At 70.4% G+C, this 57,347-nt stretch carries 53 protein-coding genes, 1 tRNA gene and 1 riboswitch (2 of these 55 running past the window's edge); of the genes, 14 read left to right on the forward strand and 40 right to left on the reverse strand.

What is annotated here, in order from left to right:
- Positions 1-1,675, reverse strand: the 5' portion of a protein-coding gene (locus tag AC1XX3_RS15540) for a hypothetical protein (protein WP_483322035.1). 806 nt of this gene lie to the left of the window's left edge; only the first 1,675 of its 2,481 coding nucleotides appear in the window; it begins with the start codon at positions 1,673-1,675; the stop codon falls past the left edge of the window.
- Positions 1,676-1,894: 219 nt separating this feature from the next.
- Here AC1XX3_RS15540 and xylB point away from each other — a divergent pair, with 219 nt between their 5' ends.
- Positions 1,895-3,292: a xylulokinase gene (xylB, locus tag AC1XX3_RS15545; protein ID WP_483322036.1), complete on the forward strand. Its 1,398-nt coding sequence runs from the start codon at positions 1,895-1,897 to the stop codon at positions 3,290-3,292.
- Here the strand turns inward: xylB and AC1XX3_RS15550 are convergent.
- From AC1XX3_RS15550 to AC1XX3_RS15630, 17 genes are all read right to left on the reverse strand, one after another.
- A complete protein-coding gene (locus AC1XX3_RS15550) occupies positions 3,246-3,833 on the reverse strand; it encodes a hypothetical protein (protein ID WP_483322037.1) in 588 nt (195 codons plus the stop codon). The genes xylB and AC1XX3_RS15550 overlap by 47 nt on opposite strands.
- 56 nt (positions 3,834-3,889) lie before the next feature.
- Positions 3,890-5,158 carry a tyrosine--tRNA ligase gene (gene tyrS, locus AC1XX3_RS15555; protein WP_483322038.1) on the reverse strand — a complete coding sequence of 423 codons (1,269 nt, stop codon included), beginning with the start codon at positions 5,156-5,158 and terminating at the stop codon, positions 3,890-3,892.
- A gap of 174 nt (positions 5,159-5,332) precedes the next feature.
- The gene (argH, locus tag AC1XX3_RS15560; RefSeq protein ID WP_483322039.1) at positions 5,333-6,826 is read right to left on the reverse strand and encodes an argininosuccinate lyase; all 1,494 of its coding nucleotides are present in this window, start codon (positions 6,824-6,826) and stop codon (positions 5,333-5,335) included.
- The gene (locus tag AC1XX3_RS15565; protein ID WP_483322040.1) at positions 6,826-8,025 is read right to left on the reverse strand and encodes an argininosuccinate synthase; all 1,200 of its coding nucleotides are present in this window, start codon (positions 8,023-8,025) and stop codon (positions 6,826-6,828) included. Before AC1XX3_RS15565 ends, argH begins: the two co-directional genes overlap by 1 nt.
- Before the next feature lie 76 nt (positions 8,026-8,101).
- Positions 8,102-8,641 carry an arginine repressor gene (locus AC1XX3_RS15570; protein ID WP_483322041.1) on the reverse strand — a complete coding sequence of 180 codons (540 nt, stop codon included), beginning with the start codon at positions 8,639-8,641 and terminating at the stop codon, positions 8,102-8,104.
- On the reverse strand, positions 8,638-9,579 hold the full coding sequence (gene argF / locus AC1XX3_RS15575; RefSeq protein ID WP_483322042.1) for an ornithine carbamoyltransferase: 942 nt from the start codon (positions 9,577-9,579) through the stop codon (positions 8,638-8,640). The genes AC1XX3_RS15570 and argF overlap by 4 nt, the downstream gene beginning before the upstream one ends.
- The gene (locus tag AC1XX3_RS15580; protein ID WP_483322043.1) at positions 9,576-10,829 is read right to left on the reverse strand and encodes an acetylornithine transaminase; all 1,254 of its coding nucleotides are present in this window, start codon (positions 10,827-10,829) and stop codon (positions 9,576-9,578) included. Before AC1XX3_RS15580 ends, argF begins: the two co-directional genes overlap by 4 nt.
- On the reverse strand, positions 10,829-11,878 hold the full coding sequence (argB, locus tag AC1XX3_RS15585; protein ID WP_483322044.1) for an acetylglutamate kinase: 1,050 nt from the start codon (positions 11,876-11,878) through the stop codon (positions 10,829-10,831). Before argB ends, AC1XX3_RS15580 begins: the two co-directional genes overlap by 1 nt.
- Positions 11,875-13,026 carry a bifunctional glutamate N-acetyltransferase/amino-acid acetyltransferase ArgJ gene (argJ, locus tag AC1XX3_RS15590; protein WP_483322045.1) on the reverse strand — a complete coding sequence of 384 codons (1,152 nt, stop codon included), beginning with the start codon at positions 13,024-13,026 and terminating at the stop codon, positions 11,875-11,877. The genes argB and argJ overlap by 4 nt, the downstream gene beginning before the upstream one ends.
- 79 nt (positions 13,027-13,105) lie before the next feature.
- The gene (gene argC, locus AC1XX3_RS15595; protein ID WP_483322046.1) at positions 13,106-14,143 is read right to left on the reverse strand and encodes an N-acetyl-gamma-glutamyl-phosphate reductase; all 1,038 of its coding nucleotides are present in this window, start codon (positions 14,141-14,143) and stop codon (positions 13,106-13,108) included.
- 37 nt (positions 14,144-14,180) lie between these two features.
- Positions 14,181-16,673, reverse strand: coding sequence for a phenylalanine--tRNA ligase subunit beta (pheT, locus tag AC1XX3_RS15600; protein WP_483322047.1), 2,493 nt, complete (start codon positions 16,671-16,673; stop codon positions 14,181-14,183).
- Complete coding sequence (pheS, locus tag AC1XX3_RS15605) at positions 16,670-17,779, reverse strand: phenylalanine--tRNA ligase subunit alpha (protein WP_483322048.1); 1,110 nt, start codon at positions 17,777-17,779, stop codon at positions 16,670-16,672. Before pheS ends, pheT begins: the two co-directional genes overlap by 4 nt.
- A gap of 191 nt (positions 17,780-17,970) precedes the next feature.
- Entirely contained in the window at positions 17,971-18,807 is an 837-nt protein-coding gene (locus AC1XX3_RS15610; RefSeq protein WP_483322126.1) for a TrmH family RNA methyltransferase, read from the reverse strand.
- Between the two features lie 16 nt (positions 18,808-18,823).
- Positions 18,824-19,201: a 50S ribosomal protein L20 gene (gene rplT, locus AC1XX3_RS15615; protein WP_483322049.1), complete on the reverse strand. Its 378-nt coding sequence runs from the start codon at positions 19,199-19,201 to the stop codon at positions 18,824-18,826.
- 45 nt (positions 19,202-19,246) lie between these two features.
- Complete coding sequence (rpmI, locus tag AC1XX3_RS15620; RefSeq protein WP_483322050.1) at positions 19,247-19,450, reverse strand: 50S ribosomal protein L35; 204 nt, start codon at positions 19,448-19,450, stop codon at positions 19,247-19,249.
- Between the two features lie 74 nt (positions 19,451-19,524).
- Positions 19,525-20,340, reverse strand: a complete 816-nt coding sequence (gene infC / locus AC1XX3_RS15625) for a translation initiation factor IF-3 (protein ID WP_483322051.1) — start codon at positions 20,338-20,340, stop codon at positions 19,525-19,527.
- Positions 20,341-20,492: 152 nt separating this feature from the next.
- Entirely contained in the window at positions 20,493-21,005 is a 513-nt protein-coding gene (locus AC1XX3_RS15630) for an SseB family protein (RefSeq protein ID WP_483322052.1), read from the reverse strand.
- A gap of 139 nt (positions 21,006-21,144) precedes the next feature.
- Here AC1XX3_RS15630 and AC1XX3_RS15635 point away from each other — a divergent pair, with 139 nt between their 5' ends.
- On the forward strand, positions 21,145-21,621 hold the full coding sequence (locus AC1XX3_RS15635) for a hypothetical protein (protein WP_483322053.1): 477 nt from the start codon (positions 21,145-21,147) through the stop codon (positions 21,619-21,621).
- A 30-nt stretch (positions 21,622-21,651) separates the two neighbouring features.
- On the opposite strand, the gene AC1XX3_RS15640 is transcribed toward AC1XX3_RS15635, so the two are convergent.
- From AC1XX3_RS15640 to AC1XX3_RS15680, 9 genes are all read right to left on the reverse strand, one after another.
- The gene (locus AC1XX3_RS15640; RefSeq protein ID WP_483322054.1) at positions 21,652-22,128 is read right to left on the reverse strand and encodes a PH domain-containing protein; all 477 of its coding nucleotides are present in this window, start codon (positions 22,126-22,128) and stop codon (positions 21,652-21,654) included.
- A complete protein-coding gene (gene hisG, locus AC1XX3_RS15645; protein ID WP_483322127.1) occupies positions 22,125-22,970 on the reverse strand; it encodes an ATP phosphoribosyltransferase in 846 nt (281 codons plus the stop codon). Before hisG ends, AC1XX3_RS15640 begins: the two co-directional genes overlap by 4 nt.
- A 41-nt stretch (positions 22,971-23,011) precedes the next feature.
- Positions 23,012-23,278 carry a phosphoribosyl-ATP diphosphatase gene (locus AC1XX3_RS15650; protein ID WP_483322055.1) on the reverse strand — a complete coding sequence of 89 codons (267 nt, stop codon included), beginning with the start codon at positions 23,276-23,278 and terminating at the stop codon, positions 23,012-23,014.
- A 4-nt stretch (positions 23,279-23,282) separates the two neighbouring features.
- Positions 23,283-23,993, reverse strand: a complete 711-nt coding sequence (gene pnuC / locus AC1XX3_RS15655; RefSeq protein ID WP_483322056.1) for a nicotinamide riboside transporter PnuC — start codon at positions 23,991-23,993, stop codon at positions 23,283-23,285.
- Between the two features lie 81 nt (positions 23,994-24,074).
- Positions 24,075-24,202, reverse strand: a riboswitch (FMN riboswitch).
- A 103-nt stretch (positions 24,203-24,305) separates the two neighbouring features.
- Complete coding sequence (gene mshC / locus AC1XX3_RS15660; RefSeq protein ID WP_483322057.1) at positions 24,306-25,550, reverse strand: cysteine--1-D-myo-inosityl 2-amino-2-deoxy-alpha-D-glucopyranoside ligase; 1,245 nt, start codon at positions 25,548-25,550, stop codon at positions 24,306-24,308.
- A 54-nt stretch (positions 25,551-25,604) separates the two neighbouring features.
- Positions 25,605-26,426 carry an SCO1664 family protein gene (locus tag AC1XX3_RS15665; RefSeq protein ID WP_483322058.1) on the reverse strand — a complete coding sequence of 274 codons (822 nt, stop codon included), beginning with the start codon at positions 26,424-26,426 and terminating at the stop codon, positions 25,605-25,607.
- Positions 26,423-26,983, reverse strand: a complete 561-nt coding sequence (locus AC1XX3_RS15670) for a DUF3090 domain-containing protein (protein ID WP_483322059.1) — start codon at positions 26,981-26,983, stop codon at positions 26,423-26,425. Before AC1XX3_RS15670 ends, AC1XX3_RS15665 begins: the two co-directional genes overlap by 4 nt.
- 22 nt (positions 26,984-27,005) lie before the next feature.
- Entirely contained in the window at positions 27,006-27,734 is a 729-nt protein-coding gene (locus AC1XX3_RS15675; RefSeq protein WP_483322060.1) for a histidine phosphatase family protein, read from the reverse strand.
- 59 nt (positions 27,735-27,793) lie between these two features.
- Positions 27,794-28,324, reverse strand: a complete 531-nt coding sequence (locus tag AC1XX3_RS15680; protein ID WP_483322061.1) for a flavin reductase family protein — start codon at positions 28,322-28,324, stop codon at positions 27,794-27,796.
- A 196-nt stretch (positions 28,325-28,520) separates the two neighbouring features.
- Here AC1XX3_RS15680 and AC1XX3_RS15685 point away from each other — a divergent pair, with 196 nt between their 5' ends.
- Positions 28,521-29,354, forward strand: a complete 834-nt coding sequence (locus AC1XX3_RS15685) for an undecaprenyl-diphosphate phosphatase (RefSeq protein ID WP_483322062.1) — start codon at positions 28,521-28,523, stop codon at positions 29,352-29,354.
- 32 nt (positions 29,355-29,386) lie between these two features.
- On the opposite strand, the gene AC1XX3_RS15690 is transcribed toward AC1XX3_RS15685, so the two are convergent.
- A complete protein-coding gene (locus AC1XX3_RS15690; RefSeq protein WP_483322063.1) occupies positions 29,387-30,436 on the reverse strand; it encodes an LLM class F420-dependent oxidoreductase in 1,050 nt (349 codons plus the stop codon).
- Between the two features lie 129 nt (positions 30,437-30,565).
- Between AC1XX3_RS15690 and AC1XX3_RS15695 the strand changes: the two genes are divergently transcribed.
- Complete coding sequence (locus AC1XX3_RS15695; protein WP_483322064.1) at positions 30,566-31,543, forward strand: aldo/keto reductase; 978 nt, start codon at positions 30,566-30,568, stop codon at positions 31,541-31,543.
- Between the two features lie 16 nt (positions 31,544-31,559).
- Here AC1XX3_RS15695 and AC1XX3_RS15700 read toward each other — a convergent pair whose 3' ends face one another.
- Together AC1XX3_RS15700 and AC1XX3_RS15705 are read right to left on the reverse strand one after the other, a co-directional pair.
- Positions 31,560-31,757, reverse strand: a complete 198-nt coding sequence (locus tag AC1XX3_RS15700) for a DUF5703 family protein (protein WP_483322065.1) — start codon at positions 31,755-31,757, stop codon at positions 31,560-31,562.
- 21 nt (positions 31,758-31,778) lie between these two features.
- Positions 31,779-33,095 (reverse strand): M20/M25/M40 family metallo-hydrolase, encoded by a 1,317-nt coding sequence (locus AC1XX3_RS15705; protein ID WP_483322066.1) that lies wholly within the window; start codon positions 33,093-33,095, stop codon positions 31,779-31,781.
- A gap of 103 nt (positions 33,096-33,198) precedes the next feature.
- Here AC1XX3_RS15705 and AC1XX3_RS15710 point away from each other — a divergent pair.
- A tRNA-Leu gene (locus AC1XX3_RS15710) sits at positions 33,199-33,284 on the forward strand.
- Positions 33,285-33,612: 328 nt separating this feature from the next.
- Entirely contained in the window at positions 33,613-36,216 is a 2,604-nt protein-coding gene (locus AC1XX3_RS15715; protein ID WP_483322067.1) for a cation-translocating P-type ATPase, read from the forward strand.
- Between the two features lie 40 nt (positions 36,217-36,256).
- On the opposite strand, the gene AC1XX3_RS15720 is transcribed toward AC1XX3_RS15715, so the two are convergent.
- From AC1XX3_RS15720 to AC1XX3_RS15745, 6 genes are read right to left on the reverse strand one after another with little or no spacing between them, the layout of a single operon-like run.
- Positions 36,257-39,673 carry an error-prone DNA polymerase gene (locus AC1XX3_RS15720; protein ID WP_483322068.1) on the reverse strand — a complete coding sequence of 1,139 codons (3,417 nt, stop codon included), beginning with the start codon at positions 39,671-39,673 and terminating at the stop codon, positions 36,257-36,259.
- A gap of 45 nt (positions 39,674-39,718) precedes the next feature.
- Positions 39,719-41,236 carry a DNA polymerase Y family protein gene (locus AC1XX3_RS15725; protein ID WP_483322069.1) on the reverse strand — a complete coding sequence of 506 codons (1,518 nt, stop codon included), beginning with the start codon at positions 41,234-41,236 and terminating at the stop codon, positions 39,719-39,721.
- Entirely contained in the window at positions 41,236-41,985 is a 750-nt protein-coding gene (locus AC1XX3_RS15730) for a hypothetical protein (protein ID WP_483322070.1), read from the reverse strand. The genes AC1XX3_RS15725 and AC1XX3_RS15730 overlap by 1 nt, the downstream gene beginning before the upstream one ends.
- 56 nt (positions 41,986-42,041) lie before the next feature.
- Positions 42,042-44,714, reverse strand: coding sequence for a PEP/pyruvate-binding domain-containing protein (locus tag AC1XX3_RS15735; protein ID WP_483322071.1), 2,673 nt, complete (start codon positions 44,712-44,714; stop codon positions 42,042-42,044).
- Positions 44,715-44,718: 4 nt separating this feature from the next.
- Positions 44,719-44,949 (reverse strand): methylated-DNA--[protein]-cysteine S-methyltransferase, encoded by a 231-nt coding sequence (locus tag AC1XX3_RS15740; protein WP_483322072.1) that lies wholly within the window; start codon positions 44,947-44,949, stop codon positions 44,719-44,721.
- Positions 44,949-45,236: a methylated-DNA--[protein]-cysteine S-methyltransferase gene (locus AC1XX3_RS15745; RefSeq protein ID WP_483322073.1), complete on the reverse strand. Its 288-nt coding sequence runs from the start codon at positions 45,234-45,236 to the stop codon at positions 44,949-44,951. Before AC1XX3_RS15745 ends, AC1XX3_RS15740 begins: the two co-directional genes overlap by 1 nt.
- 139 nt (positions 45,237-45,375) lie before the next feature.
- On the opposite strand from AC1XX3_RS15745, the gene AC1XX3_RS15750 reads away from it, so the two are divergent.
- Entirely contained in the window at positions 45,376-45,858 is a 483-nt protein-coding gene (locus AC1XX3_RS15750) for an HNH endonuclease (RefSeq protein ID WP_483322074.1), read from the forward strand.
- Between the two features lie 49 nt (positions 45,859-45,907).
- On the opposite strand, the gene AC1XX3_RS15755 is transcribed toward AC1XX3_RS15750, so the two are convergent.
- From AC1XX3_RS15755 to AC1XX3_RS15765, 3 genes are all read right to left on the reverse strand, one after another.
- Positions 45,908-47,176, reverse strand: a complete 1,269-nt coding sequence (locus tag AC1XX3_RS15755) for a multidrug effflux MFS transporter (RefSeq protein WP_483322075.1) — start codon at positions 47,174-47,176, stop codon at positions 45,908-45,910.
- A gap of 187 nt (positions 47,177-47,363) precedes the next feature.
- Entirely contained in the window at positions 47,364-48,290 is a 927-nt protein-coding gene (locus AC1XX3_RS15760; RefSeq protein ID WP_483322076.1) for a MurR/RpiR family transcriptional regulator, read from the reverse strand.
- A gap of 159 nt (positions 48,291-48,449) precedes the next feature.
- Positions 48,450-49,175, reverse strand: coding sequence for a dienelactone hydrolase family protein (locus AC1XX3_RS15765; RefSeq protein ID WP_483322077.1), 726 nt, complete (start codon positions 49,173-49,175; stop codon positions 48,450-48,452).
- A 77-nt stretch (positions 49,176-49,252) separates the two neighbouring features.
- Between AC1XX3_RS15765 and AC1XX3_RS15770 the strand changes: the two genes are divergently transcribed.
- From AC1XX3_RS15770 to AC1XX3_RS15780, 3 genes are all read left to right on the forward strand, one after another.
- On the forward strand, positions 49,253-50,038 hold the full coding sequence (locus AC1XX3_RS15770; RefSeq protein ID WP_483322078.1) for a trans-aconitate 2-methyltransferase: 786 nt from the start codon (positions 49,253-49,255) through the stop codon (positions 50,036-50,038).
- Between the two features lie 292 nt (positions 50,039-50,330).
- Entirely contained in the window at positions 50,331-52,367 is a 2,037-nt protein-coding gene (locus AC1XX3_RS15775; protein ID WP_483322079.1) for an N-acetylmuramoyl-L-alanine amidase, read from the forward strand.
- A 2-nt stretch (positions 52,368-52,369) separates the two neighbouring features.
- A complete protein-coding gene (locus AC1XX3_RS15780) occupies positions 52,370-52,636 on the forward strand; it encodes a GNAT family N-acetyltransferase (RefSeq protein ID WP_483322128.1) in 267 nt (88 codons plus the stop codon).
- 27 nt (positions 52,637-52,663) lie between these two features.
- Here the strand turns inward: AC1XX3_RS15780 and AC1XX3_RS15785 are convergent, their stop codons facing one another.
- Entirely contained in the window at positions 52,664-53,293 is a 630-nt protein-coding gene (locus AC1XX3_RS15785; RefSeq protein ID WP_483322080.1) for a hypothetical protein, read from the reverse strand.
- A gap of 229 nt (positions 53,294-53,522) precedes the next feature.
- Here AC1XX3_RS15785 and AC1XX3_RS15790 point away from each other — a divergent pair, with 229 nt between their 5' ends.
- The 4 genes from AC1XX3_RS15790 to AC1XX3_RS15805 form a co-directional block, all read left to right on the forward strand.
- Positions 53,523-55,433, forward strand: coding sequence for a penicillin-binding transpeptidase domain-containing protein (locus tag AC1XX3_RS15790; RefSeq protein ID WP_483322081.1), 1,911 nt, complete (start codon positions 53,523-53,525; stop codon positions 55,431-55,433).
- A complete protein-coding gene (locus AC1XX3_RS15795) occupies positions 55,430-56,419 on the forward strand; it encodes a sugar kinase (protein WP_483322082.1) in 990 nt (329 codons plus the stop codon). The genes AC1XX3_RS15790 and AC1XX3_RS15795 overlap by 4 nt, the downstream gene beginning before the upstream one ends.
- Positions 56,420-56,429: 10 nt before the next feature.
- Complete coding sequence (locus AC1XX3_RS15800) at positions 56,430-57,062, forward strand: bifunctional 4-hydroxy-2-oxoglutarate aldolase/2-dehydro-3-deoxy-phosphogluconate aldolase (RefSeq protein ID WP_483322083.1); 633 nt, start codon at positions 56,430-56,432, stop codon at positions 57,060-57,062.
- A 263-nt stretch (positions 57,063-57,325) separates the two neighbouring features.
- Positions 57,326-57,347, forward strand: partial view of an HNH endonuclease signature motif containing protein gene (locus AC1XX3_RS15805; RefSeq protein ID WP_483322084.1) — the beginning only. The gene runs 1,376 nt beyond the window's last position; the window shows 22 of its 1,398 coding nt (coding positions 1-22); its start codon is at positions 57,326-57,328; the stop codon falls past the right edge of the window.

Raw genomic sequence — 57,347 nt, forward strand, 5'->3', positions numbered from 1 at the left:
GGCGCAGCGCGCGGTACTCGCTCAGCGCCACGTCGAAGTGGCCGGCGGCGTACGCGGTCTCAGCGGCGGCCTCGCGGACGATCGGCAGCCGCGCGGCGCGACGCCGAGCGGCTTCAGCATGGGCGTAGGCCCGCTCCGGGTCCTCCTCGATCAGCTGGCCGGCCACCACCAGGTGCGAGGCGACGATCTCGGCGAGCTCCTTGGGCAACCCGCGGAGCTCGGCCCGCACGGCGCGGTGCAGCTCGCGGATGTCGACCCCCTCGGGGATGGCCGGCTCGTTGTCCTTGCGCGCCAGACCGGGTCGTGGTGCCTCGCGCGGGCCCCGCTCATTGTCATGGTCGCCGCGACCTCGCTCCGGCCGACCGCCTCGGTCGTCCCGGTCGAACCGATCACCGCTCGGACGACGGTCGTCGTATCGGCGCTCGCCGCGATCCGGGCGGGCTCCGCTCCGGTCGTCCCGCGAGGATGTCCGGTCGCCGTAGGCCCGGGGCGCCCGGTCGTCGCGCTGCCCGTAGCGGCGCTCCCCGCGGTCGTCGCGGGGCTTGTCAAAGCGGGGGTTGTCACTGCGCGGCCTGTCACTGCGCGGATTGTCACTGCGCGGGCGATCGTCACGGGGCCGATCGTCACGCGGCCGGTCACTGCGCGGACGGAAGTCGCCGCGGTCGTCACGGCCGGACCCACCGCGGCCGGCGAAGTCACGTCCACCTTGGTCGTCACGGCGGAACTCCCGCGGTGCGGAGCGGTCGTCGCGCGGCCGGGAGCCACGGACGCCCCCGGTAGTCCCCCGGTCGTCGCGACCGCGGTAACCCGACGCACCGCGGTCGTCGCGGCCGCGGTAACCCTGCGCACCGCGGTCGTCGCGGCCCGATGTGCCGGGGCCACCCCGGTCGCGGCCCTGATAGCCGCCGCGGTCGTCACGTCCCGCGCTCGCCCCACGGCCCTGATAGCCGCCACGGTCATCGCGATCGGGGTACCCGCTCCTGCGATCGTCACGTCCGCGCGCGTCCCGGTCCTGGTAGCCGCCGCGGCTCGCCGACCCGCGCGAATCCGAAGCCCCGCGGTCATCGCGGCGCTGATAGCCGCTCCGGTCGTCGCGGCGCTGGGAACTGCCGCGGTCGTCGCGGGACGCGCCACGGTCATCGCGGCGCTGATAGCCACCGCTGTCATCTCGGCGCTGGTAGCCACCGCGGTCGTCGCGGGACGCGCCACGGTCATCGCGGCGCTGGTAGCCACCGCGGTCATCGCGGGACCCGCCACGGTCATCGCGGCGCTGATAGCCACCACGGTCGTCGCGGGACCCGCCGCGGTCGTCGCGCCCCGAGTAGCCACCACGGCTGTCCCCGCCCGCGGCCCGGCCTCGGTCGTCGCGGCCGGCGTACCCACCGCGGTCGTCACGTCCACGAGAACCCTGCGCGCCTCGGTCGTCACGACCTGCATAGCCGCTCCGGTCGTTGCGGGCCGGTGAGCCGCCGCGCTGGTCACGACCCGCGTTGCCGCCGCGGTCACTGCCGCCGCGCGCGCCGCCGGATCTGTCGTTGCGGCCGCTCGACCCACGGGGAGCGCCGCCCGAACCCGGCTCACCGCGATAACTGTCGCCCCGACCAGCACGGGGTCGGTCGTCACGGTCTCGGCGCGGGGAGTTGTCGTCGCGACCAGGTCGGTTGTTGTCTACCACCGCTCAATCCTGTCCGCATTCGGACACAGAAGCAAAAGGGCTGGCGCACATTACCTGCTGCCGGGCCCAGCCAGGTCGCCGGCCGGAAGCGAGTCGGTCACAGTCCAACGCCGCGGGATCGTCCTCCCGCCCCGCGCGGCCGGTGCCGTAGCCTTCCAGTCGACAACCACCGACCGACGGTGCACCGACGCACTGCCGGCTCGACCGGAGGAGCACCCCGTGGCACTCGTGGCAGGCATCGACTCGTCCACCCAGTCGGTCAAGGTGGTGGTCTGCGACGCCACGACCGGTGAGGTGGTCAGGTCGGCCCGGGCCAACCATCCCGACGGCACCGAGGTGTCGGCCGCGGCCTGGTGGTCGGCTTATCAGCAGGCCACCCGCGACCCCGCTCTGCTGGACGGGGTCGAGGCGCTGGCCGTCGGCGGCCAGCAGCACGGCATGGTCACTCTCGACGACGACGGCGAGCTTGTCCGAGACGCGCTGCTGTGGAACGACAACCGCTCCGCGCCGGACGCCGTCGACCTGATCGACGAGCTGGGGGGTCCGCAGGCCTGGGCCGACGCCGTCGGCAGCGTGCCGGTGGCGTCGATGACCGTGGCCAAGATCCGCTGGCTGGCTCGCGCCGAGCCGGAGCAGGCCGCCCGCACCCGGTCCGTGGTGCTCCCCCATGACTGGCTGACGTGGCAGATCGGCGGCCGGTCCTTCGCCCCGACCACCGACCGCGGCGATGCGTCCGGCACCTGCTACTTCGACGCCACCGCGAACACCTACCGCCATGACCTGGTCGAGCGGGCGCTGGGCCACGACCTCGAGCTCCCCCGGGTCGCCGCCCCCGGCGAGATCGTCGGCCACACCCCCAACGGCATCGCCATCGCCGCCGGCACCGGGGACAACATGGCCGCCGGGCTCGGCCTGGACCTCCGGACCGGTGAGGCCGTCGTCTCGCTCGGCACCAGCGGCACCGCCTTCACCCGCAGCGAGTCGCAGACCCACGAGCCGACCGGCACGGTGGCCGGATTCGCCGACGCGACCGGCGCGTTCCTGCCCCTGGTCTGCACCCTGAACGGGGCGCGCAACCTGGTGGCGACCGCGGAGCTGCTGGGCGTCGACCTGGCCGAGCTGAGCCGGCTGGCGTTGAGCGCGGAGCCCGGCAGCCAGGGCCTCAGCTTCGTGCCGTACCTGGAGGGCGAGCGGACCCCGCCGCTGCCGGACGCGCGAGGCGAGCTGGTCGGCCTGACGCTGAAGAACATGACGCCCGCCAACGTGGCCCGGGCCACCATCGAAGGGGTGCTGTGGAGCCTGGCCTACGGTGTGCAGGTGCTGCGCGAGCAGACCGGTGAGATCAGCCGGATCACCCTGACGGGCGGGGCTTCCCAGTCGAGTGCGGTGCGCCGGATCGCGGCGTCGGTCTTCGGGCTGCCGATCGTGGTGACCGACACCTTCGAAAGTGTCGCCGTCGGCGCCGCCCGGCAGGCGGCGTGGGCGCTGACCGGCGAGCTGCCGACCTGGTCGGTGCCGGTGCTCAGCGAGCACCAGGCCACCGACGCGGACCGGGCCGCTGCCGACGAGATCAACGCCCGCTACGCCGAGATCCTTGCGGGTCACTTCCAGCGCTGAGTCCGCGCAGCCAGCCGAGTCGGTCGAGCACGACAGCGGCCGTCTGCGCCACGGTGTGGTCCGTGACGTCCAGCACCAGGTCGTCGGTGTTCGACGCTGCCAAGATCGCGTCCAACTCGACGCTACGGCGCAGATGCCAGTCCCGGCCGGCGTCGTCGAATCGATGCCGCGAGCGGAGCCGGTCCCGGACGAGACCGAGGTCGGCCCGGAGCCGGATCTGCGTCATCGGCGTGCCGACGGCCTCCTCGTGCCGGGAACGCTGGTCGGCGGTCTCCACGACGCCCGCGAGCACCAGGTGGGTGATCCCGGCCGCGCGATAGTTCTCGGCCACAGCGGCCAGGTTGGCCAGCTCCAGCGCGAGATAGAACGGGTCATCGGCCGGCGCCGGCCACGCCCGACGGAGCCAGTCCAGGTCGATCACCGCGCCGGGCAGCCCGGCGCCCTGGCAGAGGTCCCCGACGGCTTCGGCCACCGAGGTCTTGCCCACGCCCACCGTGCCGTTGAGCAGCACGACCCGCAGATCAGCGGCGCCTGACCTCACCGGGGCCGCGTTCACCGGAGCCGCCCGGCCGACGACCGCGTCCCCCAGGTCATCGGTCAGCCGCGGGTCACGATGGCCGCACCGACCGTCTTCTTGCCGCGCCGGGTGATGACGTACCGGCCGAAGAGCAGGTCGTCCTCGGTCAGGGTCGCGTCCGGGTCGGTGACCCGCTGGTTGTTGAGGTACGCCCCGCCCTCGGCGATCGCCCGGCGGGCGGCCGAACGGCTGGCCACCACACCGGTGGCTTCGAGCAGGTCGACCACCCCGGGCAGCTCGGCCCCGGACGGCAGCGTCACCCCGCCCAGCTCGCTGACCACCCCGGCCAGCACCGGCTCGGCCAGCTCGGTCAGCTCCGAGCGGCCGAACAGCGCGGCCGCGGCGGCGATGGCAGCGTCCCGCTCCTCGGCCGAGTGCACCAGCTCGGTGACGTCGTCGGCCAGGGCCTTCTGGGCGAGCCGTCGCTGCGGCTGCTCGGCGGTGAGCCGCTCCAGCTCTTCGATCTCGGACCGGCTGCGCGGGCTGAAGACCTTGAGGTACTCGATCACCTTGGCGTCCTCGGCGTTGAGGAAGAACTGGTGGAAGGCATACGGGGACGTCATCTCCGGGTCCAGCCAGACGGTGCCGCCCTCGGTCTTGCCGAACTTGGTGCCGTCGGCCTTGGTCAGCAGCGGCGTGGCCATGGCATGCACCCGTTCGCCGGTGCTGCGCCGGATCAGCTCGACGCCGGCGGTGATGTTGCCCCACTGGTCGCTGCCGCCGAACTGCAGCGTGCAGCCGTGCTGGCGGAACAGCTCCAGGTAGTCCATCGACTGCAGCAGCACGTAGGAGAACTCGGTGTAGGAGATGCCGGCCTCGAGCCGGTTGCGGACCACGTCGCGGGCCAGCATCCGGTTCACCGGGAAGTGCTTGCCGATGTCGCGGAGGAAGTCCAGCACCGACATGGAACCGGTCCAGTCGAGGTTGTTGACCACCCGGGCCGCGGCCGGGCCGTCGAAGTCGACGTACTTCGTCACCTGTCGCTGGATCTTCGCCACCCACTCGGCGACGGTCTCCTTGCTGTTCAGCGTCCGCTCGCCGGCGTCCTTCGGATCGCCGATCATGCCGGTGGACCCGCCGACGAGGATCAGCGGCTTGTGCCCGGCACGCTGCAGGTGCCGGGCGACGATGAGCTGGACCAGGTTGCCGAAGTGGATGCTCGGCGCTGTCGGGTCGAACCCCACATAGAACGTGACCGGACCGGCCGCGAGATGCTCCCGCAGCGCCGCTTCGTCGGTGGAGTTGGCCACCAGACCCCGCCAGGTCAGTTCGTCGAGCACGCTCGTCACGCTGGGTACCTCTCATCGCTGTCGCCGCACCCCGTACGGGGTGATCGGGTTTGCCCGCCCTCACCAAGGACGGTTCGGCGCGGACCGCCCGCGCCGCGTCCATCCTGCCCTACCGCGCCACAGACCCGGCCCGCGTTTCGTCCGCGACGCCACCGACCTGGTGGCCGGGTGCCGTCAGCGCGGCTGCCGGCCCAGCCAGTCGGCCAGCACCGGACGGGCGTCGAGGTGTTCGTTGACGAAGGCCGTCACTGCGTCAATGCCCTCGAGCATCTCCTGCAGCTGCTCGCGAACCCTGGCCGTCGCCGTGCCACCGCGGCCGTCCCGGCTGTCGATCGAGCCGGGAACGGTCAGCACGTCGAGCACCGCCGGTCGCAGCTGCGGCGAGATCTCCGCCAGCTGGTCGGCGCTCAGATCCGACAGCTCGATCCCGTGGGACTCGCAGAACCGGACGCACGCCCCGGCGATCTCGTGCGCCTCGCTGAACGGCACCCGTTGGCGCACCAGCCAGTCGGCCACGTCGGTGGCCAGCGAGAAGCCGCGTGGTGCCAGCGCCTCCAGCCGCTGCGGGTGGAAGGTCAACGTGGCGACCATCCCGGCGACCGCAGGAGTCAGCACCAGCAGCTGGTCCACGGAGTCGAACAAGGGCTCCTTGTCCTCCTGCAGATCCCGGTTGTAGGCCAGCGGCAGGCCCTTGAGCGTGGCCATCAACCCGGTCAGATTGCCGATCAGGCGGCCCGACTTGCCGCGCGCCAGCTCGGCGACGTCCGGGTTCTTCTTCTGCGGCATGATGCTGGACCCGGTCGACCAGGCGTCGGACAAGGTCGCGAAGCCGAACTCGTGGGTGCACCACAAGATCACGTCCTCGCTCAGCCGTGACAGGTCGACGCCGATCTGCGCCAGCACGTACGCCGCCTCGGCGGCCAGGTCCCGAGCGGCTGTGCCGTCGATGGAGTTGGCCACGCTGGAGTCGAACCCCAGGTCGGTGGCCACTTCCTGCGGATCGAGCCCGAGCGAGGTTCCCGCCAGCGCCGCTGAGCCGTACGGGCTGACCGCGAGGCGTCGGTCCAGGTCGCGGATCCGGTCACAGTCGCGCAGCAGCGGCCAGGCGTGGGCCAGCAGGTGATGCGACAGCAGGATCGGCTGGGCGTGCTGCAGGTGGGTCCGACCCGGCATGGCCACCCCGAGGTGTTCCCGGGCCTGCTGATGCAGCGCCGCCACCACGGCCTGCAGCTCCACCGCGACCATCCGCAGGGCGTCACGGAGATAGAGCCGGATCAGCGTGGCGATCTGGTCGTTACGGGACCGCCCGGCCCGCAGCCGGCCGCCGAGCTCTGGGCCGACCGTGGCGATCAGGCCGCGCTCCAGCGCCCCGTGCACGTCCTCATCCGTCGGCGCCGGGCCGAACGCACCCGAGAGCACGTCCGCCTCCAGCCGGTCGATCCCGGCTCGCATGGCCTGGTGCTCATCAGCCGTGAGCAGGCCCGCCCGGTACAGCGCCCCGGCGTGCGCCCGCGACCCGGCCAGGTCGTAGCGCGCCAGCCGCCAGTCGAACTGGGTCGACTGGCTGAGGGCGAACATGGCGTCGGCGGGGCCGCCGGCGAACCGGCCGCCCCACAGTCGCCCCTCCCCGGTGCCGTCGGACCGATCGCCGGAGCTGGTCGCGTTCATCAGGACAGACCAGCGTCCCGCCGGGCGGCGATCTTGCTCGACATGCCGTACAGCTCGATGAACCCGCGGGCGTGCGACTGGTCGAAGCTGTCGCCCTCGTCGTAGGTGGCGAGGTTGAAGTCGTACAGGCTGGCGCCGCTGCGGCGGCCGGTGACCGTCGCCTTCCCGCCGTGCATGACCATCCGGATCTCCCCGGTGACGGCCTGCTGTGCCTCGTCGATGAAGGTGTCCAGGGCCCGCTTCAACGGCGAGAACCACTGGCCGTCGTAGACCAGCTCGCCCCAGCGCTGGTCGACGCCGCGCTTGTAGCGGGCCAGCTCGCGCTCGATGGTCACGTTCTCCAGCTCCATGTGGGCGGTGATCAGCGCGATCGCACCCGGGGCCTCGTACACCTCGCGGCTCTTGATCCCGACCAGACGGTCCTCCACCATGTCGAGCCGGCCGATGCCCTGGGCGCCGGCACGGACGTTGAGCTGCTGGATCGCCTCGAGCACCGTCACCCGGGTGCCGTCGATGGCGACCGGGACGCCCGCCTCGAAGGTGATCGTCACCTCGTCGGCGTCGCGGGGCACCGACGGGTCGCTGGTGTAGTCGTAGACGTCCTCGACCGGAGCGTTCCAGATGTCCTCGAGGAAGCCGGTCTCGACCGCGCGCCCCCAGACGTTCTGGTCGATCGAGTACGGCGACTTCTTGCTCTGGTTGATCGGCAGGCCCTTCTCCTCGGCGTACGCGATCGCCTTCTCCCGGGTCCAGGCGTAGTCGCGGACGGGCGCGATCACCTTGAGCTCGGGGGCGAGCGCCATGATGCCGACCTCGAAGCGGACCTGGTCGTTGCCCTTGCCGGTGCAGCCGTGGGAGACCACTGTCGCGCCGTGGAACTTCGCGGCCTCGGCCAGGTGCCGCACGATCAGCGGCCGGGACAGGGCGCTGACCAACGGGTAGCGGTCCATGTAGAGCGCGTTGGCCCGCAGCGCGGGCAGACAGAAGTCATCGGCGAACTCGTCCTTGGCGTCGACGACGACCGACTCGACAGCGCCGCAGTCGAGGGCGCGCTGGCGGATCACCTCCATGTCCTCGCCGCCCTGGCCGACGTCGACCGCGACGGCGACGACCTCCTGTCCGGTCTGCTCTGACAGCCAGCCGATGCAGACGGAGGTGTCAAGACCTCCCGAGTAGGCCAATACGATGCGATCGCTCACGTTCTTCACTCTCTCTTCGGTGCAGTGGGTCCCGGGGCACGAGGGTGCCGGGGACTGTGGTCAAGGTGGTGGGTCTTCAGCTGCCGGGATCGTCGGTGCCGGCGACCTTGCCGGTCCTGCTCATCAGCAGGAAACGTTCCGCCAGTTCGGCGCCGCCGGTGGCGGAGCGGGTGATCAACAAGATGGTGTCGTCCCCGGCGATGGTGCCGAGGATGGAGCTCCAGCCGACCCGGTCGATGGCGGAGGCGAAATACTGCGCGGCGCCGGGCGGGGTTCGCAGCACGACCAGGTTGGCCGAGGACTCGGCCGAGACGAGGACCTCTCCGCACAACCGGGCCAGTCGGCCCTCGAAGGAGGCGAACTCCCCCACGTGCGGTGTCCGGTCGCCGCCCTCGCCGGGCACGGCGTAGACCAGATGCCCGCCGAGCCCGCGGACCCGTACCGCCCCGACCTCGACCAGGTCGCGAGACAGCGTGCCCTGGGTCACCTGCGCGCCCTCGGCGGCCAGCAGCTCGGCCAGGTCGGTCTGCGACCGGACCTCGTGCTGCTCCAGCAGCGCGATGATCCTGGCCTGTCGCGCTGTCTTGGTCAGCGGAGCTCGGGCTGCGGTGCTCATGGCCGGTCCTGCGATGACCACTCGTCCAGCAGCGACAGGATCGCCTTCTGGACGTGCCGCCGGTTCTCCGCCTCGTCCCAGACCACCGACTGCGGGCCGTCGATGACCTCCGCGGCCACCTCCTTGCCCCGGTAGGCGGGCAGGCAGTGCAGGAAGATCGCGTCCCGATCGGCCCGCGCCATCAGTGCCTCGGTCACCGCGTACGGGGCGAACACGGAAGCGCGGTCGATCCCGTCACCCTCCTGCCCCATCGAGACCCAGGTGTCCGTGGCGACGACGTCGGCTCCGGACACGGCCTCGGTCGCGGAGTCGGTCACGGTCACGCTCCCCCCGGTGCCGGCGGCCAGCGCCTGCGCCCGGGCCAGCACGGCCGGGTCGGGCTGGAACCCATCCGGCGCACCGATCCGTACGTGCAGCCCGGCCAGCGCGCCACCCAGCGCATAGGAGCTGGCCATGTTGTTGGCGCCGTCGCCGACGTAGGCGAAGGTCAGCCCGGCCAGCATCTTCTTGTGCTGCACCACGGTCTGCAGGTCGGCCAGGATCTGGCAGGGGTGGAAGTCGTCGGTCAGCGCGTTGACCACCGGTACGCCGGCGTAGGCCGCCATCTCTGTCAGATCGCTCTGCCGGTAGGTCCGCCACACCACTGCCGCGGCCTGGCGGCCAAGCACCCGGGCGGTGTCGGCGACCGACTCCCGAACGCCGATCCCCGCCAGCCGGCCGTCGACCATCATGGTGGCGCCGCCGAGCTCGGCGATGCCGGCGCTGAACGACGCCTGGGTCCGCAGGGTCGGCTTGTCGAAGATCACCGCCACACTGCGCGGACCGGCGTACGTCGACAAGGCGAAGGGGTCGAGCCGCAGCTCGGCGGCGCGGTCGAGGACCAACCCCTGCTCCGCCGGGGTCAGGTCGTCGTCGGCCAGGAAGTGACGCAGCGTCATGCCGCACCTCCCACGGTGTCGAGCAGCCCGGGCAGCGCGGCCACGAAGGTGTCCAGCTGGGCGGTGGTGATGACGAGCGGCGGCGCGATCCGCAGCACGTCCGGGCGTGGCGCGTTGAGGATGAAGCCGGCGTCGAGCGCAGCGTCGGCCACGGCGGCGGCGACCGGTGCGGCCAGCGTGATGCCGCGCAGCAGCCCCTGTCCGCGAACACCGGTGACCAGCGGATGCTCCAGCGCCCGCACCGCGCCGGCGAGGTGCTCGCCGGCCTCCTCGACGTGGCGGAGCAGCCCGTCCCGCTCGATCACCGCGATCACCGCCAGACCGGCGATGGCCGCGACCGGGTTGCCACCGAAGGTGCTGCCGTGGGAGCCCGGGCCGAGCAGGTCGGCGGCGGAGCCGGTGGCGATGCAGGCCCCGATCGGGAAGCCGTTGCCGAGTCCCTTGGCCAGGGTCACCACATCGGCGGTGATGCCACTCGCACTGGACGCGAGCCAGTCACCGCAGCGTCCCATCCCGGTCTGCACCTCGTCGATCCACAGCAGGGCGCCAGAGCGACGGGTCAGGTCCCGTGCGGCGGCGAGATAGCCGGACGGCGGGACGACGATGCCGTTCTCGCCTTGGAGTGGCTCCAGCACTACGGCGGCCACGGTGTCGTCCAGGGCGGCCGCCAGGGCGGCCACGTCGCCGTAGGGCACGAACTCGACGTCCCCGGGCAGCGGAGCGAACGGCTCGCGGTACTTGGGATTGTGCGTCAGCGCCAGGGCGCCCATCGAACGCCCATGGAAGGCACCCTCGGTGGAGATGATCTTGGTCCGACCGGTCCGCCGGGTCAGCTTGAAGGCCGCCTCGTTGGCCTCGGTGCCGGAGTTGGCGAAGAACACGCGGGCCGTCTCGCCGGGGCTATTCACCGTGGCGAAGCTGGTCAGCCGCTGCGCCAGGGCCACCTGGGCCGGGGTGGCGAAGAAGTTCGACACGTGACCGAGAGTGGACAGCTGGCTCGTGATCGCGGCCAGCACCGTCGGATGGGCATGGCCCAGCGCGTTGACCGCGAGACCGGCCAGCAGGTCGAGGTGGCGGTGACCCTCGGCGTCCCAGACGTAGCAGCCCTCGCCGCGCACGAAGACCCGCTTCGGCGGGCCGAAGGTGTTGATCATGGTCGACGAGTACGCCGCGAGAACCGAGGCGGACGAGGAGTTGCCGGCGGTCAGGGTGGACAGCGCCGTGCTCAGCGCGAGTTCGTCCGTGGTCATCACAGTGCTCCAGAGTTCGGCTGGCCCGCAAGGTTCGCGCCGGGAAGATTCGCGCCGGTGAGCGGGGTGAAGTGCCCGTTGGCGTATTCGTGGCTGGGGACGCCCTCGGCGGCCGGGAAGACGCGGCTGCCCAACCGGATCAGGCCGTCCTGGGTGACCATGGTGCCGATCCCCTCGTTGGTGAAGATCTCCAACAAGAGGGCATGCGGGACCCGCCCGTCGGTGACGGTGGCACGGGTCAGTCCGCCCTGCACCGCTCGCAGGCAGGCCTCCATCTTCGGCACCATGCCCGACTCCAGCGTCGGCATCAGCTCGGCCAGCTCGGACGCGCTCAGCTCCTTGATCACGTCGGTGCTGTGCGGCCAGTCGCGGTAGAGACCTTCCACGTCGGTCAGCACCACCAGCCGTTCCGCGCCCAACGCCACAGCGAGGGCGGCGGCGGCGGTGTCGGCGTTGACGTTGTGCACCACGCCGTGGCGATCGGGCGCGATGCTGGCCACCACGGGGATGCGGCCGGCGCCGATCAGGCCGTTGATGGCCTCGGTCTGCACCGCCACCACGTCGCCGACCAGCCCGAGGTCGACCTCCTCGCCGTCGACGACGGTCCCGCGGCGTTCGGCGGTGAACAGTCCGCCGTCCTCACCCGACATGCCAACAGCGAGCGTGCTGTGGCGGTTGATCAGGCCGACGAGCTCGCGGCCGACCTGGCCGACCAGCACCATCCGGACGACATCCATCGCCTCAGGACTGGTGACCCGCAGGCCGCCCTTGAACTCGCTGGGGATACCGAGCCGACCGAGCATCGAGGAGATCTGCGGGCCGCCGCCGTGGACCACGACAGGGTGCACGCCACACCGCTTCATGAAGATGATGTCCTGGGCGAAGGCGCGCTTGAGGTCGTCGTCGATCATGGCGTTGCCGCCGTACTTGATCACCACGGTCTTGCCCGCGTACGTCTCCAGCCAGGGCAGTGTCTCGGTCAGGATGCCGGCCTTCTCGACCAGCGACAACGGGCTGCTGACCGACGGTACGGCCTGGGGGTCGGTCACGACGAGTACTCCGCATTCTCTTTGACATAGTCATAGCTGAGGTCGTTGGTGAGGATGGTGGCGCTCTGGCTCCCGGCGTGCAGGTCGACGCGCACCAGGACCTGCCGCGGTGACAGGTCGACCAGCTCCCGCGGGTCGCCGATCGAGCCACCCCGGCAGACCATCACGTCGTTGAAGGAGACATCCAGGGCGTCGGACTCGAAGACGGCGTCGGTGGTGCCGATCGCCGCCAGAACCCTGCCCCAGTTGGCATCCTCGCCGAAGACGGCGCACTTGAACAAGTTGTTGCGCGCGATGCTGCGACCGACGGTGACCGCGTCTTCCTCGCTGGCCGCTCCGTCCACCACGATGGTGATCTCGTGCGCAGCACCTTCGGCGTCGGCCATCAGCTGCGCGGCCAGGTCAGCGCACACCTCGGTCAACGCAGCAGCCAGCTCTGCCTCGCCCGGTGCCACCCCCGACGCGCCACTGCTCATCACAATCACCGTGTCATTGGTGGACATGCAGCCGTCACTGTCGAGCCGGTCGAAGGTGGTGCGGCAGGCCTCCCGCAGGTGCGCCTGGAGCTGTGCCTGGTCGACGACGGCGTCCGTGGTGAGGACCACCAGCATGGTGGCCAGACCCGGTGCCAGCATGCCGGCGCCCTTGGCCATGCCGCCGACCGACCAGCCCTCGCCGGAGCGCACCGACTGCTTGGGCACGGAGTCGGTTGTCATGATCGCCCGTGCGGCGTCGCCGCCACCGGTCGGCGTGGTCGCGCCGGCGAGGGTGGCGATGCCCGCCGCCATGGCGTCCATCGGCAACCGGATGCCGATCAGGCCGGTGGAGCACACGGCCACGTCGATGGCCCCGATGCCGAGGCCCTCGGCGACCAGTTCCGCGCTGCGGTGGGCGTCAGCGAAGCCGTCCGGACCGGTGCAGGCGTTGGCGCCACCGGAGTTGAGCAGCACGGCGCGCAGGGTGGCGTCGGTGAGCACCTGTTGGGACCAGAGCACGGGCGCGGCCTTGACCCGGTTGCTGGTGAACACGCCGGCGGCCGCGTACTGCGGTCCCTGGTTGACCACCAGCGCCAGGTCGGGTTGGCCGTTGCTCTTGATACCGGCCGCGATGCCCGCCGCGACGAAGCCCTGCGGTGTGGTGACGCTCATTGTCCGTCCTCGAACTCGGTGGTGGGTCCGGCGCTCCGCCGGGCGGTGCCGGCTTCGGTCCGGCTCGGTGCGCAGCCGGTCACGGAGCGACTCCGACCGTGGTCAGCCCAGACTGCTCCGGCAGCCCGAGAGTCAGGTTCATGCACTGGATGGCTCCGCCGGCGGTGCCCTTGGTCAGGTTGTCGAGCGCGGCGACCGCGACCAGCCGACCGGCGGCCGGGTCGACGATCACCTGCACGTGTACGGCGTTGGAGCCCAGCACCGACTGCGTCTGCGGCCACTGGCCGGCCGGCAGCAGGTGCACGAACGGCTCATCGGCGTACGCCTGCGCGTAGGCGGCGTAGGCGGCCTCCGACGTCAGCGACGGGTCGGACAGCGGCGCCGAGCAGGTCGCCAGGATGCCTCGCGACATCGGCACCAGCACCGGGGTGAACGACACGCTCGGGTCGGCCGCGCCGCAGACGGCGAAGTTCTGCAGCAGCTCGGGGGTGTGCCGGTGCACGCCACCCACCCCGTACGCGCTGGCCGAGCCCATCAGCTCCGAGCCCAGCAGATGCGGCTTGAGCGACTTGCCGGCCCCGGACGGGCCGCTGGCCGCGACGACCACGGTGTCCCGGGCGTCGGTCAGGCCGGCGGCGATGGCCGGCAGCAGCGCCAGGGTGGCGGTGGTCGGGTAGCAACCGGGGACGGCAACAGTGCGGGTCCCGGCGAGCACCTCGCGCTGGCCGGGAAGCTCGGGCAGCCCGTAGGGCCAGGTCCCGGCATGGGGCGAGCCGTAGAACTGCTCCCAGGCGCCAGCGTCAGCCAGCCGGAAGTCGGCGCCGCAGTCGATCACCACGGTGTCGGGACCCAGCGCGGCGGCGATCGCGGCCGACGTCCCGTGCGGCAGGGCGAGGAAGACCACGTCGTGGCCGGCCAGACTCTCAGCCGTCGTGTCGGCGACGACGCGGTCGGCCAGCGGCACCAGGTGCGGCTGGGCATCGCCCAGTCGGGAGCCGGCGCTGCTGCCCGCGCTGACCGTGCCGATCTCCACCTCAGAGTGGCCGAGCAGCAGCCGGAGCAGCTCCCCGCCCGCATATCCCGTGGCACCTGCCACCGCAACCTTGACCATAGACATAATCATGCCACACGTGGCATTTCTATGCGAAGCGGTCTCACTCGGTCCGCTGGACCGCCCCGGTCTCCCGCGCCGCTACGGCGACGGCGGCGTCGCGGGCTGCTGCCGCCTCACCGTCGGTGAGGGTACGGTCCGGTGCCCGGAACCGCAGCGCGTAGGCCAGCGACTTCTTGCTCGCGCCGATCTGGTCGCCGACGTAGACGTCGAACAGCCGGACTGACTCCAGCAACGGACCGGCGCCGGTGATCAGGGCCTGGCGCACCGTCGCCGCCGGCACGTCGCGGTCGACGATCAGCGCGACGTCCTCCTTCGCCACCGGGAAGGCTGAGATCGCGGCCACGTCTCCACCGCTCGGCGCGGCCGCGATCAGCGCGTCCAGGTCGATCTCGGCTGCGCAGGTGCGCGCCGGGACGCCGTACGCCTTGACCACACTCGGGTGCAGCTCACCGGCCCAGCCGATCACTGCGCCGGTCTCGGCCAGCACGATCTCCGCACACCGGCCGGGATGCCAGGGCGCGTGCTCGGCACTGCGCCGCAGGACCGTGACGCCCACCGCGCGGGCGGCCGTCTCCACGAAGGCCACCGCGTGTTGCCAGGTGGCCGGGACGGCCGGGGCCGTACCGCTGGCCGGCAGCCAGGAACCGGTGAGCACCACGGCGAGGTGCCGCGGCTGCGCCGGCAGCGCGCCGGTGATCGCTGCCAGCTCCTCGGCGCTGGGCCGGTGCTCGACCGGGGGCCGCGGGGCGACCCGCGGACTCTCCTGACCGAGGAAGACCAGACCCGACTCGAACAGCGCCAGGTCGTCGTTGCTGCGGCTCGTGTTGCGGGTGACCGCCGCGAGCAGTCCCGGCAGCAGCGTGGTTCGCAGGTATGGCGCGGTCTCCGACAGCGGGTTGGCGAGCCGCACCAGCCGGCGACGCTCGTCGGTGGCCGGCACCCCGAGCTGGTCCAGCTCGGCCGCGGCCAGGAACGGGAAGCTCAGCACCTCGACGAATCCGGCGTCGGCCACCGCCTGGCTGACGGCGCGCCGCAGCCGCTGGGAGGTGGTCAGACCCCGCCCGGGCGGCGCCTTGGGCACGACGGCGGGGATGTTCTCCAACCCGATCAACCGGCCGACCTCCTCGACATAGTCGTAGGGGTCGGTCAGATCGGGACGCCAGGTCGGCGGTGTCAGCTCCAGCTGCTCACCGTCAGGGGTGACGGCAACGCCGACCGAGACCAGCAGCTCGGTGACCTGCTCGGCTGACACCTCCAGCCCGAGGACCCGGCCGGGCAGTCCGGCATCGATCCGCAGGCCCGCCGGTGCCGGTACGGAGCCGATGACCGTCTCGGCCGGCTCCAGCGTGCCGCCGGCCAGCTCCACCAGCAAGGTGGCGGCGCGATGCGCGGCGGCGTAGGTGGCGGCCGGGTCGACGCCGCGCTCGAAGCGGCGGCTGGCCTCGCTGGACAGCTTGTGCCGTCGCGACGTCCGGGCGATCGTGAGCGCGTCGAAGTGTGCCGCCTCGATGACAACGGTGCGGGTCTCGGCCGACAGCTCGGTGGCAGCACCGCCCATGACTCCGGCCAGGCCGATCGGCCCGCTGTCGTCGGTGATCAGGAGGTCGCCCGGATCGAGATCGCGGGTCACGTCGTCGAGGGTGGTCAGCTTCTCCCCCACAGCTGCCTGCCGCACCACGATGCTGCCGCGGAGACGGTCGGCGTCGTAGGCGTGCAGCGGCTGGCCGGTCTCGAGCATCACGTAGTTGGTCACGTCGACGGCCAGGGAGATGGGCCGCATCCCGGCGAGCTGGATCCGCCGCTGCAGCCAGCGTGGGCTGGGCCGGTCGGGATCGAGCCCGGACACGGTGACGGCGACGAAGACCGGGCACGCCGCGGACTCGAGCGAGACGGGCCACCCCGCGTCGCTGGGCGCCGGGACCGGCAGCGCCACCGGGTCGGTGAACGCCACCTGCAGCCCGGCGGCGGCCTCGCGGGCCAGGCCGCGCATCGACCAGCAGTAGCCACGGTCCGGGGTGACAGCGATGTCGAGTACGTCGTCGCGCAGGTGCAGCACCTCGACGGCGTCGGCTCCGGGCTCCAGCTCGCCGGCCAGCACCAGGATGCCCTCGTGGTCGTCGCCCAGGCCCAGCTCGCGGGCCGAGCAGATCATCCCGTCCGAGACGTGGCCGTAGGTCTTGCGCGCCGCGATGGCGAAGTCACCGGGCAGCACCGCGCCCGGCAGGGCGACGACGACCAGGTCGCCGGGCCCGAAGTTGTGCGCGCCGCAGACGATGCCGCGCGAGCCCGACTCGTCGTTGTGGGTGCTGCCCACGTCGACGCGGCACCAGTTGATCGTCTTGCCGTTCTTCTGCGGCTCCGGCTCCGCGGACAGCACCCGACCGACCACCACCGGCCCGGTGACGTCGCCACCGGCAGTCTCCACCGTCTCGACTTCGAGCCCGACGCCGATCAGGGTCTGCCCGACGGCGTGCGCCGTCATCTCCGCCGGCAGCGCCACATACTCGCGCAGCCAGGTCAGCGGCGCCCTCATCGGGCGGTCCCCACCAGCGAGCGGCTGAACCGTACGTCACCTTCGACGGTGTCGCGCAGGTCGGAGTTGTTGTTACGGAACATCAAGGTGCGATCCACTCCCATGCCGAAGGCGAAGCCCGAATAGACGTCGGTGTCGATGCCGCAGGCCTGCAGCACCCGGGGGTTGACGATGCCGCAGCCGCCCCACTCGATCCAGCCCTCGCTGCCGCAGGTCCGGCAGGGGGCGTCGGGGTTGTTCACCGAGGCGCCGTGGCAGACGAAGCACTCCAGGTCCACCTCGGCCGACGGCTCGGTGAACGGGAAGTAGTTGGTCCGCATCCGGGTCCGGACATCACCGAACATGGCCCGGGCGAACGCGTCCAGGGTGCCGCGCAGGTGGGCCATGGTGATGCCCTTGTCGACACACAGACCCTCGAGCTGGTGGAAGACCGGGAGGTGGGTGGCGTCGAACTCGTCGGCGCGGTAGACCTTGCCGGGGCAGACGACGTAGACCGGCAGCTCACGCTCCAGCAGGGTCCGCACCTGGACCGGCGAGGTGTGGGTCCGCAACACCATGCCGGCGTCGGCGGGGTCCACGAACAGCGTGTCCTGCATGGTCCGGGCCGGGTGGTCCGGGATGAAGTTGAGGGCGTCGAAGTTGAGCCATTCAGCCTCGACCTCCGGCCCCTCGGCCACCTCCCACCCCATGCCGACGAACACGTCACACATCTTGTCCATCAGGGCACTGATCGGGTGCACCGCACCTGCCGGGGCGAGCTCGACGCCGACGGTGACATCGACCCGCTCCTCGACCAGGCTGCGAGCGAGCTCGTCGGCCGACAGCGCGGCCTCGCGCTCGGCCAGGGCTGCGTTGATCTGCCCGCGGGCACGACCGATCCGCGCCCCGGCGTCCTTACGGGCCTGTGGTGGCAGCGCACCGATCTCGCGATTGGCGAGGGCGATCGGCGACCGGTCGGCGGCGTGTGCGGCCCGGGCCTGCTTGAGTTCGGCCACCGTGGCGGCGGCCGCGAAGGCGGCGAGGGCGTCAGCCACCATGGCCTCGACGTGCTCGGCGTCCAGCGGCGTGACCTGCACGGGGTCATAGCTCTTGTTCGGCCCGGACATGGGTTCCCCTCGGGTGGTGGTCGGTGCGGACATAGCCACGACAGTCTAGGAACCGCAGCCCGTGGCTGGCCAACCGGTCAGCGGGCGGACAGCCCGCTGCGGTGGGCGCTTGAGGTGGGCGGCGGGCACGGGCGGCGGGTGCGGCAGCGTTCAGCGGGCCAGACACGAGCCGGACACGAGCCGTCGTCGGGTCAGCTCCCGGGCTGTCGGCGCTGGGCCGAGGCCGAGGCATAGAGGCAGACGGCGGCGGCGGTGCTGAGGTTGAGGCTCTCGGCCTGACCGTAGATCGGGACGCGGACGACCTGGTCGGCCAGGGCGGCGTGCTCGGCCGGCAGCCCCCACGCCTCGTTGCCCATCAGCCACACGGTGGGGCGGCGAAGTCGACCCGAGGCGGCGAGGTCGGCCAGATCCTCCGCCCCCGCTCCGTCGGCCGCCAGGACCTGCATCCCGGCCGCCTGGAACGCCGCGACCGCCGCCGGCAGGTCGGCCCCCACCGAGACCGGCAGGTGGAAGACGCTGCCCGCGCTGGCCCGGACGGTCTTGGGGTTGTACAGCTCGACCGACTCCGCGCTGAGCACCACGCCGTCAGCACCGAACGCGTCGGCACAGCGGATCACCGTGCCGGCGTTGCCGGGGTCGCGCACCGACGCGCAGCAGACGACCAGCGACGGCGGACCGGCGAGCACCGCGCTCAGCGCTACGTCCAGCGCCGCACACACCGCCACCAAGCCCTGCGGGGTGACGGTGTCGGTCAACGCTGCGAGCTCGTCGTCGGAGGTCAGCCGGACGGCTACGCCACTGTCCAGTGCGGCAGCGACCAGGTCGGGATATCGCTGTGCACCGCCGCCGGTGACGAAGAGCTGCTCCACGGTGTTCGGCCGGCGCAAAGCTTCGCGGACGGACTGGGGGCCTTCGGCGAGGAAGAGCCCGGCGGCGAGCCGGTCCTTGCGCCGGACAAGCCGACGAGCCGACCTGAGCTGGTTCTGCGAGGCAGGAACCAGTCGGGTCGGCTCGGACGGTGTTGCGATCTGCACCTGGCGCCGGTCAGGCAGCCGCGGTGTCAGCGACGTTCTGGTGCTCCTTGGCGATGACCACCAGTGCCGAGAAGGCCGCGGGGTCGGTGACCGCGAGGTCGGCGAGGATCTTGCGGTCCACCTCGATATCGGCGGCCTTGAGGCCGGAGATGAAGCGGTTGTAGGTCATGCCTTCGGCACGGGCCGCCGCATTGATGCGCTGGATCCAGAGCTTGCGGAAGTCCCCCTTACGGGCCCGACGGTCGCGGTACGCGTAGACGAGGGAGTGGGTGACCTGCTCCTTCGCCTTGCGGTACAGCCGCGAGCGCTGGCCGCGATAGCCGGAGGCCTGCTCGAGAACTTGACGGCGCTTCTTCTGCGCGTTCACAGAACGCTTGACGCGTGCCATGGTGATACTCCTTGCTGAGGTGAACTGGTAAAGGGCGGGTGAGCGTTACTTGCCGTACTTGCCGAGCATCTTCTTGGCCTTGGCGGCATCGCCCTTGGCCAGGACCGTGTCGCCGTCGAGACGACGGGTACGCGTGCTGGGCTTGTGCTCATTCAGGTGCATCTTGCCCGCCTGGCGGTGCATGACCTTGCCCGAACCAGTGATCTTGAATCGCTTCTTGGCACCGGAGTGCGTCTTCATCTTCGGCATGGTGCCGCTCCATTCCCTATTGCGTGGCCCGACCGGGGACTTGCTCCGGACGGGGTCGTACGTGTGTGACGACGTCAGCCGAGGTCGACGTCGGGGTCGAGATTGTCGGCCGGACCGCGCTTCTTCTTCGGCGCAGCCACCTCCGACACATGAGCCCGATGCTCGGCGAGCTCAGCGTGCTCCGCGTCGGCGTCAGCCTGACGCTCGGCAGCCTTGCGATCCCGCTCCGCACGGACCTCGGCGCGAGCCTCGGTCTTCTTCTTGTGCGGCCCGAGCACCATCAGCATGTTGCGGCCGTCCTGCTTGGGCGAGCTCTCCACGAAGCCGAACTCGTCGACGTCGGTGGCCAGCTTCTTCAGCAGGTTGTAACCGAGCTCCGGTCGCGACTGCTCGCGACCGCGGAACATGATCGTGATCTTGACCTTGTCGCCAGCCTTGAGGAACCGAACAACGTGACCCTTCTTGGTCTCGTAGTCGTGGCTGTCGATCTTCGGTCGGAGCTTCATCTCCTTGATCACGGTGTTGGTCTGGTTGCGGCGGCTCTCACGGGCTTTCTGCGCGTTCTCGTACTTGAACTTGCCGTAGTCCATGAGCTTGGCCACCGGGGGACGCGCCATCGGCGCGACCTCGACCAGATCCAGTTCCGCTTCGCGCGCGAGGCGCAGAGCGTCTTCGATGCGAACGATCCCGACCTGTTCGCCCGCGGGTCCGACCAGGCGGACCTCGGGGACGCGAATACGATCGTTGATCCGCGGTTCGGTGCTGATATGTCCTCCAAGAGTGTCGTGGGATGAACGACTCCGAGGAAACGAAAAGGGCCTCCGCGTACGCGAAGACCCTGAACACCACGAACGGCGCCGAAGCGCGCGATCGTGGACCGGACCCGACAACCATGGTGCACGTCGTAGGGTGGGAGATCAGGTCTCCGCTTGCGGACCCAGTGCTTCCACTGAATCGGTCGCAGCGAGACTACCATCGATTGCCCCACCTGGCATATCGCGGATCTGCTCCGACGACGTGTCCAACGCTGTCGGCGGCGCAGCTATTCCGCCGGCATCACCCAACCGAACTGCCCGCCGGGCAGCTCGGTCAGCCGGTGCCCGGCCGCCAGCTGGGCCAGCAGATCGCCCTCCAGCACCAGCGGGTGCGGCCCCGCCATATCGACCAGCAGCGCCGCAGCGGACTCCGACTGGGCTGACTGGGCGGCCAGGTCGAGCGTCACCGGCACCGGGCGCGCTGTCGCGTCCCACGCCTGCATGGCGTCCAGTCCGGTGAAGGCCAGCATGGCGCGGCGTCCATCGCCGGCCTGCAGCATCACCACCGCCATCTCTGCCTCCTTGTCGGAGGTCAGCCCTGCGCTCACCTCGCCGAGCCGCGTCGCCGTGGCAACCACCGGCACCAACAGCCGGTCAACGCACAAGGCCGCCACGGCCCGCAGATAGTCGGCCGGGTCCGCGCTGCCCACTGCCGCGGCCAGCGCGGTGCGGGTGGCGGGATTCCCGCTGCCGTCGTCGTCGGGAAAGGCTGAGTCGGTCAGGGAGCGTTCGTGGTTCACGCCGTTCACCGTAGCAACGCCGGCACAGCGGACCGGTGGCCTGTTCGGTCCGGCTGCGGCCGGTGTGTGGCGCGAAGCCGGGGTCGGCTGCGGGCTCTCACCCATCGTCGCCGACGCCCTCGTGTGGCAGGGTTGACGCATGCCTGCTGCCGATACCATCTTGTTGCCGCTGTGTGTGGTCCTGACCATCCTCGGGCTGGTCTTCACCGGCCTGGCCTGGCGTCGCGGCAGAACCGGCCGGGTCGTCCAGGGCGTCGGGCTCGTCCTCGCCCCGGTCGCGCTCTATCTCAGTGGGCTGCTCCGGCTGGCCTGGGACGGCGCGGTGGCGATCCTGGACTGGCTGAACTCGATGATCTGGTCCCCGCTGGTGCTGGTCGGGCTCGGGGTGCTGGCCCTGTGTGCGGTCCTCTGGGTGGTCGGCGGCATGCTGGCCAAGCGGACGAAGACCCGTAAGCGCAGTGAGGTGGCGGTGCAAGGCCGATCCGGCGCAGCCCCGCTGACCGGATCGAAGGCGCCCGCGGGTCGGGCCCCGGCGAAGAAGTCGGCGAGCAACGCCCCCGCCGACCCGGAACTGGACGAGATCGAAGCTCTGCTCAAGTCCCGCGGGATCGAGTAAGCCTCATCGGCGCGCTCGGCCTGGGGCGCGTCACGTCTGGCGGGCGGCCTGGGCCAGGGCGACGAGGTCCGCGACAGCCTGGCGGGCGCGCTCCCCGTCATTGGCCTGGATCCCCATCAACTGACGCTTGTCGGCGTCGAGGTCGGCCTCGAACGGCGTACCGTCGTCGGGCCTGACCAGCACGATGGCCCACGGGTCCCCCGGTCGCAGCATGATCTTGTGCACCCGGTCCCAGGTCACCGCCTGGGTCCGAAGTCCGTTGCGCCAGCGCAGCCCATCGGCGTCGGCCCGGACGTAGCTGGCCGCGAGGGCGACCAGAATCAGGACGATCACCCCCAAGAAGGCGAGCAAGGTGAGCCGCTGCTCGAGGGAGAACTGGGCCCGCAGCTCCACCGGCAGGGCGAACCAGCCGAAGGCACACAAGCCACACAGGGCGGCGGTGAACCCGATGCCGAGGACCCGGAGGCGGCGCGGACGAAACACCAGCGCCCCAGCCACGGAGCTCACAGCCGGCAGGCGGCGATGTCGGTGACCAAGATGGCGCGCGCGCCGAGTTCCCAGAGGTCGTCCATGATCTGCTGCGCCTCGGTACGCGGCACCATGGCGCGGACTGCGTGCCAGCCCTCCCGGGCCAGCGGCGACACGGTCGGCGACTCCAGCCCGGGGGTGATCGCGCAGGCCTTCTCCACCGCCTGGTCGGATACGTCGTAGTCCATCATCACGTAGTTGCGCGCGACCAGGACGCCGTTCAGCCGTCGCTCCAGCAGGTCGAGTCCGAGCGGGGCGTCGACGTCGGCGCGGCGGATCAGAATCCCCTCCGACTGCAGGATCGGGTCGCCGAACAGCTCCAACCCGGCTTGGCGCAGGGTCGTCCCGGTCTCCACAACGTCGGCGATCACGTCCGCGACACCCAGCCGGATGGCCGTCTCGACAGCGCCGTCCAGCCGGATGAGCCGGGCGGTCACGCCACGCTCAGCCAGATAGGACTCGACCAGGCCCGGATACGAGGTCGCCAGCCGCAGCCCCTGCAGGGAGGCGACGCTCATCCGGGTTCCCACCGGCGCAGCGAACCGGAACCGGCTGCGGCCGAAGCCGAGCGGTAGCACCTCGGTCGCGCTGGCCTGGGAGTCGAGCAGCATGTCGCGCCCGGTGATCCCGATATCGAGGGTGCCCTCCCCCACGTAGACGGCGATGTCGCGCGGTCGGAGATAGAAGAACTCCACCCCGTTGGCCTCGTCGAAGAGCACCAGCTCCTTGGGGTCGGTGCGCTGGGCGTAGCCGGCTTCGCGCAGCATCTCCGACGCGGCGGTGGCCAAGGATCCCTTGTTGGGTACGGCGACCTTGAGCAGGGGGCGAGACGAATTCACGTCCATCACCCTACGTGCTGCGCTCAGAGGTGGGCGTAGACGTCTTCGAGGTCAAGACCGAGCGCCAGCATCATCACCTGCAGGTGATAGAGCAGCTGACTGATCTCCTCGGCCGCCTCGTCCTTGCTCTGGAACTCTGCCGCCATCCACACCTCGGCGGCCTCCTCCACGATCTTCTTGCCGATCTGGTGCACACCGGCATCGAGGCGGGCCACCGTGTCGGAGCCCGCCTCGCGCCGTACTGCCTTCTCGCTCAGCTCGGCGAACAAGGCGTCGAAAGATTTGGTCACCGGGTCAGCCTAGAGGCTTGACCATGACCTCGTCCTCATCGGCCAGCGCCGCGCTATGACTACGCTCGCGCTTCTCGATCCGCCACCAGGACACGAACCCGATCACGCAGAATGCGCCGTAGACGATGTACATGATGGCCGAGGGGTAGAGCCCCGCGTTGAGCAGCAACGGCACGCCGACGATGTCGACCGCGATCCAGATCAGCCAGAACTCCACCCAGCCGCGGGCCATCCCATAGGTGGCCAGGATCGAGCCGGTGAGGATCCAGGCGTCAGCCGCCGGACCCCACGAGTCGAGCGCCTTGAGGATGAAGTAGAACGCCGTCCACAACACCACGGCGCCGACCGCCAGCTGGATCAGGCCGTTGCGCCCGGCCCATCCTGGCTTGACCCCGGCCGCGCCGCCGGCACTGTTCTTGCGGAAGGTGTACCAGCGGTACCAGCCGTAGAGGCTGACGATGAAGAAGAAGATCTGGCGGCCGGCCTGGCCCCACAGATCGAGATCGGCCGGGGTGTGGAACACCCCGCCGAGGAACACCGTGAACAACAAGATGTTGCCCACGATGCCGATGGGCCAGGCGGCGACTTTGCGCCGCATGCCCAGAAGTGCAGATGCCAGTCCGAACCCGTTGCCGATGATCTCCCGCCACAGAATGCCGGGACCGACGTCGAGTTTGGCGTCCAGCAACCGCACAAGCAGGTCTGAGAAATCCATGAATCCTCCACTCGTCCGATCGCACGGATACCGGGGTGGAGAGAACGACCTCGGTACGCACACGCGCGCCGACGCAGGACTCCCGTGTTCCTCCCATCCGGACTTTCACCGTCGGTCGTGGAGTTTCACCACATCAACCGGCCGCTGGCTGCGGTCGGGTCGCGGACTGTCACCGCCGGCTCGGAATTGCACCGACCCCGGAACACGCGCGAGTAGTTAGCTCGTCGGGTTCATTCTGTCACGGGCCCGCCGGTCGCCGGTACGCGTACCCGCGCGCCGAGACGGCTCATCCGCAGTGCCTTGGAGCCCGTCTCAGAGCCGCAGTCCGAGCAGCGCGTCGCAGGCCAGCGCCACCTGGGCCGGGGCGTCGGCGTCGTCGGCGTCGATATCCAGCGAGGCGCCGGCCCAGCCGTCGACTGCCGCCAGCGCGGCGGGGGCGTCGAGGTCGTTGCGCAGCGCAGCCCGGATGGTGGCGATGCACTCGTCGGCGTTGAGGCCGGCGTCCAGCCGTACGGCCCGGCGCCACAGATCGAGCCGCTCCTCCGCGCGGGGCAGCGACTCCTCGGTCCAGGACCAGTCGTCGCGGTAGTGGTGGTCGAGCAGGGCCAGTCGGATGGCCATCGGGTCCGCGCCCGCACCGCGCAGGGTCGAGACCAGCACCAGGTTGCCTTTGGACTTCGACATCTTCTCGCCGTCGAGCCCGACCATGCCGCTGTGCGCGTAGACCTGGGCGAACGGCTCTCCGGTGGCCACCCGACCCTCGCTGGCGCACATCTCGTGGTGCGGGAAGACGAGGTCGCTGCCGCCGCCTTGGACGTCGAAGTTCGACCCGAGCAGCCGCAGCGCGATCGCCGTGCACTCCAGGTGCCAACCCGGCCGGCCGGTGCCCAGCACCGAGTCCCAGCCCGGCTCACCCTGGCGCTGCTGGCGCCACACCAGACAGTCCAGCGGGTCCTTCTTGCCCGGTCGCGCCGGATCGCCACCGCGTTCGGCGAAGACGGCCAGCGCCTCCTCGTGCGTCAGGTGGGACAGCGACCCGAAATCGGCGTCGGCGGAGCGCGCGTAGTAGAGATCGGCGAACTCGGGGTCGTCCACCGCGTAGAGAGCGCCCTCGTTCTGCAGCCGGCCGGCCAGCTCGACCACCCAGTCGATCGACTCGACCGCGCCGATGTAATGCGCCGGCGCGAGCACGTTCAGCGCCTCCATGTCCTCGCGGAAGAGCTGGATCTGTGCGTGCGCCAACTCGGTCCAGTCCACGCCGGTGGCGTTGGCCCGTTCCAGCAGCGGGTCGTCCACGTCGGTGACGTTCTGGACATAGCGGACGTCCAGACCGGCGTCGCGCCAGACCCGGTTGAGCAGGTCGAAGGAGACGTAGGTGTTGGCGTGGCCCATGTGGGTGGCGTCGTACGGGGTGATGCCGCAGACGTACATCCGGGCGGTGCCCTCGGCCGGCCCGGCCTCGACCAGCCGCTGCTGTGCGGTGTCGAAGAGCCGGACGGGGGACGCGACGTCGAGCGGTTGCAGCCGTGGGACCGGCGCAGAGTTCCAAGCCTGCATGGGCCTCACCTTATCCGGCAGTGACCCCGGTCCCGGCAGCGCCCGAACCGTCGCTCAGAACGGCGGCCACGGGATGGCTGGTCGGTCCCCGCGCGGTCGCGGCAGCCGGCCCCGACGCAGCAGCAGGTCGGCGCGTCGGAGAAGAGCCTCGATCTCCTCCTCGGCCAGCAGCTCGCCCAGTTGGTCGGCAGCGTCGGATCGTACGGCCGAGACGGCGGCCAGCTCGCGATCGGTCAGCTCCTCGCCCGCCCAGCCCCACAGCAGGGTCCGCAGCTTGGGGTCGGTGTGGAAGCTGATGCCGTGGTCGACACCGAACACCCGGCCGCCCCCGGCGAGGATGTGGCCGCCCTTGCGGTCGGCGTTGTTGATCAGGGCGTCGAACACGGCCAGCATCCGCAGCTCGGGGTGGTCGGCGTGCACCACCGACACCATCTGGTCGCTGGCGTCGAGACCGTCGACGCAGGAGAACCAGCCGTCGCGCGGTAGCTCCTCGGTCGGCACCAGGTCGACCAGGGCGTCCATCTCGTCCTGGTCGGCGTCGACCCACACCTGGAGCGAGCCGATCCCGATCGGCCCGTCGACCAAGACGGTGACCGGCACCAGGTCGAAGCCGCCGATCCGCGACACCTCGTAGGCGGCGACCTCCCGCAGAGCCAGGGTGTGGGTCGGGAAGTCCCAGAGCGGGCGCTCCCCCTGCATCGGCTTGTAGACGCACTCCACCGCGACCTGGTCCGAACGCAGCTCGGCCAGGAAGGTCGCGTTCGAGGCCTGCATCAGCCGGCCGGTGATCTCCAACTCGCCGTCACCGAGCTCGGTGGTCAGAGCCGGGTGCTCGGTCCCCCGGTGGGCCGGCGCCGATCCCTCGGAGCTGGTCAAAACAGCGGGCGCCGATATCCGTTGGCGCGTGGGCAGATGTGGCCGCCGGCGTCGATCGGCTGCAGGCAGAAGGGGCAGGCCGGGCGGCCCGCTGCCACCAGCGACTGCGCCCGGGTGACGAAGTCACGGGCGTGCCGCGGGGTGATCCGGACCACGAACACCTCGTCGGCCTCCACCTCACCCTCGGCCTCGTCGGCGTCGTCGGTGTCGGCGTTGGCGAACAGCTCGATCACGATCCGCTCCGCCTGCGGGTCCCAGGCGATGGTCATGGTGCCGACCCGGAATTCCTCGGTGATGGGGGCGTCCAGCGGCTCGTTGTCGACGGCCACCGGTACGGGCGGCGGCACCGGCGCGTTCCCGCCGGTGCGACGCAGGATCTCCTCGAGCACGCGCTCGAGGTGCTCGGCCAGAACCGATACCTGCTGCTTCTCCACCACCACACTGGTGATGCGGTTGCCTTCACGGGCCTGCAGGAAGAAGGTGCGTTCGCCGGGCTGACCCACCGTGCCGGCGACGAACCGGTCCGGGGAGTCGTAGCGGTGCACGAGAATCGCCATGGCGTAAGCCTATGCCCGAGCCTCAGCCGGCGGCGTCGGCAGCACCCAGGCCGCCGCCGACCGGCGCGTCGTGCGCGGCTGTCCGGCGGGGTTTGCGGCCCTTCTTCTCCGGCGCCCGGAACAGCGAAGCCAGCTCGGCGGTGGTGGAGTTCATCGTCACCACGTACGGGCGCTGCGGGGTGTAGCGGATGACCGACACCGAGGCCGGGTCCACCATGATGCGCTGGAAGGCGTCGAGGTGGATGCCGAGGGCATCGGCCAGGATCGCCTTGATCACGTCACCGTGCGAGACCGCGGCCCAGACCACGTCCTCGCCGTGCTCGTCACTCAGCCGGGCGTCCCAGGAACGGACCGCCCCCACGGAGCGGGACGCCATCTCGACCATCGACTCCCCACCCGGGAAGCGGACCGCGGACGGCTGTGACTGGACCGTGGCCCACAGCTTCTCCTTGCTGAGCTCGCGCAGCGAGCGGCCGGTCCAGTCGCCGTAGCCGCATTCGATCAGACCCTGCTCGATGGTGATCGGCAGCTGATCGGTGCGCGCCGCCTGCAGCGCCTGGGCCGTCTGCCGACAGCGGCGCAGTGGCGAGGAGACCAGCGCCGCGAGCGGGATCGGACCCAGCCGCTGCCCGGCGGCATCCGCCTGCGTCGCTCCGACCGAGTCGAGCTCGACCCCGGGGCTGCGACCGGCCAGCACACCGGTGGAGTTGGCCGTCGTACGTCCGTGGCGGACGAGCAGGACTGTTGTCACCCGAGAAAGCGTAGGTGACCCGGTGCAGCCGTGTGCCGCGACGCCGCGCGGTGCCCGGGTCAGGACGGGTCGAGGCGTCGGTAGCGACCGCGCAGGTGCGCCAGGGCGGGGGCATCCGGTCCCACCTCGGCGTGCTCCACGACGCCGCGGATCAGCCGGGCCCAGCCGGCGGTCTCCTCGGCCCCGGTGACCGGGCGGAGCCGGACGCCCAGCCAGCCGGGGCACTCGGTCAGCACCGGCCCCCATCGGGAGTCGGTCCAGCCGGCCAGCCGGAACGGGCCGCCGGGGGCCGGTGCGGTGCCGGCGAACGGGTCGGCCAGCTGCCGCTGATCCCAGCTCAGCAGATTCACCACCCAGGTCCCGGTCTCGTCGATCGTGTCAGCCAGGTCGCTGTCCGGGTCGAGCAGCGCGACGACCTCGGGTGGGTCACCGTCGGCGAGCAGCACCGAGGACACCGTCCAGCCCGTCCGCGCCCGGCCCACCCCGCTGGTCCATACCGTCACCGGTGCCGGCAGTCGGCCGCGCAACCGGCGCACCGGGCTACGGTCGCCCTCGGGCGGCAGGAACGGGTGGTCGGAGTGGATGCTCACCTGTTCAGTTGTAGCCCACGACGTCGGGCGCGGGGAGGTCCGGTCGCCGCCCGGCTCCGCCGCGCACCGTACGACCACGGTGTGGCGGGCATCACGTCGACGAGGACTGCGGGGGCACGACCGCCCGGCGGGGACCGTCTAGCGTAGGCGCGGCGCCCGGATTTGACCGGGCCCACGGGAGGAACGAGGAACGACAGTGGGTTGGCTGGAAGCGTTGGTGCTGGGGATCGTGCAGGGACTCACCGAGTTCCTCCCGATCTCCTCGAGCGCCCACATCTCGATCATCGGGCAGTTCTTCGGCGGCGACGACCCGGGTGCGGCGTTCACCGCCATCACCCAGCTGGGCACCGAGGCCGCTGTGATCATCTACTTCCGGCGCGACATCGCCAAGATCATCCGCCACTGGACGCTCGCTCTGCTCGGCCGGATGGACCGGCGCGACCCCGACGCGGTGATGGGCTGGCTGGTGATCATCGGCTCGGTGCCCATCGTGGTCCTCGGGCTGCTGTTCCAAGACGCCATCGACTCGGCGCTGCGCAACCTGTGGATCACCGTAGCGATGCTGGCCGGGTTCGGTGTGATCATCGGCGTGGTGGACCGGTTCGCTCGCAACACCCGCCCGCTGACCGATCTCACCTGGGGCCACGGCGTGATCTTCGGACTGGCGCAGTCCCTGGCGCTGGTACCCGGAGTCTCCCGCTCCGGCGCCACCATCACCGCGGGGCTGGCGCTCGGCTACAAGCGTGAGGCGGCCGCGCGGTATTCCTTCCTGCTGGCCATTCCGGCCGTCGTCGGCTCCGGGTTCTTCAAGCTGTTCGACATCTCCTCCGACCAGGTCCAGCCGGCATGGGGGCCGATCGCGCTGGCGACGGTGGTGGCCTTCGTGATCGGGTTCGCGGTCATCCACTGGCTGCTGCGTTACATCAGCACCCACAACTTCGCCCCGTTCGTGCTCTATCGGCTGGCGCTGGCCGCTGTCGTGGCGGTGCTGTTGCTGACCGGGGTGCTGGAGCCACTGCCCCAGCTCTGAGCGATCCGCCCAAGTCGCCCAACAAGGGTCGCTCAGGCCACTCCGGCCCGCTCGTACGCCCGGGTGGCCACGGTCAGCGCGGCCAGCTTCTCTTCCACCGTGCGGCCCTGCGGAGCGAGGGCGCAGCTGGTCACCCCTGACGCCGCGAGGGCCTGCAGCCCATCGGCGATGCGGGCCTCGTCGCCGAGCAACGAGGTGGAGTCGATGAACTCATACGGGACGGCTGCCATCGCGTCACGGTGCCGGCGATCGAGGAACAGGTCCTGGACCTTGGCCGCGGCGTCGGCGTAACCCATCCGGACCGCCAGCGCGTTGTAGAAGTTCTGCTTCCGACTGCCCATCCCACCGAGGTAGAGCGCTGCGTAGGACCGCAGCGGGTCGGCGCACGCGAGCGGGTCGTCTCCGACCACCAGCGGCACCGTGGCCACCACCTCGAATCCGGCCATCGCCTTGCCCACCTTGTCCCGCCCGGCGGCGATCGAGCTGAGCTGCTCCGCGGCGAAGCCGGGTGCGTAGAAGACGGCCAGCCAGCCGTCGGTCAGCTCGCCGGCCAGGGTCAGGTTCTGAGGACCGACGGCGGCCAGATAGCGCGGGATGTGCTCGCTGCCGGGTGCGATGGTGAGCTTGAGCGCCTTGCCGGGGCCGTCCGGCAGCGGCAGCGGGAAGTGCCGACCCTGATGGGCCACAACTTGCCGGCCGAGGGCCAGGTCGAGCACCTCGAGGTATTCCCGGGTCCGCGCCAGTGGCTGGGAGAACCGCACCCCGTGCCAGCCCTCGGACACCTGCGGACCGGACACGCCGAGACCGAGGTGGAACCGTCCCCCGGTCAGCAGGTCCAGGCTGGCCGCCGTCATCGCCGTCATGGCCGGACTGCGAGCCGGGATCTGCATCACCGCCGACCCGATACCGATCCGCGACGTCTGGCCGGCCAGCCAGGCCAGTACCGTCGGACTGTCCGAGCCGTACGCCTCCGCCGCCCAGACGATGTCGAAGCCGAGGGTCTCGGCGTGAGCGGCGAGTCTGAGCTGTCCGGCCGGGTCGTCCGAGCCGACCAGGTATCCCAGGTTGAGACCGAGGCGCATGGCTCCCAACGTAGTGCCCGGCCGGCCGCGCCGCGGTGACTCGGCCGTGGCATCTCGGGCGCCGCGCCGCCGGTGCGGCAGACGTCACCGCCGATGGCACCGACCGGCTCAGCCGTTAGGGTCTCCCTCATGCAGACACGGCAGGTCGGGGCCAGCGGGCTCCGCGTCTCGCGGCTCGGGCTCGGAACCATGACCTGGGGACGCGACACCCCGGCCGAGAACGCTCGTGCGCTGCTCGAGATGTTCTGCGCCGCCGGCGGCACCCTGATCGACACCGCGGCGGCGTACGGCGCCGGCGACGCCGAGCGGCTGATCGGATCACTGGTCGCCGAGCTCGGCAACCGCGAGGAGATGGTGATCGCCAGCAAGGCGGGCTTCGTCATCCGGGGCGGCAAGCGGATCGTCGACACCTCGCGGCGGGCACTGCTGCGCGACCTTGAGGGGTCGCTGCGGCGGCTGCAGACCGACTATCTCGACCTGTGGCAGATCCATGCCTGGGGCAGCGCGCCGCTGGCCGAGAGCCTCAGTGCCATCGACTCCGCGGTCAGCCGCGGTCTGGTGCGCTACGCCGGCATCTCCAACTTCGTCGGCTGGCAGACCGCCCAGGCCGCGACCTGGCAGGCCGCGTTCCCCGGCCGGACGCCGATCAGCAGCGCGCAGGTCGAATACTCGCTGCTGGCCCGTCGGGCCGAGGTTGAGGTGCTGCCGGCCGTACGCAGCTTCGGGATGGGACTGTTCCCGTGGTCACCGCTCGGGCGTGGGGTGCTCACCGGGCAGTACCGCGCTCGGACCCCCCGCGGGTCACGGGCGGCCAGTGACCACTTCGCATGGTTCGTCGAGCCCTACCTGGAGCCTCGGTCCCGCGGTGTGGTGGAGGCCGTGGCCCGGGCGGCCGAAGGGCTGGACCTGACTCCCCTGCAGGTGGCTCTGCTGTGGGTCCGCGACGCCCCCGGGGTGACCGCGCCGCTGTTGGGTGCCCGGACGGCCGGTCAGCTCGCTCCGGCCCTCGCGGTCGACGACCAGACCCTGCCGATCGAGATCGCGTCAGCGCTGGATGATGTCTCGGGCGGACCCAACGCTGGTCGGCCCGCGGCGGAACAGGGCTGAGGGCTCCGCAGCGGCGTCAGAGACTGGCGGGGACCCGGATGATCTTGCGGCGGATCCAGACGTCGCGGGTGCCGTCGCGATAGCGCCGCAGCCGCGTCAGCTCCCACCCGCCGTACTCGGCGTGGTCGGTCAGCAGCTGGCGCACCGCGCCTCGGGAGATGTGCCGGGGAAGGCGGACCTTCTCGACCTCGTACTCGACCACTCGACTCTTCATCGCTGTCAGCGTAGCCCTGGCTCAGGCGAGATCGAGGAAGTGGTCCACGACACGGGCACCGAACTGCAGCGACTCGGTCGGGACGCGCTCGTCCACCCCGTGGAACATGCCGACGAAGTCGAGGTCGGCCGGCAGCCTGAGCGGCGCGAATCCGAAGGACCGGATGCCGGCCCGGTCCCAGGCTTTGGCGTCGGTGCCGCCGCTCATCAGGAACGGGACCGCCCGCGCGCCGGGGTCCTCGGCCGCGAGGCAGGTCTGCATCGCCTCCACCAGGGCACCGGAGAACTCTGTCTCCACCGCCGGCTGATGCGCCACGAACTCGTAGCGCACCTTCGGCCCGATCAGGTCAGTGATGGTGGCCAGGAACTCTTCCTCGCCACCCGGGACGAAGCGCCCGTCGATGCCGGCGGTGGCCTGACCCGGGATCACGTTGTGCTTGTAACCGGCCTGCAGCATCGTCGGGTTGGCGCTGTTGGCCATCGTCGCGCCCACCATCCGCGCGATGCTGCCCAGCCGGGCCAGCGTTTCTTCGGTGGTGTCCGGGTCGAGGTCGACCTCGAAGGCGTCGGACACCGCCTCGAGGAAGGCGCGTTGCGCGTCGGTGATCCGGTGCGGCCACTCGTACGCCCCGACCCGCGCGACGGCGGCGGCCAGCTCGGTGACGGCATTGGCGTCATTGCGGAAGGAACCGTGGCCGGCCCGGCCGTCGGCGATCAGGTTCAGCCAGGCCAGACCCTTCTCCGCGGTCTGGATCAGATAGAGCCGCAGGTCGTCGTGGACGGTGAGCGAGAATCCGCCGACCTCGCCGATCGCCTCGGTGCAGCCCTCCACGGTCTCCGGGTGGGAGTCGACCAGCCACTGGGCGCCCAGCCCGCTGCCGGCCTCCTCATCGGCGGTGAAGATGAGCCGGATCGGTCGCCGCGGGGCCGCGCCCGCCCGCGCCCTGGCGCGCACCACGCTGAGCACCATGGCGTTGAAGTCCTTCATGTCGACAGCGCCACGGCCCCAGACGCACCCGTCGGCGACCTCGCCCGAGAATGGCGGCATCGACCAGTCGGCTGCCTGCGCCGGGACCACGTCCAGGTGGCCGTGGACCAGCAGCGGGCTGGCGTCGCGGTCCACTCCGTCGGGCTCCCAGCGGGCGACCAGCGACGTACGCCCGGGCTCGGGCTCGAACAGCTCACTGGCGATGCCGACCTCGTCCAGCAGGGCCGCGACGTGCTCGGCGGCGGCTCGCTCCCCCGGTCCCGGCTCGCTGCCGTAGTTGCTCGTGTCGATCCGGATCAGATCCCGGCAGATCTCCACCACGTCGGTGTCGGCGGCGTACGCATCGGTCATGGCCTCATCCTGCCAGCCGGCACGGGGGCGCTCGGGCTCGAATCGGAGTCCCGGCAGATCCTTGCTATAGTTCCATCCGCTGCGCCGGGAACGGCCAGCGCAAGTCCGGGTGGCGGAATAGGTAGACGCGCTAGCTTGAGGTGCTAGTTCCCTTTACGGGGAATGGGGGTTCAAGTCCCCCCTCGGACACAGCGGCTGGGGAGGTTTCCCCGGCTTGAGACAGCAAGCTCGGGGGCGGCAAAAGCCGCCCCTGACTGCTTTTGGGGCGGCGAAAGCCGCCCCGACTGCTTCGGAGCGCCGGCCAGTTGAGGCGTGCGGCGCCCGGCCCAGCGCTCCAGGAAAATCACCTGCCTTGCGCCGCGGTCTGCTCCCCACTGAGCCTCAGAACCCACGACGGCGCCGCCGGCCTCTCCTCCGGCCGCACCACGGCCCTTGTGGATCTCGCCATCCTGAACGCAGGATGGAAGACCAGGCGCCTGACTCGGCGACGTCCGTGGAGACGGAAGGACGCTCAACCATGGGTGGGACCAACGCGATCCAGGGACAAGGACTCAGCTCGAGTGAGGCGCGACGACGGTTGGCGGAGCAGGGACCCAATAAGCTCCCCGAGCCGCGCGGACCTTCGGCGCTGGCCCAGCTGGCTCGTCAGTTCACCCACCTGCTGGCGGTGCTGCTCTGGGTCGCCAGCGCGATGGCGCTGCTGGCCGATCAGGCTCCACTGGCGGTGGCCATCGTGGTCATCATCGTCCTCAACGCCGTGTTCGCCTTCGCCCAGGAGCGGCACGCCGACCGCTCAGCGGAGCGACTCAAGTCATTGCTGCCACTGACATCCCGCGTCCGCAGGGACGGTCAGTCCCAGGTCGTCGACGCCACGGAGCTGGTGGTGGGAGACGTCGTCCTCTTGGAGGCCGGAGACCGGGTCAGTGCCGACCTGGTGCTGATCGAGGCCGACGGCATGGCTGTGGACGAGTCCATGATCAGCGGCGAGAGCGTTGCCGTGCACCGTGGTGCCGGGGAGCGTGTCCTCGGCGGAACGTTCGTCGTGCAGGGACAGGGCGAAGCCGAGGTGGTCGCGGTGGGCGCCCAGACGGCGATCGCCGAGATCGCCGCACTCACCCGCCAGGCGCGCCGACCGCCGAGTCCGGCGACCGTCGAGCTCAACCGTGTGGTCAGGATCATTGCTCTCATCGCCGTGGCCACCGGCACCTTTCTGGGCGTGACCGGGCTCGGCCTCGGACTGGGACCGCTGGAGGCCTTCCTCTTCGCCGTCGGCGTCAGCGTCGCGCTGGTGCCGGAAGGGCTGCTGCCGACGGTGACCCTGTCACTGGCGCGCGGCGCCTCAATGATGGCGGAGCGGAACGCGCTGGTCCGAAGGCTCGATGCCGTCGAGACCCTCGGGGCCACCACCTTCATCTGTACCGACAAGACAGGAACGCTGACCCAGAACCGCATGGCGGTGGTCGAGGTGTGGACCCCGGCCGGCGTCGGGCGGGTCGACGGCACTGGCTATGAGCCGACCGCGTCGGTGCACGGGTCGGCCTCAGTGGTGGAGCTGATGCAAGACGCCGCTCAGAGCGCGGTGGCCTGCGTATCGGGTCGCGCCGTGCAGCGGGAGGGAAAATGGGAAGCCGACGGCGACCCGATGGAGGTCGCCCTGCACGCCTGGTTGCTACGACTGGGCGTAGCCGAGACCTCCGAGGCTGTCCAACAGCGGTTGCCGTATTCGCCGGAGCGAATGATGAGCTCAGTGGTGATCGCGGACCAGTCACACGTCCTCGGCGCCCCGGAGTCGGTGCTCCGCCGGTGTCTCGGCTCCGACGCGACGGAAGCTCTGGCGGATCTCACCGATCGCGGCCGCCGGGTGGTGGCCGTCGCACGGGGGCAGTGGCACGCCGGCGATCCGCCCGAGGCAGCTGAGCAGAACCTGCGGCTGCTCGCGCTGGTGGGCTTGGAGGATCCGCCGAGGCCGGATGTCGCTGGGGCACTCGACTCCTGTCACGACGCAGGTATCAAGGTGGCGATGATCACCGGTGACCACCCCGGCACCGCCGCTGCGGTCGCCCGGGAGGTGGGGCTGCTTCGTGCCGACGGGGTCGTGATCGACGCCGGATCGATGCCTGACGACGACGATGAGCTGGCCGCGTTGCTCGACGGCGACGGCGGAGCTGTCGTGGCTCGGGTGACGCCCGCTCAGAAGCTGCGCATTGCCGGTGTCCTGCGCCGGCGCGGCCACGTCGTCGCCATGACCGGAGACGGCGTGAACGACGCGCCGGCACTGCGCGAAGCTGATGTGGGTGTCGCCATGGGTGGCAGCGGCAGTGATGTCACGCGCGAAGCCGCCGACCTCGTGCTGCTGGATGACCACTTCGCGACCATCGTCACCGCGGTCGAGCTGGGACGCTCGACGTTTGCCAACGTACGCCGGTTCCTCACCTTCCATCTGAGCGACAACGTCGCGGAACTTGCCCCGTTCGTGGTGTGGGCCCTCACCGGTGGGCAGTTCCCGCTGGCGATCGGTGTGTTGCAGGTCCTCGCCCTCGACATCGGCACCGACATGTTGCCGGCACTCGCGCTGGGGACCGAGCCGCCGAGCAAGAGAGTCCTTCGCCGCCGTCAGAGTGGACGTCGCCTGATAGACGCGAGCTTGCTCCGCCGCTCGTTCGCGGTGCTCGGGCTGACCGAGGCGATCTGCACCTTGGTCGCTTTCGGGATCACCTTGGTGGTCGGTGGATGGTCGTGGGGGACGGTGCCCGAACCTGCTCTGCTCGCCACCGCCTCGGGCACCGCCTTCGCGACGATCACACTGGGTCAGATGGCGAACGCCTTCGCCTGTCGCAGCGAGACGCTGCCGGTGTGGCGGCTGAAGGTGGCCGGGAACCCCTTCCTGGTGTGGGCCGTCGTCGCCGAGCTGACGTTGCTCGTCGCCTTCCTGGCCGTCTCACCGGTCGCCGAGCTGCTGGGCGGCTCCTGGCCATCGCCGCTCGGATGGTTGATGGCGTTCCTCACCGCAGGTCTGGTGGTCGTGGTTGATGCGGTGCACAAGCGGCACCGGTCGCGGGTCCCTGACGGCGCACGCCCACACACTTCGCGCTCGAAGGGCAGGGGAAGAGGGTCAACCTGATAGTTGGGACCGGTCGGTGTGGCATGGCGGCAGACGGTGGTCATCGGAAGTCTCGTGAGGTGTGCCGGGCGGGCAGGATGTCCCGGGCGTCCGGAAACACTCTGCTGAGCGGGTCGAGCCGGTCGGCCACCAGGTTGGTCACCCCGTCGAAGTGCTCCACCACTCCACGGATGATCATGGCGTTCGCGGTCCGGGCGATCCGCCGGTAGCGCTTCCACAGCTCGGCCGAGCAGACCACGTTGAGCATCCCTGTTTCGTCCTCCAGGTTGAGAAACGTGACCCCGCCCGCAGTCCCGGGGCGCTGACGGTGGGTGATCAGTCCGCCGACCCGGACGCGGCGTCCGGCGTGTGACGGCCCCAGCCGTGCGACGGCCAGCACCCCGTGCCCGTCCAGCACCGATCGCAGATGACCCATCGGATGCTCGGACGGGGAGATGTGGGTGGCCCACAAGTCGGCCAGGGTCAGCTCGACCGGGCTCATCCCGGGCAGCGTCGGCGGCGGAGCGTCGATCGCGGTGCCCGGCAGCTGGTCGGCCCGGTCGGCGTAGCCAGCGTTCCACAGGGCCTGCCGACGTGACAGCCCGAACGCGTCGAACGCGCCAGCGGTGGCCAGGGCCTCGGTCTGCTTCACGCTCAGCCCGGCTCGGCGCACTACGTCGTGCTGGTTGACGAACGGCGCTCGCGCACGCTCGGCCACGATCCGCTCCGCCGTGTCCCGACCCAGGCCCTGCACCTCGGTGAGCCCGAGCCGGACAGCGAAGTGACCGTCTCGGCGGTGCTCCGCCGACTGGTCGGGCGCGCCGCGGTGGAACGGTCCCACCGGCGGCTGCTCGTGCGCCAGGCACTCGTCCATCCCCGTTGTCCTGCCGACCGGTTCGGAACCGGCGGAGCCCGTGGGTTCGAGCTCGGCATCCACCCCGGAGAGAGCGATGTCGGGCCGCAGCACCCGCACCCCGTGCCGGCGGGCGTCGGTGACCAGGGACTGCGGGGAGTAGAAGCCCATCGGCTGGGCGCGCAGCAGCCCGGCCAGGAACGCCCCGGGATAGTGCAGCTTGAGCCAGGAGGTGGCGTACACCAGCAGGGCGAAGCTGATCGCGTGGCTCTCGGCGAAGCCGAAGTTGGCGAACGCCTCGATCCGGGCGTAGATGTCGTCGGCCAGCTCCCCGGTGATGCCGTGCGACGCCATCCCGGCGTACAGCTTGGCCTGCAGCCGTTCGATCTTCTCCACCCCGCGCTTGGAGCCCATCGCCCGACGCAGCAGGTCGGCGTCGTCTCCGGTGCAGCCTCCGACCGCGATGGCGATCTGCATCAGCTGCTCCTGAAACAGCGGTACGCCCTTGGTGCGCTCGAGCACCGGGATCAGCGCCTCGTGCAGGTAGGTCACCTCTTCGCGGCCAGTGGCCCGCCGGATGTACGGATGCACCGCACCGCCTTGGATGGGTCCCGGCCGGATCAGCGCGACCTCGACCACCAGGTCGTAGAACCGACGGGGCTGCAGCCGCGGCAGGGTGCCGATCTGCGCCCGGCTCTCGACCTGGAAGACCCCGATCGAGTCCGCCCGGCAAAGCATGTCGTAGACACCGGCCTCCTCCTTGGGGATCGACTCCAGCGACCATGACTCCCCCACCGCCTCGGCGACCAGGTCGAAGGTGTGGCGGATGGCGCTCATGATCCCCAGCCCGAGGAAGTCGAACTTGACCAGTCCCATCCAGGCGCAGCTGTCCTTGTCCCACTGCAGCACCGTGCGGGCGTCCATCCGGCCCCGCTCGATCGGGCAGACCTCCCCCACCGGCCGCTCGGTCAGCACCATCCCGCCGGAGTGGATCCCCAGGTGCCGCGGCGCCTTCATCAGCTGGTTGGCCAGGTCCAGCACCGGGGCGGGGATGTCGTGGACGTCAGCACTCGGCAGTGATCCCCAGGAGTCGATCTGCTTGGACCAGGCGTCCTGCTGGCCGGTCGAATAGCCCAGCGCCTTGGCCATGTCACGGACAGCGGAGCGTGGCCGATAGCTGATCACGTTGGCGACCTGGGCGGCGTTCTGCCGGCCGTAGCGGCGATAGACCTCCTGGATGACCTCCTCTCGACGGTCGGAGTCGAAGTCGACGTCGATGTCCGGCTCCTCGTCGCGGCTCTCCGACAAGAAGCGCTCGAACGGCAGCTGGAACTTGATCGGGTCCACCGCGGTGATCCCCAGCACGAAGCAGACCACGGAGTTGGCCGCCGACCCCCGTCCCTGGCAGATGATCCCGCGGCCCTTGGCGAACTGCACCATCTCGTTGACGATCAGGAAATAGCCCGGGAAGTCCTTGCGCTCGATCACGTCCAGCTCGCGCTGCAGCCGCTCCTCCGCCTCGGCCCGGTTGGTCGGGTAGAGCCGGTCGGCCCCCTGCCGGGCCAGTTCCCGCAACCAGCTGATCGGTGTGTGGCCCTCGGGCACCTGCTGCTTGGGCAGCTTGGGTTTAGCGGCCTGCAAGGAAAAAGCCAGCTCGTCGGCCAGCTGCACGGTACGCGTCACCGCCCCGGGGAAGCGGGCGAACCGCGAAGCCATCTCCGCACCGGATCGTAGGTGCGCACCCGAGGTCGGCAACCAGCCGTCCATCTCGGCCAGCGACCGCCGACCGCGGACCGCGGCCATCGCGGCGGCCAGTCGGGAGGCCTGCGGGGTGGCGTAGTGCACATTGTTGCTGGCCACCAGCGGCAGACCATGATCATCCGCGAGCACCGCCAGCTGGTCGTTGATATGGCTGTCCAGCGGTAGCCCGTGGTCGATCAGCTCGACCACCACATGATCATGACCGAACAGCGACGTCAGCCGGTCGAGCTCCAGCGCGGCGGCCTCGCGACCTCGCTCGGTCAGCGCTTGACGTACCGTCCCCTTGCGGCATCCGGTCATGATCATCCAGTGACCGTCGGCGCGGGCGGCCAGCTCTTCCAGGTCATAGACCGGACGCCCCTTCTCGTCGCCGCGCAGCTGTGCTGCGGTGATCGCTCCGGCCAGCCGGTGATAGCCCTCCACTCCCACGGCCAGCACCAGCAGATGGCTGCCCTCCGGGTCGGGCACCCCGTTCTGCGGAGCCCGCAGACCCAGTGACAGCTCCGCTCCGTAGATGGTGCGCAGGTCGTAGGCTCCCGCCGCCTCGGCGAACCGGGCCGCGGCGTAGAGACCGTCGTGGTCGGTGATCGCCACCGCGTCGAGCCCCAGCCGGACGGCCTCCTCGATCAGCTCCTCGGGATCGGAGGCGCCGTCGAGGAAGCTGAAGTTGCTGTGGCAGTGCAGCTCCGCGTACGGCACCTCGACCGAGCTCGGCCGGCGGACCGCGGCGCTCGGTTCGTAGTAGGGCCGCGAATGCGAGCCGGGAGCTGGATCGCCGTCATGCTTGACCGCCGCCGGCACCCGGCGGCCCGACAGCCGCCGCTCCAGCTCCGACCAGGGGATGTTCGGGTTGTGATAGGCCATCAGGACCGCATCTCCTCGGCCACGGCCCCGCGAGACCGCGCGTGCTCACTCATAGCGTGCCTCCGTCCACCACTGGCCGTTCTCCACCACCAGCAGCCAGGCGCTGCCGTCCACCCCCACCACTTGAAAGCGGGCCACCCGCCTCGCCGCCGCCGCGTCCCACCACAGCTCGTCGATCGGCCACGGTCCCGCCCAGGCCTCGACCCGCATCATGGCGGCGTCCTCAGTGACCTGGAACAACGCCGGCTCCGCTGTCACCGAGCCGCGTCCGGTCACCCCCACCGGTTGTCCCTCCAGTCCGACCACCTGCGCCGCCCGCGGAGTGGCGAAGACCCGGGTCGGAGCCGGCGGGGGCAGGCTGCCGGGCCAGGGCAGACCGGTCGGGCGACGGTTCTCGACCCGCTCCCCCCACGGCGAGACCAGCTGACGGTCGCGGGCGTCCCGGCCGCCCTGCAGCGACGGCGCCAGCACCGCGTCGGGACCGAGCATGCTCTGCAGCCGGGCCACTCCTCGCTCGATCCGCTCGTCCGGGGCGCTGCCCCACAGCCCTTCACCCTGGTCGGCCACCGACTCGACAGACTCGGGCACCAGGCGGACCCCCGTCACCGGCTCCGGGGAGGGGTCGGCCTGCAGCTGCCAGTGCACCCGGTCGATCAGATCGCTGGCTCCGAACCAGCGCGGATGGGCCCAGCGCCGGGCGGCGGTCCAGTTCCCGTCACCGGTCACCTCGATCCGTACCGTGGTGCAGACCAGGCCGTGCCGGGCCAGCTCGGCGACGAACCGCTCGGCGGTCTGCCGGACGCTGAACACGATCGGCTCGATCAGCTCCAGCGGTGGCACGAAGTCGACCCGGGCGTCCAGCTCCGGCGGTGGCGTACGTCCGGCCGCCGCCCGGGTGTCCTGTCCGCGAGCCAGCCGGTGGTGCCAGGCACCCTGACGCCCGAACCGAGTCAGCACGTCGCGCGCGGACAGGCCGGCGAAGTCGCCCAGCGTGGTGATGCCCAACCTGGCCAGCAGGCTGACCATCTCCGCGTCGTCCAGCACCCCGATCGGCAGCGTGGCCAAGAATGCGGCCGACCCACCCGGCTCCACCACGTAGCTGTCCTGCGGCGCGGCCCGGTGGGCAGCCTGCTCGGCGGCGAAGACCCCGTCGGCGATCCCGATCCGGCAGTCCCACACCCCGGCTCCGACCAGCTGCTCGGCGACCACGGCCGCCGCCTCGGATTCGCCGCCGTAGAACCGGCTGGGTACGCCCAGGGCGCACAACCCCGGTCGGACCGGGGCCACGGTGGGGCTGACCTCCTCGATCACGGTCAGCACCTGCTCGAAGGTCCGCAGATCCCGCTCCTCGTTGGCGTCGACCAGCAGCAGCTCGGGACAGCGCGACGCCGCATCCCGGCGCCGCATCCCCCGACGCACCCCCTCCGCCCGGGCGCTCGCCGAGCAGGCCAGCACCTGGTTGTTGCGGACCACCGCGATCGGCGCCCGGGTGGAGAGCTCCTCCTCCACGCACGCCGCCACCACCGGCCAGTCCGGGCACCAGACCACCATCACCCGAGACATCAGCCCGCCTGAGCCGCCGGCATCGACGGTGCGCCGACCCTGGTCATCGGGTGGTCGTCGACCCTGGTCATCAGATGGTCGTCGACCCTGTTCATCAGATGGTCTTCGACCCTGTTCATCAGATGGTCTTCGACCAGGCTCACCTGGCGGTCAGGACCGGGCAGCCACATCGCGACCTCACGGGTCGGGGTGGACCCCCGGCCGACCGCGACCACCGCCTGCCGACCCTGCAGGTGGCCGTACCCCCGGCCGAGTCCGTGCCAGGTGGAGGACCGCAGCGTCAACCGGGCGTCGCTGCGGGGCCAGTCACCCCAGGCGATCAGCACCGCGTCCCGCTGGCGCAGCCGCGCCCGTAACCTCGCCGCCTGGTGCTCGGTGACCCGGGCCGGCGGACGGACGACGACCACGGTGGCGACGTCGACCAGACCGGCGGTGACGCTCAGCCAGTGCTCACCCGGGTCGGGCACCACGATGGTGCGATCCAGATCAATGCCGAAGTCGGATGCTGCCTCGATCCCGAAGTCGGGGGATCCGACCACCGCTGACCAGGCTCCCGCCGCGGACGGTCCGGCCATCAGCGCCATGGCCAGTGCGACGTTGTCCACCGCGTACGTCGACCCGGTCTGCAGTTGCAGCAGACCGGCGAACGCGGGCAGGATCTCCAGCGAACGCGCCATCGTGGTGCCCTGCATCCGGTGCACCCGCGCCTGCAGCTCTTGGACGCCGAGCGGAGCGGGAGAAATGGTCACCTCCCTATAATCGAACAGACGTTCGATGCCGTCAACTGGGCGTCCAGCACCATCGATCAGCGCAACGAAACCCGTCCGGCTGCCCCGTCGACTCTCACCTGCTGTCCGCTCTCGATCCGGCGGGTGGCCTCAGGCACCCCCACCACGGCCGGGATCCCGTACTCCCGGGCGACCACGGCGCCGTGCGAGTTGGCCCCGCCCATCTCCATCACCAACCCGCCAGCGGTCAGGAACAACGGCGTCCAGCCCGGGTCGGTGGACGGCGCCACCAGAATCTCCCCGGGCTCCAGCCGCGCGCCTCGCGGGTCCAGCACCACCCGGGCCCGGCCGGTCGCCGTGCCGGCCGAGGCCGGGCTGCCGACCAGGTCGCCGTCCCCGGCCACCGCGTCCTCCGGCCGCCGCACCGCTTCTGGCTCGGTGCCGTCCGACAGCACGATCCGGGGTACGTGTCGCCGGCCGAGCTCGCGGTCATACTCCGCCCGTCGCCGCCGAACCGTGGCACGCAGATCGGTCCCGGCCAACCCGGCGTCCAGCTCCTCCAACGTGCAGAAGAAGGCGTCCTCGCGCTCGACCAACCGGCCGTGCTCCACCAGCTCGGCCCCGACCACCTCCAGTGATTGCCGCAGCACAGCCAGGGTCCGCACCACCGCGTTCTTCGGTGACTCCCGCAGGCCGGCCAGGGCGCGGGTCCGGCGCAGCGCCAGCGCCACCACGGTGGCCCGCCACCGGCTGCGTCCGCGCATCCGGTGCACCAAGATGTTGATCATGGACTGCGCGTCGGCGGCCGCGCGAGTGAAGAGCACCGGCGGCGCTCGGTCAGGACCCATCGACCGCTGATAGTTCTTGATCATGCCGAAGATGTGGCTGGGGTCGTCCGACCATCGAGGCATCCCGAGATCGATCTCTGCTACGGCTCGATGTCCGTACCGGGCAAGGAACTCCGCTGTCGCAGTGGCGGCAACCGGCGGCAGCGAAACCTCGCGCCAACGGCGCACCAGCTCAGTCACGTCGTGTTGGTCAAGAGCTGAGTCACCCTCGGTGGCGAACAAGGCCGCACTGGCCCGATCTTCACTGATGATCATGCTCAGCCGCCACAGATCCAGATCCATCTCCGTGGTGACGTTGCGCGGCAGTCCCCGCAGCACCGTCTGCAGATCTCCGGGTCGGGCCAGGTCACCCAACAGTCGGCGAGCCAGGGCCAAGGTTGCGAAGCCGGCCATCGGGTAGGCCACCAGGGTCGGCATCAACCTGAACACCCGCGTAGCCAGCACCTCCTCCACCAGGGCCAGCCGATCGACCGTACCGGCGGCGTCCGGCACCGCAGCCGCCTGCAGCGCCCGGCGTTCGACGCGCGCCATCTGCCGATAAGCCAGCCTCGGGCTCAGCAGCGCAAGCAGCGCCCGCCAGGGCAGCCGCAGCTGCAGCACGACCTTCGCGATCGACCACGCGGTGGCCCTGACCGAACCAGGCTGCGGCGCGAACGCGGGCTCCTCGACCAGCCGACGGACGACCGTCGCCGCTCTGGCCTCCATCACGTCCAAGGCTGACAGCGCCACCCGGCGCCCCAACCGGTCGCGGAGCACGTCGGTGGCGTCGACGAACACCCGCTGTCCGGCCACGGCGAGTGAGGCCGGTCCGACCCGGCGCCGGGTCGGCGGCTGACCCGCCAGCGCCGCGACCGACGACCCGATCAGTCGAAAGGCGGACAACCCCAACGGGGTGATCGGCCGGGTCAGCCCCTGAGCCAGCGTGACGCAGAAGTACGCCCGCAGGGGCGACCCCTCCTGCTCGCCGCCCGGCACCGGATACAACGTGGTGATCGCCCGAGCCTGGGTGAGCCAGAGTGCTCCGTCGCTGTCCAGGGCCCACTCGATGTCTTGGGGGTGGCCGTAGTGGGCGGCCACCTCTCGCCCCATCGCCGCCAGCGCGAGGACCTGGTCCTCGGCCAGTGAGTCCCCCTCGGCCGACGCCGACCGCTGCAGCCGTTCGGTGCCACCGCCGACCCGACCGCGAACAAGGACCTGCCGGGCACCGCGGTGTCGTTCGACCACGCGGTCGAGCAGGCTGTCCACCACGAACCGGTCCGGGTCGACCGCTCCGGACACCACAGACTCCCCCAGACCCTCGCTCGCCTCGATCACCGTGTGGTGCCGCGTGCCGGTCACGGGGTCGGCGGTGAACATCACCCCTGCGACGCTGGCCGGGACCATCCGTTGCACCACGACCGCCAGGGCCACCTCATCCGGCGCGATCTGGTGCTGTTGGCGGTAGGCAACGGCGCGTGCGGTCCACAGCGAGGCCCAGCACTGTCGTACCGCCGACAGCAGCGCCTCCTCCCCGATCACGTGCAAGAAGCTGTCCTGCTGTCCTGCGAAGCTGGCGTCGGGGAGGTCCTCGGCCGTGGCCGAGGACCGGACAGCGACCGGCACCGCGTCGCCGAGTCGGGCGTAGCCGTCGAACAGGGCCGCCACCACCTCCGACGGCACCGGCGCGGTGAGCACGGCCTGTCGGGCAGCCGCCGCCCACGCGTGGGGATCGGCACCGTCCTGGCCGCCGAGCAGGGTCGCAAGCCGGTCGGCCACGACCAGCCGATAGACCTCGGTACCGAGGCAGAAGCCCTGCGGCACCGGCCAACCGGCCCGGGTGAGGATGCCGAGGTTGACTGCCTTGCCTCCGACCGACGCTCGGTCCTGATCATCGATCGCAGCCAACCAATATAGGCGCGTCATGACCTCACGATAGGGCGGCGGCTCGACGTTCGTGGTCGAGCAGCCAACGTTTGCGTTCCAGTCCACCGGCGTAGCCGGTCAGCGACCCGTCGGACCCGACCACCCGATGACAGCCAACGATGATGCTGACCGGATTACGGGCGTTCGCCGCCCCGACGGCGCGGACCAGACCCGGCGCGCCGAGCCGCGCCGCGATGGCGCCATAGCTGATCGTGTGGCCGTGGCCGATCGTCATCAGCTCGCGCCAGACCCGCGCTGGAAGTCGGTGCCGCTGAGCGACACGGGCAGGTCGAAGACTCGTCGGCGGCCCGCGAAGTATTCATCCAGCTGACGGTGCAGGGCATCGAACTGCCCGCCGCGGGCATCTCCCGCCACGCCCAGAGACGCGGCGCACGGTGCCGGTCGATGGCCGGGCAGATAGAGCCCGCACAGCACGCCATCAGCGGCCACCGCGGTCAGCTCACCCAGCACTGACGCGATGCTCACCCAGGTCCGGGCCGGAGCGGCCGACGAAGATCTCATGACAGTAAGACGACAATCCCGAGTCGTTCGTGAGTTATGGGCACGGAAGGAAGATAATCCCCATGACAGCACAAGGATCTTTCGTGCACCCTGGTGGTCCAGGTTCGACCGCCCGGGCGCGAACGACAAGGGAGTGCCCATGACTGCAATGACTGCGACCGCGTTTCCAGCCGCCGGGTTCGCACCCACGGGCGTTGTCGTGCTGAACACCGACAACACCACCTTGCACGTGGTCTCGGTCAAGCACGCCATCAAGATGCTCGTCCGGCAGGTCGCCATCATCGAGGAGTCTCGGGCGGGTCACCAGATCGGCCCCTACCCGTTCCCGCTGGTGCTGCGGCTGATCCGCTACGTCAAGACCACGTTCCTGTACGCCCGGACGCCGGCCTGGTCCAAGCGGGGGGTGCTGCGCCGCGACCGACATACCTGCGCCTTCTGCGGTGGCCGGGCCGAGACCGTCGATCATCTGCTGCCACAGTCGCGCGGCGGGCGGAACACCTGGCTGAACACGGTTGCCGCGTGCCGTACCTGCAACAACGTCAAGGCCAACCGGACACCGGCCGAGGCCGGGATGCGGATGTCGCACAAGCCGTACGTCCCCCGGGCGTCGATGGTCACCTGACGGGCCCATCCGGACCAATCGCGCCCGCGAGTCACTGGGGCGGAGCCGGTCAGGCCGGCGGCGGCTCCACGGTAGCTGGAGCGTCCGGCGCCGCACGGTGACGTCGCCGCAGCGCGGGTACGGCCAGCAACGCGAACACGGCGGAGCCCGCCAGACTGCAGGACAGCACGACCAGGCCGAGCGGTACGGCGGTCTGCTCCCCCGCGATCCCGACCAGCGGGGCGACCAGAGCACCCGCGACGTACTGGCCGAGACCGAGCAGCGAGGACGCGGTGCCGGCCCGGTGCGGGTAGTCGGCCAGGGCCAGCGCCGTGGAGGTGGGGAAGATCAGGCCGACCGCGCTGACCATGACAAAGAGCGAACCGACCAAGGACGCCAGCCCGAGCCCGGCCAGCACACAGATCGCGACCCCGGTGGCACCGGCCAGGTTGATCGCCAGCCCGAGCGCCATCACCCGCGCCGGTGAATGACGCCGCGCCAGCCGGCCTCCCAGCTGCCCCATGGCCATGATGCCGAGCGCGTTCGCCCCGAAGACGAAGGAGAACGCCTGAGGACTGAGGCCGTACAGCCGTTGCAGCACGAAGGTGGCCCCGGAGATGTAGGCGAACATCGAGGCGCTGGCCAGTCCGGCCGCGGCCACCACGGCCACGAACAACCGGTCGCGCAGCAGGGACCGGAAGCCATCCATGGTGGCACCGAGCCCACCGGAGGTCCGACGCTCGGCCGGCAGCGACTCCCGCAGCCCGAGGAGTCCCGCCAGCAGCAGCACCACCCCGAAGGCCGCCAGCACACCGAAGATGCCGCGCCAACCCATCACCCGGGTCAGTTGGCCGCCGAGCACCGGGGCGATCACCGGGGCCAGCCCCGAGACCAGCATCAGCCGCGAGAACAAGATCACCAGGGCCCGACCCGAGTACAGGTCACGCGCCACCGCCCGGGAGATGACGAGACCGGCGGCTCCCGACAAGCCCTGCAGCAGCCGGAACAGAAGCAGCACCTCGATGCTCGGCGCGAGAGCGCACGCGGCTGAGGTGATCAGATAGAGAGCCAGGCCGATGACCAACGGCCACCGTCGCCCATAGCGGTCAGACAGCGGCCCGGCGATGAGCTGGCCAACCGCCAGTCCCAGCAGGCAGGCCGTGATGGACAGCTGCGCGCTCGATGTGGACGCAGCCAGCGAAACCGCCAGCTCAGGAAGCGCCGGCAGATAGAGGTCGAGCGAGATCGGGCCGAAGGTGGCCAGTAGTCCCAGAACGACGATGACCCGCGTCGAGGACCCTTCGGCTGCGGCTGCAGGTCGGTTCGCGGTCGGTGGCACACCTCACCCTAGAGCGACCCACCCGGCCCAGCCGCGGATCGTGCGACGTTTCCGGGGCAGAACACTGATCCGACACCGGTCTGGTGCTCTCGAGAGCGCACTCCAACCGCTCTCGAGTACGGTGCCGGCCGGCTCCCCGCCGGCGACGCCGGGTCCGGGTGGAGCGCATCAGCACTCCCGGGCATGATCAGCTCGGCTTGAGCCGGCGACCGCCGTGCCGGGTGCGGACGACAGCGAACGTGCTCTCCAGCGCTTCGATGGCCGAGTCGTAGGAGCGCTGTGCCACGCCGGCGAAGAGACAGTCCACCAGGGCGAGCTGGGCGATCCGGCTCGACATCGCCCCGGAACGGAAGGTGGTCTCCCGGGCGGCCGTGACCAGCAGGTGGTCGGCCTCCGCGGCGATCGGGGAGCCGACGAAGTTGGTGATGGCGATGGTGGTCGCCCCGCGGTGCCGTGCGGTGCGCAGGCTGTCGATGGTGTCAATGGTCGTCCCCGTGTGCGAGATACCCACCGCCACGTCGCCGGGGCGCAGGACGGCGGCCGAGGTGAGCGCGAGATGCGGATCCGGCCAGGCGAAGGAGACCATGCCGATCCGGTGCAGCTTCTGGTGCAGGTCATGGCCGACCAGCGAGCTGGCACCCGAGCCGTAGATGTCGATCCGCGGCGCCTGCGCCACAGCGGTCACTGCCGCTTCCAGCACTGTCAGGTCGAGGGCGGCGGCGGTGTCCTCGATGGCGCGGGCGTCGGCGTGGGTGATCTTGGCCACCACGTCCTGGAGCGAGTCAGTGGCACTGATCTGACCGGTGGTGGGTGCGCCGGCGCTCTGGTCAGTCTCTTCCCACTGCGCCGCGCGAGCCAGCGCGATCCGCAGCTCGGGATAGCCAGCCAACCCGATGGCCCGGCAGAACCTCAGCACCGTGGTCTCCGACGTCTGGCACTGACGTGCCACGGCCGTGATCGAGCTCTCGGAGATGGCGGCCGGGTCGGCGAGCACGGCGGCGGCCACCCGTTGCTCCGCCGGGCGGAGGTTGGGCAGGGCGCCACGGACCCGGATCAGGATCGACAGCGGCGGCCGGTGAGGCTCCGCCTCCGGCGTACGCTCCGCTTCGCTCACCTTTGCCCACTCCCGCCTGTCGCTCGTTCTGTCGAGCGTAGCGGGCGACGACGCGCGGCACACTGTGCACCAGCATCCGCGACCCGCTGCGAACGGCGGATGAGCCCGCCGGTCACGCTGCGGTGATGGTCGGCGGTCAATGACCAGGTCAGCCGGGCATCAGGATGGCTCGGTGCCCGTCGGCAGCTTCTCGGCCAGGAAACGCACGGTGGACTCCCATGCCATCCGCGACGCAGCCGGGTGGTGGAACATCGGGTTGGGGTTGTCGAACGCATGGCCCGCGCCCTCGTACGTCTGGATCGTGGTGTCCGGCTGGCCGGCCAGCGCAGCTCGAATGGCCGACTGCGTGTCGCGATCGAGATAGGCGTCCTCGAGTCCGAAGTGATGCAGGCTCGGCGTCCTCACCCGGGGGGCCAGCTCGGTCAGTCCACCGAGGGCTGACCCGTAGTAGCTGACCAGGACGGCGGGATCGGTCTCAGCCGCCACGTTGAACGCGAGTCCGCCACCGAAGCAGAAGCCGATCAGGCCTGCTCCGCCGACGACTTCTGGCCGACGCCGCAGCGCTTCAAGGGCTGCCACCCCGTCCTGCACGGTCCGATCCCAGTCCAGCTGCGAAGCCAGACCCATCGCCTGGCCGAGTACGTCATCGGCCGACTCGTCCACCGTCTGGGTCTCCAGCCGCCAGTAGAGCTGGGGAGCCAGCACCACATAGCCGAGAGCCGCCAGATCAGCAGCCCGGGCCTGGATGTAGGGGCTGACGCCGAAGATCTCCTGGAACAGCACCAACCCCGGTCCGGACCCGGCGGGCGGCACCCAGAGCAGGGCGGGCATCGCACCGTCGCGGGTGGGGACGTCGACCGTGGTGGGCTGCTTCAGCTCGATCATGATCACAACGTACTCGCGTGGACAGGTCGATGCCTCCAATGTATCTTGACATCAAGATACTTGACCTGGAGGCACGCATGGCAGTTTGGAACCCGACCACCTACCTGCAGTTCGCCGACGAGCGATCACGACCGTTCGTCGACCTCGTCGGCCGCATCGACGCGGAGGCACCCGCCCGGGTCATCGACCTCGGCTGCGGCCCTGGCCAGCTCACCGCGACCCTGGCGAAGCGGTGGCCCCAGGCCGAGGTCTCGGGGATCGACTCGTCACCGGCCATGATCGAACGCGCCCGCTCCCTGGGGGTCGACTCCGTGAACTTCGCCGTCGACGACGTGGCGCTGTGGCAACCGAGACAACCGGTGGATGTCATTGTCAGCAACGCGACTCTGCAGTGGGTGCCCGGACACCGCGAGCTGCTCCCCCGGCTGGTCAACTCACTCGCTCCCGGTGGCTGGCTGGCCTTCCAGGTACCGGGCAACTTCGACGAGCCGAGCCACCGGCTGCTGCACGAGCTGGCAGCGGACCCCCGTTTCGCCGCGCACACCGCGGGAGTGGAACGGCCGGCTGCCTTCGACGCGGCCACCTATCTCGGCGATCTCACGGCGCTGGGTTGCACCGTGGACGCCTGGGAGACGACCTATCTGCACGTGCTCACCGGCCCTGACCCTGTGTTTCGCTGGATCTCCGGGACGGGAGCACGCCCGGTTCTGCAGGCGCTGCCGGACGATCTTCGCGGACAGTTCGAGAGCGACTACGAGGCAGCGCTGCGGCAGGCGTACCCCGAGCATGCGTTCGGCACGGTGTTGCCGTTTCGTCGCGTCTTCGTGGTGGCTCGGCACCAGCCCGCCGTCGACGGCAGCTGAGCGCGCCGGAGGCTGTCAGCTGAGATAAGGACGCGACAGCGTGCACCGTTCTTCGCCACTATCGGCTGCGCCGCGACGGCAGCTGGCGCGACACCGTCCAGTACTCGATGCTCAGCGCGGAATGGGCAACCGTGAAGGAACGCCTGACAGTTGCTTCGCTTGGCTAGGCAACTCCCACCCCAGCGGACATACTGATCACGGCTGCCACATTCGTCACACGAGCCGACGCGGGTGGCGCCGATCGTCTGCGGCTTCGGGGGCCCGCGCGGTCGCGTCGACTGTGAGGAACCCCATGAAGACCGTCCACCCTTCCCCCGACCCTGTCCGCACATCTGCAGTGTCCCTGCGGCGACTTCCCCGTCTGCTGCGCCCCGTCGTGGGCGCCACCGTGCTTGCCCTCCTCGGCGCCGGCTTGGTCGCCACCCCGAGCCAGGCCGAACCAGCAGCCGCCACGCCGGAGGTCCGCACCCTTAAGATCCCGACCGTTGCGGCCAATAAGCGCACGGCGCAACAGCGCAGCAGCCAGCGCAGCACCCAACAGCTGGTGGCCGCGCTACCGCAGCAGAAGACCAAGGACTTCTCGACCGTCGGCGTCACCTGGGCTCCCGGCACGAAGACCCCGCCGCAGGTCGAGGTCCGGGTACGGACCGCCGGCAGCTGGGGCGACTGGCAGCTGCTCGAGACCGAGGACGGCGGCCCGAGCGGCGCCGAGGCGGCCAAGGCCCGGCCCGGCACCACGCCGCTCTGGGTGGGCAACTCCGACGGGGTCGAGGTCCGGGTCATGTCGGCGTCGTCCGAGGCCGAGGCGGCCGCCGTGGCCGCGCCCGCGGACCTGCAGGTGGCGCTCGTCGACCCGCAGCAGCTTCGTGAGGACGCCACCGTCTCGAGCCGGGCGATGCCGGTGCCGCAGGCCTCCGCACCGTCGCTCCCCTATCTCTACCCACAGCCCAAGGTGGTCTCGCGCAAAAGCTGGGGCGCCGACGAGAAGCTGCGGTCCTACAACGGTTCCGACTGCGCGAAGCCGAACTACGACACGACCATTCGGGCTGCGATCGTGCATCACACCGCAGGGTCGAACAGCTACACCGCCGCCGATTCCGCCGCTCAGGTCCGCGGCATCTACGCGTACCACGTGAAGACCCAGGGCTGGTGCGACATCGGCTACAACTTCTTGATCGACAAATTCGGGACGGTGTTCGAGGGCCGCTACGGCGGCGCCACCAAGCCGGTGCACGGCGCGCACGCGACGTCGTGGAACACCGACACGGTCGGGGTCTCACTGATGGGCAACTTCGAGACCGCCAAGCCCACCGCGACGATGTTGGAGAGCACGGCCAAGCTGCTCGCCTGGAAGCTGGAGGGCAACTATCGTGCCGGTACCGGCACGCTGACTCTGGCCGGCAAGAAGATCAACATCATCGCCGGTCACGGAGATGTGATGTCGACGCTGTGCCCGGGCAAGAACATGCGGTCACGGATGAGCGATCTGCGGGCCGACGTCAGCAGCAAGATCGGCTCGTACAACACGCCGATCTATCAGCGCTGGCAGTCACTCGGCGGCGGTAAGGGCTGGGTCGGCGAGCCGCACATCGGCGAGACCGCCCTCGGCACCGGACGGGTCACGCAGTTCGGCGGTGCCGACATCTTGTGGAGCCCGGCGACCGGGGCGTACTGGCTGAAGGGCTCGATCCGCACGAAGTACCGTGCCCTCGGGATGGCCAACCATTGGCTCGGCTTCCCGACGTCGGACCAGGTGTCAGGCCCGTACGGCTCGACGATGAATCGGTTCTCCTCCGGAGCCATCTACCACAGCTCGGCGACGGGTGCAGTGGACGTGTATCGAGCCTTCTACACCCGCTACACCACGATGGGGGCGACCCAGACGCACATGGGCCTGCCCGTGGCCTCCCAGACGCCCGGCCGGATCAGTGGTTCCCAGGTCCAGCGGTTCCAGACCGGACGTCTGTACTGGAGCTCAGCGACCGGAGCACACGACGTGTATCGGTCTTTCCACAGCTACTACGAGGGCCTCGGCGCGAATGTCACCCGCCTCGGGCTGCCGACCGCTTCGCAGTACCCGGGCGCGGTGGCAGGGTCGCAGGTCCAGGTGTTCCAGACCGGCGCATTGTTCTGGACCTCGGCCGGCGGCACCAAGGAGGTCAACGGCGCGATCTGGAAGACCTATCAGGGTCTGAAGGCCGAGAAGTCACGGCTCGGGATGCCGATCCGTAGTGACTACGCTGTGAGCGGTGGCCGAGCCACCGACTTCCAGGGAGGCAAGATCGTATGGACCAAGGCGACCGGCAAGACAGTCGTGACCTACAACTGACGATCGACCGCGACGACTCCCGGGCACGCTACGAGGGTCGGGTGGGTGATGACCTGGTGGGCGAGATCGACTTCTCGCTGCGCGGCAGCACCATGATCATCACCCACACCGGCACCCGGCCTGCCTGGCGTGGCCACGGCATCGCCGGGCGGATGACCACCTTCGCACTGGACGACGCCCGTACCCGTGGACTGCGGGTGCAGCCGGCATGCCCCTATACCGCGGACTTCATCGCCAGGCATCCCGAGTACGCGGACCTGCTGGACTGATCAGCGACCGTCGACCACGCCCAGCAGTCACCCCGGGTGCCCTGAGCGGGGGGCCGCCGGCATCCGGAGGCCGGTACGTCGTAGCTCGATCTCAGCCAGCTCGTTGATCACGGCGGTATTGCCCTCACGCCAGGCCCGCACCGGGTCATCACTGATGGTGGCCAGCACATGCATCGGCTGGGTGGCCATGGCTCGTAGCGCGAAGAGATCGAGATCGGCCCGGGTGTCGATGTAGCGCTGTGCCGCCCGCGCCCGGAGGAAGAAGCGGACCCGCCGCGGTAGCCACAGAGCAACGACGATGGTGACCGGGATCAGGAACACCAGCCAGCCAACCACGCTGGCCAGCCGCTCGATGCTGGCCACCTGCTGGTGCGCGGAGTCGATCACTCCGCCGAGGGAGCCCGCCGCCGCGTCGAACGGCTTGCGCAGCTCCGCACCGATGCCCGGGACCTCGGAGGCCTGTACGGCGGCGTCACGGAGCTGATCGGCCATGGACTGGGTCGTCTCGGCGGTCTTGCGTGCCGGCACGGCGAGTGCGTCGATGCTCTCGTCCACGAACCGGCCGACCAGCCACCACGCGATCCCCCAGACCAGGACGAACAGGTCGGCACTCACCTGTCCCAGAAAGCGCCACGGGCGGCGTGCGTAGATTCCCATGCGGCCCGACCCTACGCCGCCGCGCCGAGTCATCGACGTGCCGCCGGAGCACCTTGGTGGCAGTATGTCGCAGGTGCGTCGACGAACCTGGTCCGCGAAGCCCCCCACGAGTCCCGATGACGGTCCCGATCGACGGCAGCTGGATGATCGCCGTCGATCCCGGCGAGGCGCTGATCGCCACCGGGCACGACTGCGGCTGCTGGCGGCGGCGTGCTGCCTCGCGCTGGCGATGACCACAGCCTGCACCGCCAAGGGCGGCGCCCCCGATGACCCGCCCAGCAACGGCTCCGGACCCGATGCTGTCGCAGCGGCCCTGGCCGCCGGTCTGGCCAAGAAGGACGTCTCGACACTCGCGTTCGCGGGCGCCGAAAGTTCCACGGTGAACGATCAGCTGAAGGCCCTGGTCGCCGGTATGGGTCCGCTCACCCCGAGTGTGACGGTCGGCGCTGTCGACGCGACGTCTGACGCCGCCACCGCCACACTCGCGTACCGCTGGGCCTTTCCCGGGGTTCCGACACCGTGGGCGTACGAAACCACGGCACAGTTCGTGCGCGACGGCGGGACGTGGAAGACCAGCTGGCAGCCCTCCCTGGTGCAGCCGGAGCTGACCGGCACCACCAGGCTCAGCCAGCGCCGGGTCGCGGCAGAGCGTGGCTCGGTGCTCGGCGCGGACGGTGAGGAGATCGTCGTGCCGCGGCCGGTGGTGCGGATCGGCGTGGACAAGTCGGCGGTCACCGGGGCCAAGGCGGAGGCGTCGGCCCGCGCCGTGGCCAAGCTGGTGGACATCGACGCCGACGCCTACGTCGCGAAGGTGAAGAAGGCGGGCGCGGCCGCGTTCGTCGAGGCGATCGTGCTGCGCGCAGACGCCGACAACCGCCCGGCCAACAAGGCCGTCTTCGCGATCGACGGTGCGCTGGCGATCCAGGATGATCAGATGCTGGCCCCGACCCGGGATTTCGCTCGGCCGATCCTGGGCGTGGTGGGTGAGGCGACGGCGGAGATCGTGGCCAAGTCCAAGGGCACGGTGGTGGCCGGGGATCAGGTCGGCCTGTCGGGGCTGCAGCTGCGCTACGACACCCAGCTTCGGGGTACGCCTGGGGCGGAGGTGAGGTTGCTGCCCACCAAGACCGCGGCAACGCCCAGCCCGTCGCCCAGCACCGCCCCGTCGTCGTCGGCGTCTCCGGAGCCCGCCCGTACGGTGTTCCAGGCCAAGCCGGTGGCCGGCAAGGACCTGGAGCTCACCTTGAACCCGGCGCTGCAGACGCTGGCCGAGAAGACGCTGGCCTCGACCAAGCCGGCTAGCGCCATAGTGGCACTCAAGGTGTCGACCGGCGAGGTGCTGGCGGCGGCCAGTGGACCGGGCTCGAAGGAGCTGTCCACCGCCACGACCGGTCAGTTCCCACCCGGATCGACGTTCAAGGTGGCGAGCTCGCTGGCCCTGCTGCGAGCGGGGCTGTCGCCGAGTTCCACCGTGACCTGCCCGGCGACGCTGACCGTGGACGGACGTCGGTTCAAGAACTACAGCGACTATCCCTCGAGCCAACTCGGCTCGATCTCACTCGAGACGGCTGTGGCCAACTCCTGCAACACAGCCTTCATCGGCCAGCGCGGCAAGCTGGCCGACGGCGATCTGGCGGCTGCCGCCGCTTCCCTGGGCCTCGGCACGGACTACGACGTGGGCTTCCCCTCCTTCTTCGGCTCGGTGCCCGACGAGAGCTCACAGACCGGACAGGCGGCTGCACTCATCGGTCAGGCCAAGGTCCAGGCGTCGCCACTCGCGATGGCCTCGGTGATCGCCTCGGTCCAGGGAGGCAGGACCGTGCTGCCGTATCTGGTGTCTGAGAAGAAGGCCACCTCCAAGGCGAAGCCGCTCACCGCGGCCGAGGCGAAGCAGCTCAAGCAGATGCTCGGCGCGGTCGTGTCCGAGGGCAGCGGCGCCTCCCTGCAGTCACTGCAGCCGCCGACGGTGATCGCCAAGACCGGGACTGCCGAGTATGGCAACGACGAACCCCCGAAGACCCACGCCTGGATGATCGCCGCCCAAGGTGATCTTGCCGTGGCGGTCTTCGTGGGCGACGGTAACTCCGGATCCGGCACCGCCGGACCGCTGCTGAAGAGCTTCTTGGAGGATGCACAGTGACGACAGAGCTGACGACCAGCCCGCCGATGTGGAGCGACCACGACGGGTCGGCTGAGATCGTGACGTTCGGTGAGTCGATGGCGCTGATGCTGGCCACCGCCGACTCGCCGCTGCTGATGGCCCGCAGCCTCGACCTGCTGGTCGCCGGGGCCGAGAGCAACCTGGCCACCGGTCTGGCGCGCCTGGGCCATTCGGTGGCCTACTTCGGCAAGGTCGGGACCGATGTCTTCGGTGAGCGGATCCGCCGCGAGCTGCGCAGTGAAGGCATCGACGTTTCGCACCTGGTCAGCGATCCCGAACTGCCCACCGGGCTGCTGATCCGCGATTCGCCGCAGGGGCGCCCGATCAGCGTGGTCTACCGTCGGGCCGGGAGCGCGGCAACCTCGATGACGGTGGCCGACGTACCGCAGGCTTTGGTGCAGAAGGCTCGGCTGCTGCACGCCACCGGGATCACCGCGGCGCTGTCTGAGTCGGCGTTCGAGGCGACGCTGCACGCCATGACGGTGGCCCGCGAAGCCGGCGTGACGGTGAGCTTCGACCCGAACGTACGCCTCCGGCTGGCGTCGCCGGCGCGCTGGCAGGAGATCATCGACGTCCTGGCCGGTCAGGCCGACATCGTCCTCACCGGTGCGGACGAGGCAGAGATCGTCTCCCCCGGGGTGGACCCGGCCCAGTGGTACGCCGAGCGCGGTGCGGCGATCGTGGTGGTCAAGGACGGCGAGCGGGGGGCGACCGAGCACGACCGCAACGGCCAGACGCACCAGCCCATCCGTCGGGTCACCGCCATCGACCCGGTCGGGGCTGGGGACGCGTTCAACACCGGTTGGCTCTCGGCCTGGCTGCGTGGGCTGCCGGCCGTCGATCGGCTCCGCCAGGGCTCCGCGGTGGCGTCGTTGGTGGTGGCCACCCACGGTGACTCGGTGGGGCTTCCCGACGTCGCAACCCGGGACGCGATCCTCGCGGAGAGCCAGGACATCGACCGATAGGATCGCCGTCATGACCGTTCCCCATTCCCGCCTTCAGGTCAAGACCGCCATCTTCGACTCGGGCGTGGTCGGCATCGTGCGCACCGACAGCGCCGACCAAGCCGTCGCGTACACGCGACAGATCTGGGACGCCGGCGTGGACGTGGTGGAGGTCGCGCTCACCACCCCGGGCGGGCTGCAGGCGATCGAGACGCTCGCGGCCGAGGTCGAGGGTCCGCGCATCCTCGGCGCGGGTACGGTTCTCGACGCAGCAACGGCCCGCATGGCCATCCTCGCCGGCGCACGGCTGCTGGTGACGCCGACGCTGATGGAGGACGTTATCGAGGTGGGTCAGCGCTACGGCGTGGCCACGGCGATCGGCTGCAGCACTCCCACCGAGATGCTGCGGGCCACGACGCTCGGGGCAGACATGGTGAAGGTCTTTCCGGCCAGCCTGTGGTCGCCGAAGATTCTCAAGGATGTCCTGGCGGCGCTGCCGCAGCTGGACTGCATCCCGACCGGCGGGGTGTCACCTGACACGGCGGCGGCGTGGATCCAGGCTGGGGCGCGGGCGGTCGGGCTGGGGTCGGCGCTGACCAAGGGCGATGATCCGGCGGCGAGCGTGAAGGCGCTGCTGGCGGCCATTCGCGAGGCTCGAGCCTGAGAGCTCATCTCGGCTTTCCCGTCCGGATGGACTGTCCTGGTATTCGTGTCGGTCTCAGCGTCGTCGTCGTTTCGCTCCCCTGTCCCCGTGAGCGGTCTGCCGTGGAACCAAGCGACAGCCGCGAGTTCTGCGTAGCGACTTTCAACGCTTGGCAGTGACCGGGCCCTCAGGACCGCGTGCTCCGCTCCGTTCCCCTCTCTAACCTCCCAAAGATTTCCTCGGTCTAGTCTTGTATTCGTACATGTGTTCGATTAGAATGAAGCATGGACGTGATCGGGGGATCGA

It is taken from the genome of Microlunatus sp. M237, assembly GCF_056896895.1.

Bases quoted from the DNA above. Each gene is read 5' to 3' on its own strand.
- argC (WP_483322046.1), bottom strand. From the start codon at position 14,143: ATGTCTATGGTCAAGGTTGCGGTGGCAGGTGCCACGGGATATGCGGGC.
- pnuC (WP_483322056.1), bottom strand. From the start codon at position 23,993: ATGGATTTCTCAGACCTGCTTGTGCGGTTGCTGGACGCCAAACTCGAC.
- AC1XX3_RS15740 (WP_483322072.1), bottom strand. From the start codon at position 44,949: ATGACGATCGGCCACGGCCACACGATCAGCTATGGCGCCATCGCGGCG.
- argF (WP_483322042.1), bottom strand. From the start codon at position 9,579: ATGACGCTGCGTCACTTCCTGGCCGACGACGACCTGACCCCGGCGGAG.
- AC1XX3_RS15785 (WP_483322080.1), bottom strand. From the start codon at position 53,293: ATGGGAATCTACGCACGCCGCCCGTGGCGCTTTCTGGGACAGGTGAGT.
- AC1XX3_RS15570 (WP_483322041.1), bottom strand. From the start codon at position 8,641: ATGAGCACCGCAGCCCGAGCTCCGCTGACCAAGACAGCGCGACAGGCC.
- AC1XX3_RS15720 (WP_483322068.1), bottom strand. From the start codon at position 39,673: ATGGCCTATCACAACCCGAACATCCCCTGGTCGGAGCTGGAGCGGCGG.
- mshC (WP_483322057.1), bottom strand. From the start codon at position 25,550: ATGCAGGCTTGGAACTCTGCGCCGGTCCCACGGCTGCAACCGCTCGAC.
- AC1XX3_RS15790 (WP_483322081.1), top strand. From the start codon at position 53,523: ATGACCACAGCCTGCACCGCCAAGGGCGGCGCCCCCGATGACCCGCCC.
- AC1XX3_RS15635 (WP_483322053.1), top strand. From the start codon at position 21,145: ATGCCTGCTGCCGATACCATCTTGTTGCCGCTGTGTGTGGTCCTGACC.
- AC1XX3_RS15705 (WP_483322066.1), bottom strand. From the start codon at position 33,095: ATGACCGATGCGTACGCCGCCGACACCGACGTGGTGGAGATCTGCCGG.
- AC1XX3_RS15715 (WP_483322067.1), top strand. From the start codon at position 33,613: ATGGGTGGGACCAACGCGATCCAGGGACAAGGACTCAGCTCGAGTGAG.
- AC1XX3_RS15695 (WP_483322064.1), top strand. From the start codon at position 30,566: ATGCAGACACGGCAGGTCGGGGCCAGCGGGCTCCGCGTCTCGCGGCTC.
- AC1XX3_RS15770 (WP_483322078.1), top strand. From the start codon at position 49,253: ATGGCAGTTTGGAACCCGACCACCTACCTGCAGTTCGCCGACGAGCGA.
- pheT (WP_483322047.1), bottom strand. From the start codon at position 16,673: ATGAGGGCGCCGCTGACCTGGCTGCGCGAGTATGTGGCGCTGCCGGCG.
- AC1XX3_RS15735 (WP_483322071.1), bottom strand. From the start codon at position 44,714: ATGACGCGCCTATATTGGTTGGCTGCGATCGATGATCAGGACCGAGCG.
- AC1XX3_RS15765 (WP_483322077.1), bottom strand. From the start codon at position 49,175: ATGATCGAGCTGAAGCAGCCCACCACGGTCGACGTCCCCACCCGCGAC.
- argH (WP_483322039.1), bottom strand. From the start codon at position 6,826: ATGAACGCGACCAGCTCCGGCGATCGGTCCGACGGCACCGGGGAGGGG.
- AC1XX3_RS15745 (WP_483322073.1), bottom strand. From the start codon at position 45,236: ATGAGATCTTCGTCGGCCGCTCCGGCCCGGACCTGGGTGAGCATCGCG.
- rplT (WP_483322049.1), bottom strand. From the start codon at position 19,201: ATGGCACGCGTCAAGCGTTCTGTGAACGCGCAGAAGAAGCGCCGTCAA.
- AC1XX3_RS15775 (WP_483322079.1), top strand. From the start codon at position 50,331: ATGAAGACCGTCCACCCTTCCCCCGACCCTGTCCGCACATCTGCAGTG.
- AC1XX3_RS15670 (WP_483322059.1), bottom strand. From the start codon at position 26,983: ATGGCGATTCTCGTGCACCGCTACGACTCCCCGGACCGGTTCGTCGCC.
- AC1XX3_RS15580 (WP_483322043.1), bottom strand. From the start codon at position 10,829: ATGACCACGGACGAACTCGCGCTGAGCACGGCGCTGTCCACCCTGACC.
- AC1XX3_RS15750 (WP_483322074.1), top strand. From the start codon at position 45,376: ATGACTGCAATGACTGCGACCGCGTTTCCAGCCGCCGGGTTCGCACCC.
- argJ (WP_483322045.1), bottom strand. From the start codon at position 13,026: ATGAGCGTCACCACACCGCAGGGCTTCGTCGCGGCGGGCATCGCGGCC.
- pheS (WP_483322048.1), bottom strand. From the start codon at position 17,779: ATGTCCGGGCCGAACAAGAGCTATGACCCCGTGCAGGTCACGCCGCTG.
- rpmI (WP_483322050.1), bottom strand. From the start codon at position 19,450: ATGCCGAAGATGAAGACGCACTCCGGTGCCAAGAAGCGATTCAAGATC.
- AC1XX3_RS15700 (WP_483322065.1), bottom strand. From the start codon at position 31,757: ATGAAGAGTCGAGTGGTCGAGTACGAGGTCGAGAAGGTCCGCCTTCCC.
- AC1XX3_RS15690 (WP_483322063.1), bottom strand. From the start codon at position 30,436: ATGCGCCTCGGTCTCAACCTGGGATACCTGGTCGGCTCGGACGACCCG.
- AC1XX3_RS15725 (WP_483322069.1), bottom strand. From the start codon at position 41,236: ATGTCTCGGGTGATGGTGGTCTGGTGCCCGGACTGGCCGGTGGTGGCG.
- AC1XX3_RS15800 (WP_483322083.1), top strand. From the start codon at position 56,430: ATGACCGTTCCCCATTCCCGCCTTCAGGTCAAGACCGCCATCTTCGAC.